We start from the raw sequence: 57,671 nt of genomic DNA, 5'->3' as shown, positions 1-57,671 counted from the left end.
CTTGATTCTTCTGTACTGATTACTTGTACCAGTGGTATATTACGCGCTGCAGCTACTACATGGGAATCAACCGTTCCACCAATTCCTTGTATTTTATTAGCGGCCAACGCACTCAGACGATCGGATGAACTTTCAATTCTCATCAGCTTCACATTCACACCGTTTTTTTCAAAAAACCCTTTTTCTTCTGCAATATAGAAAGGAGCATATCCAACCCACGTTGAGAAAGCGATATTAAGCTCTTCTATGTTATTTTCCGAATTATCAGTTTTATTAACCGATGAAGAACTACTAGATTGACAAGCGGTACTAATCATTAGTAATACAATCATTGTTATGAATAGAAAATATTTTCTCATTCTTTTATTCCCCCTAATTATCTAATTCTCAAAAACACCTCTACTAACCACGGATCCACTATTTACTATGGTTGATGAACAGAGACTGACCGAAAATCATTAGATTTAGTGGAATTCTTCACAAATTACAGTATTAATTTAAGTACCCCTTTAATTAATTATGTAATGTTTTATGACACAAGATGCAAAGCAGTGAAATAACATCCCTCCTCTACAAACAGGTTACTAACACTTGATATCACTAGATCCCAAGAGTTTATAACCCAAAATTGGAACATAAAAGGAAATATTCTTAAATTAGTTATACTTCTTGAAAACAACTTTGTCAATTACAATTGTTAGATTTTCTAACATATAAAATTACAAAACTTNNTATTTTAGGAACAATTAGAGAATTTTTCCTAAAGTGAATATAAATAGAAAGCGTGGTGAAAAACGTATATGGTTGATAACCGAATACAAAACCAAGTTACTTCTGAAAATTTTAGATCCATAATAAGTAACTTTGCTAGCGGTGTCTCTATTATTACTGTGCGACATAATAAAAAGGACTACGGCTTAACAGCCAGCGCTGTTTGCTCCGTATCATTAGATCCTCCGCTGCTTCTTGTTTGTGTCAATCAAAATACAGGAACGCAAAAAGCCATTATGGAGGCTGAATCGTTTAACGTTCATATTTTAGGAAAACAACAAGGAAATCTAGCATTACAATTCTCAAAAGCTCATACTGATAAATTTAAAGACCTCGTATACTCATATGGCAATTTAGGAAATCCTCTTCTTCCTAATGTAGTAGCTCAAATCGAATGTCAATTATATAAAGAAATGACTGGGGGCACACATTCTGTCTTTTTAGGAAAAGTCCATTCAGCTAAGGTAATAACAGAAAATCCATTGCTCTACCTTAAAGGTCAGTTTGGTGAATTCACACTTTTAAAACAAGAAACTTTTAAAACTAAGGAGGAAACGGTATGACTTTAATGACAGGAAAAGAATACAAGGAATCCTTACAGGACGGCCGTGAAGTCTACATAGACGGCGAAAAGGTTACAAATGTAACTGAACATCCAGCATTTAAACCCATTATTAATGTAAAAGCCAGAATGTACGACATGGCACATGAGCCAAATCATAAAAACATCTTAACTACTACATTAGAAGACGGTGAAATCGTTTCACGCGCGTACAAAGCCCCAAAGACAAAAGAGGATTTATCGGCCATCCGTACACATGTAGAAACAATTCTTGATGATCTTGGAGGTGTGGTTTACCGAGTCGGGGATGAAACAATTGGTGAGATGTGGTCATTATACGATGCAAAAGATAAATTAAATGAAATCGATCCAACTTATGCTAAAAATATCGAATATCATATTGATCGAGTAGCAAGAAAAGATTTATTCCATGTATCAGCCAATACAGATCCAAAAGGAGATCGAAGTAAATTATTTGCCGGAAAAGATGGCGGCACACTCCTTCATGTCGTGGAAGAAAACGACAAAGGAATTGTCGTTAAGGGGGCTAAATTCGAGACTGCTGCAGCCTATGCCCATCAAGCATTCGTTAAGCCTACTATATTAGACTGGACGGCCGGTGAAGATACAATGGCACCTTTTGCATGTGGCTTCATTTGCGATATGGGATCTCCTGGATTAAAACATATTTGCCGTACCTCTCTTGGTCAAGACAAAAACCCTACAGACTATCCAATCTCTACAAGATTCGAAGAAATCGATACCTTACTCATTTTTGACCACGTCCTAATTCCTTGGGAAAATGTCCTATTTCATCGCTCATTAGCCTCTGCTGCCTATATCCGCTCTACGCTACATCGTTACTCAGCTTTTAACTACGTACTTAGAATGTTACGAAGAGCCGATTATTTAATTGGAGTAGCAGCATTAAATGTAGAACAAACGGGACTCACCCAATTGCAGGCAGTAAAAGAAAAACTCTCTCAACTAATCGGATATAGAGAAGGTATTAATGCTTTTCTAACAGCAGCTGTCGCAAATGCCGAACAAAGCTCCAGCGGATTAATGATGCCGAATCAATCACTTCTATATAATGGCAGAGTATACGCTTTATCACAGTTCCCTGCCATGGCACACTTAACAAGAGAACTGGTTGGAGGTCAACTAGCTGTCACCCCTGATTACACTACCATGTCAGACCCTGCCATTAAAGATTATATCGACCAATATTATGCTGTAGGAGACTGGGGTGCAGAAGAAAGAGGGAAATTACTATATTTTGCTAGAGACTTATTAAACTCCTCTTATGCAGGACACCGAACAACCTTTGAACTATTTGCTCAAAGCCCCCCATTTGCACAACAACTAGCAGCTTTCAACAATTTTGACATGGAAAAACAACGCGAATTAGTTCGTAAAGCAGCAGACTTAAAACCCTCTATCCCTGTGACTAATGCCTAGTAGTCGAATACGATTCGAAAGGAGACGGTATCGTTGAAAATTCATAATTCAGGCAATATAAAGCTTCCCGAATCTGTTCTCACTATTGGCGCACTAGATGGTATCCATAAAGGACATCAATTACTTTTAAACAAAACAAAAGAACGCGCAAAAAAGTTGGGAGTTCCCTTTGTTGTATATACCTTTGATCCACCTCCAAAAGTCTATTTTACAGATTGTCCACTTTTAACTACGTTAGAAGAAAAACTTCAGCTCCTTCAACATTTAGGAGCTGATCATGTCATAATCGGCAAATTTAACGAAGCTTTTACTAAACAGGAAGTTCCTGTATTTATTGAAGAATTAAAAAAACTTCATCCAATTGAAATATGGGAAGGACCTAACTTTATGTTTGGTAAAGACCGAAAAGGCAACATTGATATTTTGCGACGCTATTTTAAAGTAGAAGTTCTCCCCCCTCTTACCTGTATAGATAATAAAATGATCTCTTCATCGCGTATCCGCCGACTATTACAAGAAGGTCAATATTCCGAAGCTCAACATTTACTTGGGTGGGATACTTTTACACCTTATTCTATAAAAAATAATAGCCTCTAAAGTTGAAAGGAGAATAAATAAATGAAAATTAAACGATATCGTAAATTTGAAACGAACAAATTTTATCCTTCCTATATGGGTGAAGAATCTCATCATGTAACAAATGAATTTAGCATGGTCGTACGTGCTGGAAATCATATTTATATGAGAGGTCAAACTGCCTTTGATTTAGAAGGTAATTTCCACGGAGAAAATGATGTTGTAGAACAAACAGAAAACGCCTGTCGGTGTATAAAGCAGCTCCTTGAAGAAGCCGGCGGAACAATGGAAGATGTTTGTAAACTTACTACCTATGTAACGGATCGTTCTTATCGTAAAGAAGTATACAGTGTAATCGCTAAGCATTTTAAAGGTGTGTATCCAGTTAGTACCGGCCTTGTCGTTCAAGGTCTAGCACTCCCAGAAATGCTAGTAGAAATCGATGTTGAAGCTGTAATTAGTGATAAGGAATAATGAAATACGGTTTAGTTATAAGATAACCAGCAACAATTATTAGAAGGAGGATTTTCCATGAAAGTAACAAGTACATTTTCGGTTGCAGGACGTTGCGATTCCACTAACACTTTGGGAGCTATTGTTACTTCAAGTAGCCCAGCCGTTGGAGCCAGATGTCCTTGGATTAAATCGAATGTAGGGATAGTATTGACTCAAAATGTAACAGATCCTCGTCTAGCAGACATTGGACTCTCTACATTACAGCAAGGCTACAGTGCCCAGGCTGCCATTCGAACGATGAAAGCCGCCTCGGACTTTCCAGAGTTTAGACAACTAGCTGTCTTAAACGCTAATGGTGAAGCTAGTGTGTTTACAGGTAAAAAAGCACTCGGTGTTCATGGAGAATTTTATACAAACAATGTTGCGTGTATTGGAAATCTCTTAAGTGATGCGACAATCCCCAAAGCTATGGGAAGCTACTTTATAAACCACACAAATCTCCCTCTAGCCGATCGCTTAATCGCATCAATCGAAGTAGGTTTTAACATGGGTGGAGAGCTAGATCAAGAACGTTCCATTGCCCTTCTTGTTTATCTACCTTATATCCCTTTTGCCTACATAGATTTACGTGTCGATGATAGTGACTCTCCTCTTAGAGATTTAAAAAAACTATGGGAGGTTTACAAACATCAAGCTGAAGATTATAAAACAAGAGCACTCCAACCGGAACACGCCCCTTCCTACGGTGTAATAGGCGATAAATAGAATAAGAGAATTGCAGGTGAAACACTTGAGGAAATCAACAAACAAAGTAGATGTTCAAATAAATATTAACAGATTATTATCCGACATTCATAAATATGCACAATACGGAAAAAACCCTCAAGGTGGTGTGACAAGACCCAGTTTCTCTAAAGCTGACCACGATGTACGAACTTTATTTATCCAAGAACTAGAGAATATTGGATTAGAAGTAAACATAGACGGTGCGGCCAATATATGGGGAATAAAAAGGGGAAATCAAAAGAAGAAAGGCAGTATTGTAATAGGTTCCCATTTGGATTCTGTTCCAAACGGAGGTAAATACGATGGCCCCTTAGGTGTTCTCATGGCAAAAGAAATCATACAAACCCTGATTGGCAACAATATTACACTGAATCATGATCTTGAAATTGTCTCCTTTACTGCAGAAGAAACAAATGATTTTAATCTCTCTACTTTTGGCAGTCGTTCGTTTGTGGGGAGATTAACAGCTGACAAATTAAAAAATGTCCCTAACAGAAGAGGGCAATTCCTCCATTCCGAACTTCAAAAAGTTGGAGGAAACCTTAATCAATTTCCCCAAATGATAGAAATGCAAAAAAATAAAAAGGTTTTTATCGAACTTCACATCGAACAAGGAAAACGATTAGAAAAAAACAACACGGCTGTAGCAGTAATAGATAGAATCGTTGGAACATATCGAAGTAAAGTAAAAGTAATTGGAGAACCAAATCACTCTGGGACAACACTGATGGAAGATCGCAAAGACGCACTGACAGCTGCAGCAGAAATGATTCTTGCAATTGAGCACTATTGCAATCACATGGACAATGGTGTAGTCGGGACGGTCGGTACATTGAATGTATCTCCCAATGCAGCGAACATCATCCCAGGAATAGTTGATTTTGTCTTTGAAATAAGAGGAAATTCAGAAGAACAAATGCAAAAAGCGATACACACAATTCAAGAAGTTTGGCAATCAATCGCTAAAAAAAGAAAGATAGACGTTCATCAAGAAGTTTTTTTAAATCAAAAACCCGTTGTTTTGGATTCTGAACTTGTTCATATTCTTCAACAAACCGCTCAGGAATTAGCAGAACCCTATATGACTTTTTCGAGTATGGCCGTACATGATGCTGCACATATGTCAACCATTTCAAAAGCAGCTATGATTTTCGTAAAAAGTATCGATGGAAAAAGTCATTGTCCAGAAGAGTATAGTCATGCGGATGATATTAAAAAAGCTGGAAACCTAATGTTACACAGCATCCTTAATATTGATCAGGAACTAGTCTAACAATCAATTATTTTTCAAATGAATAGGAGGATTCTCATGACTCAATTAAATTTAGAATTAGCAAAGCATTTAATTGCGGCGGCGGAACAAAAAGCAAATACCCTTAGTCTATCTATGGTAATCTCTATTGTTGATAAAGGTGGAAATTTAATTGCTGTTCATCGTATGGATGACGCTTGGTTAGCAAGTATAGATATCGCTCAAAACAAAGCATGGACTTCTGTAGCATTAAAGATGCCAACATCCACATTAGCTAGTACTACTACTCCTAATGCTGAACTATTTGGCTTAAATACAACCAATAATCGAAGAATAGTCGTTTTCGGTGGAGGAATCCCACTCGTTAAAGATGGAAAAGTTATCGGTGCTGTCGGCGTAAGCGGCAGTAGCGTACCAAACGATATTCAAGTTGCTGAAGCAGCTATTAAAGCTTTTGAAGAACTGGAATTAGTGAGCAATTAAAAAGCATCATAAAAGAGTATCCTCCGAGATGCTCTTTTATGATGACTAAATGGTTTATGACATAACGATTTAATCAAATTTAATTGAATTTCTTCTATATCATCACGAAAAAATTATCAAGTATATACAGACATTTAGTGAAAGCTGAATCATCGTCTTCTGAGCTTTTTCATTTTTAAAAAAGGCTATGTTATCCCTATTGTTTGTTGATTAAACGATTTATTTTTAGCTCATTTTAGCTCGGGCTCCACAAAATGACCCAAAAATCAATAGTATCATAATAAACACAGCCAATAAGGAAAAAAGCCGTTAATAAATAACAGCTTTTTTTCCTTATATTACTTTTATTGCTTCTCTATTAGCAATTTCCAATGTTAGTTCATGAAGAGTCATTTCAGGTCGGCTTCCTACACGGATATTAACACCTGTTTGACCAAGTCCTTCACTGATATAGAATGGCTTTCCATCCTGCATATGAAATCCTTTAATAATATTCATTCGTGCCAACTTCCCCATTTTTACAAGGTGATACGCTTTTGGATAGCAAATTTGTCCACCATGAAAATGGCCGGCAAGCAAATAATCAAAATGATATTTCTTCATATTCAAAACAATATTTGGATCATGAGTTAATACTAAGTTTGTTCCAAATGTAATTCCTTCATAAGCAGCTTCAATGTTGCTTCGTTTTGTACTAAAATCATCAATACCAATGATATTGACTCGTGTACCTTGAACCGAAATGATGTCCGTTTCGTTTTGTAAAACCTTACAGTTATATTTTTCAAGTGTTTCAATTAATACCTTTAAATTTTTGGGGCGTAGTACATAATCATGGTTGCCTAAGACAGCGTAGATGCCATACTTTGGTTGTAATTGGTTTAGTGTTTTTAAATACGGAATAAGCTTGGGGATTGTACGTTTACGATCGAGAAAATCTCCAGTGAGTGCAATTAAATCAATGGGTTCATCTTTTAACTTCTCATACAGTTCATTAGGGGAAATTGATATATTTTCAAGATGCAAATCAGAAAGCTGCAGAATATTTAATTTTGGATGGTGTTGATTCGATAATTGTGCATTGATTTTCAATTTATTTATCACGATATCTTTCGTGTTTTTATATGCTTTTTTAATGAAACAATAAAGAATAATCATTAAAACAAAAATCAATAATATTTTCAATAATCACGCCTCCTTCCTAACAGATTATACAGGAAAAAGGCTGTTATTTTTACAAGAAATAGATGGGATAAATGTTATCTCCATATGTCTTTCTTTTATTTTGGACAGAAACTATATAAATCCAAATTGATTTCTGGCATTATCCCATCTAGTCGGCAGAACGATTCCTGGCTCCTGCTTGCTCTAGCTCCCTGAACTGATGAGGTAGTAAACCTTTCACTTTACCTCTTCTTCCCAAAATAAATCATTTAACGTACGAGATAATGCTTTGCAAATATTAACGCACAAACTTAATGAGGGATTGTACTTTCCAGATTCAATCAATCCAATTGTTTGTCTAGAAACACCGACAATCTTGGCTAACTCTTCTTGCGACAAGTCCTTCTCTACTCTTGCAAGCTTCAATTTCATATTTTTCAAAAGACTTCACCTACAACTTCTTATCATCATCTTGATATTTCATACTAACTTTCTTTGCTAGCAAGTATATACCACCAAACAAGAACAGTAAAATAGGCAAATAGATTATAACTGAAACAAATGATACTAATATAAAATACCATAAACCTTGAGAGCTACTATCTGCATAGGATACAGCACTATTTATGCCCATCACTACAGCTATAATAAAAGCTAAACCAACACTACTAAAAATAGTCTTCATACTCATAGATGTTTTGCTGGTATGATCATGCATTTCGACTTCATCCCAGAATACCCCTAAGAAAATAGAACGAGCTAAAAAGTATACTCCTCCTCCAATCAAAATCACTAATTCTAGAACTACCTCTTCAATGCCTGCACCATACTTATACATTTTCACGACAAAACTAACTAAGCAAATCGCCATAATAACATGATACATTTCTTTATAAATTTTATTTCTAACATTTTCAATTCGTTCATCCGTCGTTTTTTTCGTTCGTTTAAATAGATTCATTTTAATCAACCTCCCGTTTTATTCCAGCCCTCACCACTATTATATGCTTTATTTAACTTTCTGCAACATATATATTACACTATAAATTATATATATTGCAGAGTTCATAAATAAAATAATGATTAAACTTTATTTAAAAGCAACAAATTGAAAAAGTTTTATAAAAGTATTTGGAGAAGAGAAAGAAAAAGAAAAAGTCGAACACCTTAAAGTGGCAAACGAAGAAAATTTATGTTATATTTTGGTTTCCATATAGTATCTAAAAAAGAGGTGTATCAAAATGAATAAAACCGAATTAGTACAAGCTGTATCCGCGCAAGCTGAAATGACACAGAAGGATGCTGCAAAAGTAGTTGATGCGTTATTTGAAACGATTTCTAACACACTTGCTAAAGATGAAAAAATCCAATTAATTGGATTCGGTACATTTGAAGTACGTGAACGTTCAGCTCGAAAAGGTCGTAATCCACAAACAGGTGAAGAAATAGACATTGCTGCTTCTAAAGTTCCTGCTTTTAAACCAGGTAAGGAATTAAAAGAAGCCGTTAAATAAAATTACTATACATTTAATGTAAAAGACTCTGGAAATGGGACAACCTCCAGAGTCTTTTCTTCTTTAGTTAACTTCTTCGCCAAGCATTCTCCCTGATTAAAAGAAAGAACTTCCGGACTAATCAAATTCGTGCACAGTAGCGCTTACTTTGAAATCCTGCAAGTTTAAATAAAAAAACCCTTCTCGATTAAGACAGCTCATTTAATCCCTTTTGCAAGGTACAGACAGCTTCACCGCGACTGCCTTCTTTCAATACGACTTTCGCAAAACCATATGAATTGATTTTCAAGGAAGAAAACATAATCCTCATATAATCATTCGTTCATAAAAAAGAAAAGACACTATAAAAAAAGATGCTCAAATTTTGAACACCTTTTAGTACTATCGATATATTAACTTTATTTTTTTATTTACACTGCTTAAAAGCAATCTTTTTCTTCCACCTTATTAAAGGTATTAAATAATTCGACTCCGAATACTTGCACATAATTTGTCCATAATGACTACTGTAACTAGTATTAGGATAATGATTGTTGCCGTTTCTTCATATTTAAACAATCTCTGAGTAGATAATAAGTCAAAACCAATCCCTCCAGCGCCTACAAGTCCTAAAACGGTTGCTGCACGTACATTAATTTCCCAACGATATAAACTTACTCCAATAAACTCAGGTAAAATCTGCGGCCATACAGCAAATCGTAAAATTTGAATCTTATTCGCACCAGCTGCTTGTAATGCTTCAATTTCGCCCTTACTAATATTTTCAATAGCCTCTGCGTAAAATTTCCCGAGCATTCCTGCCGAGTGTATTGCCATTGCCATTACCCCTGCAAAAGGACCTAATCCAACGGCAGCCACAAATACAAGTGCCACAATTAATTCTGGTATGGATCGAATCACATTTAAAATAAATCTGCAAGCTCGATAAATGGATGAATGTGGACTCATATTTTGTGCCGCTCCTATTCCTAACGGTATCGAAAGAATAATCGCAATTAAAGTTCCTGTAATAGACATTTGAATCGTAATCAGCATTGAAGAAACATATTGCCCGAAATTGGCCAAACTTGGCGGAAACATGGAAGAAATTATGTTCCACATATTCGGAAGTCCTTCCATTAGTTCAACTACATTCAACTTTACACCTATTGCACTCCAATAAATAACGGCCATAAATAGCAAAGTATAAATCAGAACTTTAATATTGCTCTTGAGTATTTTTTGGATAGTCGTTCTTTTCTTATCAATAGCTTGCAATTAATTCACCTACTTTCATTTCTTGTTCGCTGTTATTTTCATGTTGCTCATATAATTTGTACAATTGCTCTACCGAGATCAGCTGAGATAAAGTGTCAATTTTGATTACACCATGATTTAAGCCAATGATTCGCTGGGCATATTCTTTTGCCAGTTCTACATGATGCAAGGTCATAATAAGAGTAAGATTTTCCTCCTCTTTTAAACGTTGCAGTAAATTCATAATCGAGTGAGCTGTTTTAGGGTCTAAACTTGCTACAGGTTCATCAGCGAGAAGAATAGTTGGTTGTTGAATAAGTGATCTCGCAATGGCTACCCTCTGTCTTTGTCCACCACTTAGTTGATCCACTCTTTTATGCCGATATTCATAAATGCCAACTTTATTTAGATAATATTCGGCTAATTCACGATCTTCTTTACTGAATATTTTGAAAAATGATTTTACTGTCGAGGTATACGCAAGTCTGCCACAAAGAGCATTATCAAGAACCGTCATTCGATTTACTAGATTAAAATTTTGAAAGATAAAACCAATATTTTTCCGGAAGGCTTGTAATGATTTTGGTTGTGTTGGAATAGGTTGCCCATTAATCGTCAATACGCCTGACGTTGGTCGCTCAAAACCATTTAAACATCTTAACAAAGTAGATTTCCCAGCTCCACTAGGACCTAATAAAGCTATTATTTCACCATTAGAAATAGTTAGATTGATATCTTTCAGTACAGTTTCATTGTTAAAATTCTTTTTTAAGGTTTGAATGTTAATCATTCATATATTCCTCCAAAATTGATCTGTTATTCCATCTTGCTTAAATCAAGGTTTAATAACTTAGCTAATTCACGTAACCCATCATACTCGTTATCTTCTACACTAGTAAATCCTTGAGCTTCCTTAAAGGAGTCTAGAATTTCTGGAGCATTTTTATCCATCTCAATAAATGCTGTTCTTATTTTCTCAATCGTTTCTGCATCTAAAGCGCTGCGTGCTACAATAGGCTGAGTTGGAATTTTTTCAGATTCACCTAAAGTGACTGTATTCTTGGTCATCTCTTTTTGTTTCATATCTTCATATATATTAACGGCCACAAAAGCTGCATCTACTTTGTTATTTTCTACAGCAAGCACAGAGGCATCGTGTCCTCCACTATAAATAACCTCTTTTAAATCCTTATCTGGATCAATTTCATTGTCCAATAACCATTTTCTTGGAACTAAATTTCCAGAAGAAGATGCTGGGTCGACAAAAGCTACTGTTTTACCCTTTAAATCTTTAACAGATTTAATGCTAGAATCATTTTGAGTAATAAGTAAGCTTGTATAAAACTTATCTCCCGTTTTTTTACTGATTTCAGCTACTAATGGTTCTACTTTCGTTTGGTCTGCTGCTAAAATATAAGAGAAAGCACCTAAGCGCGCAATATCAATTTTATCGTTTTTCATCGCTTCAATAACTGCTGTATAATCATTAGCTAAAAATAATTCAACGTTCATGCCTGTTTCTTTTTCTAAATACTCTGCTACAGGTTCATACATTGCAGAAACATCCGCGTTGTCGTCTGTTGGAATAACTCCCATTTTGATAGTTTCTTGCTTCTCTGTATTAGCTTCATTAGTTTGACTACAAGCAGCAACACTTAATAAACAGATTACGGCTAAGATTGCAGTTACTATTTTTTTCATCATTTTACCTTCTCTCCTTGATCATTAAATATCGACATAAGAACGCTTATAACATCTTCCTTTGTTAACGCGATAGGATTATTATCCATCCGCCCTTTAGTAAAGGCATTTTCAGCTATAGATTCAATAATTTTCGGATTAGCATTGTAATCTTTAAGATTACTTGAGAAACCAGCACATTCATAAATATGCTCAATAAACTGTTGAACTTCTTTACAATGATTTACACCGAATGCTTCAAATAATTGATCTTTCTCAATAATTTTCTTAAGATTTAATTCCATTATTTTAGCTAGGGTTAAGCTTGCTGCTACACCGTGATCTATTCTAAGATTCAAAGTAAGAGGATAAGAAATGGAATGACATGCCGTCGTCCTTGTATTGCTAAAAGCTAATCCAGCATATAAACTTCCTAAAGCAATTTCATTTCTTAATTGAATATCATTAGGTCGATTTAATACTTTTTCCAAGCTGCCTACAATACGTTTTATTGCTTCTAGCGAATATACTCTTGATATTTCATTAGAGTTCTTTGACCAGTAAGCCTCTGTAGCATGACATAAAGCGTCAAGTGCTGTTGAAGCCGTTAATTTTTTCGGTAATGTTGTTGTAAGCGCAGGATCGATAATAGCGGTATGTGCATACAACTTTTCACAATCTATTGATAATTTCACTCCTCTAGTTCGATCCCAAATAGTAGCCCAGCAAGTCACTTCTGAACCTGTGCCTGATGTAGTCGGTACTCCAATCCATGGAACGATGTTTTCATTTTCTACATAGCTTTTTTGCTCAATCACTGATCGAAGTGTATTAGTAGAACCAATTTCCATATGAGCTAATGCGGACAAAGATTTCGAAATATCTAAAATACTCCCTCCGCCAACACCGATGATGCATTGGAAATCAAAGTTTTTAGTTTCTAAATAATAATGAAATATATCTTCAATATCAGGATTAGAAATTTCTATTTCGATATGTTTAACGTTAAATTTTTCAAGACACTTAACTAAGGTATAAGCAGGTAGAGAATCTGAGAAATCTCCACCTCTAGTAAGAAGCACAATATTTCTTACTTGAGGGCCAAGATTTTTCAACATATTTTCAATTACATCGATACGATCTATTACTACCTTTACTGGATTATAGAAGTTTCCCATTGTTCCATTTCCCTTCTTTTTGTATATTCGTGAGGATAAACCCCTTGTTGCAATAAATCATTTATTCTTTCAATGGATTCAGGTAACTCCTTAATTGAATTAATGACGAAATGAGCACCAGCTTGATAGAATTTCGTTCTAGCTGCTTCCATACTCATGACAAGATCAGTTTGATTCATGTAATTTATTTCTCTCTCACTAAAACCATGGAGGCTGCTTCCTAAAATGACTCCAACACTCCACATCCCTGCATGTATGCCTTCTTGAATATCAGATACTGTGTCGCCTACTTTAATCATTTTTTGCATCCCATTAATGTCTAACTGAATCGCATTTTCATAACACATGTAAGGAAATGGACGCCCCTTGCCGACTGCCTCTGATGTAATCCTAATATCCGGTTTATAACCATATTGGGCTGCTTCTTCAGCTACAATATCCAACATTTCTTTCGTATAACCACTCGTTGAGCCTATTTTAATCCCTTGTTTACGTAGCTGATTTACTACATCAATTATTCCTTCGATTGGTTTTGCAAATGACCTAAGATTAGAAAATAAAATGGGTTCGAATCTCATATACAGCTCATCTATATCCTCTTTCCCCGGATATTTATCGTATTTTGCTCTCCATTGCGTTTTTATGCTACGTAATTGGCATAGTTCATAAATATGATCCCACTTATTCATTCCCATCGGTCCTCTAACCTCTTCGGAAGTGACGACAATTTCTCTTTCTTTAAAGATTTCTATAAATACATTCATTGGAGCTAAACAACCATAATCTACCGTCGTTCCTGCCCAATCAAAAACGACTGCTTCAACTTTTTCACTCAATAGCTTCACCTGCTTTGTTATTTTTTGCTTCACAATGCAAGATTAATCCGTTTTTTGCAGTTTTACAATGAGTTTTACGCTTTATTCATATAACATTAACGTTTTTTACATAGAAAACATGGACTTTTCACTTTACAAACTGCTTTTTTTTGCTTTATTTTGCTTTTTTATAATAAATGTTAATATTTAATTAAGGGACGATAACTATTTTTATCAAATGAATATAAATCGGAGGACAGAAATTTGTTACAAGAACACCGGCATCAAAAAATTGAATCTTTTTTAAAACAACACAAAGCTGTAAAAGCTGCTGAACTTGCATCATTATTAAACGTATCTATAGACACCGTTCGCAGGGATTTCGAAACGCTTGAGAAAAAAGGAACAATAAAGAGAGTTCATGGAGGTGCTATTTTAAAACAAAGTAATACTAATGTTTTAAATAAACTTTTTAATGAAAGAGAAGTCAAAAATTTAGAAAACAAACAAGAAGTTGCTGCATTAGCAGTTGAATTAATTGAAGAAGGACAAGCAATTGCTCTAAACGGCGGGACAACTACAATTGAGATAGCAAAAGTATTAGTGGAAAAATTTCAAAGGTTAACGATTATTACAAATGATATTCGTATTTTAAGTATTCTTGGAGCTAATAAACATTTCAACGTTATCCTTTCTGGTGGGTTTTTTAATCCAGAAGAGTACACCCTATACGGAAAACAGTGTGAAGAGATTCTTGCCAATTTTAATATTGATATCGCTTTTATTACTGTAAATGGATTATCACTTGAAAACGGTTTAACAGATTTTAGAATTCATGAAGTAGGAGTTATACAAACGATTCTCTCACGAACAAAATATAAAGTTGTAGCAGCAGATTCATCAAAATTTGAAACATCCTCTTATATTAATGTTTGTCCATTAAAGGAAATTGATCTTATCGTTACGGATCGTTCAATCCCTTCAAATATAGTAGAAGATTATAACAAGGCTAATATTCGAATCCTTTCCCCTCACTAAATTACGTAGCCATGAAAAAAGCAGCCAGATGTTTAATCTGACTGCTTTCTCATACTTATAATATTGGCGATAACAATCTCGATAACGATTCCTTCATACGGATTTTTTTAGAACGTTTTTCATACAATTCCATCGTTAACTCTGTGGACACTTCGAGATCTTTATAAAAAACGTCTGTCAGCGTCTGGGCAATACTTTCATCATAAATGAAGGCATTGACTTCAAAATTCAATTTAAAGCTTCTTACATCAATATTGGCTGTGCCAACTGATGAAACTTCTTCATCTACTACAATCATTTTGGCATGAATAAAACCGTTATCATAAATATATACTTGTGCTCCAGTCTTTAATAACTCCCCTGCATAATACGTCGTCGCCCAGTACACAAACACATGATCTGGCTTATTCGGAATCATAAGCTTCACGCTAATTCCCGAAAGACTCGCAATTCTTAGTGCATCTAACAAGCTGGAATCTGGAATAAAGTATGGCGTTTGAATCAAAATCGACTTTTTCGCCGATGTAATTAATTTAATATAACCGTTTTTAATTTGTTCCCATTCTGAGTCTGGGCCGCTTGTGACAATTTGTAAACCGATAGAGCCATTTGGTTCAAGCACAGGAAAATAATTTGGTTGATACACAATATCATGATGTTTAGACGCTTGATTCCAATCGAGAATAAACCGAGTTTGAATCGCATATACCGCTGAACCCTCCATCCGTAAATGGGTATCGCGCCAATAGCCGAATTTTTGAACTAATCCTAAATACTCATCCCCTACATTAAAGCCTCCCACATAGCCAATTTTCCCATCAATAATGACTAATTTCCGGTGATTACGAAAATTAAGACGCGGATTAAAAAACTTTACTTTAGACGGAAAGAACACTTCCACTCGTCCACCGGCTTCGCGAAACTCTTTAAAAAACTTCTTCTTCAACGTTCGTGATCCCAAATCATCATATAATACACGAACTTTAACCCCTTCTTTAACCTTAGCTGTTAACGCTTCAATAAACCGCTTCCCTAAGCAATCATTTTGAATAATATAATACTGAATATGTATATGATTTTTCGCTTGCGCAATATCTTTAAACAATTGCTCGAACTTTTGCTTACCATCCGTAAAAATTGAAACTTCATTATCTTCCGTTAACACGGCATCATTTGTCCATAAATGCATATAAATTAAATCGCGATAGTCTCTAGTTGAATCATTCCTAAATAAAAACTGGTTATTTGTCAAGCCCGTTAACTGTTGATCTAAAATCTTTTCAATTCCAATTTTCTTCTTATCCTCCCAATGAAATAAATGGGAACGGCGTAATGTGCGTCCAAATAAAAGGTAAAGAACAAAGCCAGCAACAGGTAAAAAATATAACACTAATAACCAAGCCCATGTTGTACTCGGCTCTCTTCTTTCAATAAAAATAACAATCGTCGCAAACAAAAGATTTAAAATGAGAATTAAAATAAGGAAAATCGATGTAATTGACATAGTAAAATCCTCACAAACAAGTTTTATCTTCTCTGTTAAGGATAACATTCATTCTTTATTAAAAAAAGGAATAAACGTCGTTTCATAAGGACCATTTCACTAAAAGAAAATAAGAGGCCCTCCAAAAACATGAAAAGCCTCTTTTTATAACAGCAAAAAATCAGGTAACTCCATTATTGCTCACACAATATCGAGCCATATTTTTATTGTTGTCACGGAAATTAAGAGCGCAAGGAGCACTTGCAAAACCTTTGTATTCATTTTTTTACCTGCTTTTGCACCAAGCGGAGAGGCAAGTAAGCTTGCAATAATCATAATAACAGCTGGATATAAATCGACTTGTCCAGTAGATACTTTACCAACTGTTGAGCCAATAGATGAAATAAACGTAATCGCTAAGGAAGAAGCAATCGTCATCCTTGTCGGAATTTTTAACACGGTCAACATAATCGGCACAAGTAAGAAAGAGCCTGCGGCACCGACAATTCCTGAACCAATTCCAACAATAAACGCCAATCCTGTTGCTAGCCATTTATTAAATGTAACTTGATCAAATGATTGGTCGTCTATATTCTTCTTCGGTATAAACATCATGACAGCAGCAATCAAGGCAAGAATACCATAAATGACATTAATCCCCGATTCGGACATCCAGCGTGATCCATAGCTTCCAATGAAGCTTCCTAATAAAATACTAATTCCCATATAGCCGATGAGTGTTTTATTTAAATAGCCGCCTTTTCGATAAACCCAAACACCGCCAATCGTGGCAAACAATACTTGTACGGCACTAATACCGGATACTTCATGGGAGCTAAATGCTGTAATGCCAAATAGAGGTGGAATATAGAGCAGCATCGGATACTTAATGATGGACCCGCCGATTCCAACCATCCCTGAAAGATAGGAGCCGATAAATCCAATTAGAAAAATAACAATCATAAATCCTATATCCATTTTAAACTCTCCCTTTAAGAAAAGGGACCAAATAAGGGTCCCTTTTCAAATTGATTCTGTATAAACCAACAATAAGCTTTACAGAGTAAAGGTTGTTTTTTATCCCACACTTAACGGGCAGTAGGACCCCCACCTCAAGCTTGTGAGGAACCAAAGAAGAGAGGTGGGGGACAACTGCCCGTAAAGGTCCGATTGGTGAGATAAAGTGAAACTTACCTTTGCGGTTTTCAAAGGTAAGCTTTCACCAATCAGGTTCATACGGTCACTTGGTTGAAGCGAAGCGGAGATCTTAGTGACCGTAGAACGTGACTAACCATCAGTGGGGGATGAAGTCCCCCCCCACTGATGGAAGTTTCACTTTATCTTACAGCACAGCGGTTAGGGCCAATCTCCATTTCTCTTTGCTCTTCTTTATCCGGTGTGATTTTTCCCATATTGACTTCACGAATTTGTTGATACGCATTTGGTTGTGGTGGAAGATTCTCCGATACAACGCTTCGGAATACCGCTTCATCTTCCATATTTAATCCATGATTTTCAGCAAATAGTTTACCTAATTTCTCAGAAACCGTACCATCTTCATTAAGCTCGCTCACAATCATGAAATGAGCTGGTAGAACAAGTAACTCATCCGATAGTGCACGGTAACGTTTATATAATGTTTCACGTAAATCCCCCACCCAATCGTCTGCTAAGCCTGCTAAATCAGGACGACCAATCGAATCAATGAAAAGGATATCTCCTGATAATAAATATGTGTTATCAACTACAAAGGAAGTAGAACCAATTGTATGCCCTGGAGAGTATAGTGCTTCAATTGAAATAGCTGTCCTTCCAATCATTACTTCATGGCCGCCTTCCAGCTTGTTATAGTCAAACGTTACCTCAGCCGCATCTTTTGTAGGTAACCAATAACTCGCACCTGTTTCTTTCGCAATGACTCGGCCGCCAGAAATATGGTCTGCATGTAAATGTGTGTCAAATACATGCTTAATAGTTGCTTGTTTTTCTTTAGCAAAATGAAGGAACACATCCGTCATTCTTGTCGCATCAATCACAGCAGCTTCACCATCTGAAATGACCATATAAGAAAGACAGCCTTTTCCAATACGAACGAATTGATAAATCTCGCCACCGTCTTTTAAATCCCCAACCCGCACTGGTTCTAAATGTTCACTCCAAGCTTTCATACCACCCTGTAAATAGCTAACATCTCGCCCAGCTTCAGAAAGCATGTCAGCTACCATGACCGAAGATCCTTCTTTGGCACAAACAACTAGAATGTCTTGATCAGTCGGAAGCTTCGGCAGTAATTCTTCTACTCCGTCTAATAAGTCAAAGTAAGGAATATTTAAATGTGCGAAATTAGCTCCTTCCACTTTCCAATCTTCAAAATCACTTGCATTTCGTACATCTAAAATAAAAAGTGGCTCTTTATTAAAAATCTTTTTCGTTACTTCCTTAGCTGTCATTGGTTGATAAGCCATCTAATATACCCCCAATAGTATTTAAACGTGTATTTTTTTACTACTCCCATTAACTAGGAGTAGTCATTTACTTCAGATTAACAGCAAGTCAATCTCCTCAATGAGTAAAGCTTTCCTTTATGCTTTATAACGATTCCGTTGCCCCAGTCCATTGACTCATTCCAGGCACGACATTTATAACATTGTGAAAGCCTTGTTTCGCTAATTGTTGAGCCGCCAAATCACTTCGGTTTCCGGTACGACATACCACATAAATTTCAGCCTCTTTATTTAACGAAGATGCTTCTTTTTCTAAATCTCCTAGCGGAATAGATACAGCACCAGGTATATGAGTAAATGCATACTCTGCTGCTTCACGAACATCTACAATAATGAAGGAGGAATCATCTAACTTCTCAGCCAACTCTTCATTTGAAATTACATAAGGATGTTTTTTCTCTGTTTCTTCTTCTCCGTTAGACTTACGTAAATAATGCTTTAAGACTGAACCTTCTTCAATAATTCCAATATATTGATGCCCACTGCTAGCAGCCCAAGCCTGTAAATCTGCTTTAGACCCTTTATCTGTCGCTAGCACTTCTAAAACTTGCCCTGGTTCCATCGCATTCATCGCTTTTTTTGTTTTCACGATGGGCATTGGACAAGCTAATCCTGTTGCATCAAGTGTTACATTTGTTTGAATAGCCATTTCAAGCCTCCCATTATACCTACACGGGTATATTTTAAATTAAAATTTTTTATTTCATACTTCATAAGCAATCACCCATGACTGATGGAAATTTCACTTTATTCTACATCGCCGTCCCAAGCAAGCATGCCGCCACCCATGTTTATCACCTTAAATCCTTGATGTTCTAGAAATAATGAAGCTTGAGCACTGCGTCCACCCGAACGACAAACGATAATATATTCTTTCGTTTTATCTAAATCTTGAAGACGAAATTCTAATAAACCAAGGGGAATATGAAGAGCGGTAGGAATTTTCCCCTCTGCCACTTCCGTTGCTTCACGTACATCAATTAAATGTAGTTGTTCCCCTTTTTCTAAAAGAGACTTCACTTCTTCCGCTGAAATAGTTTTCATTATACTCCTCCTCATTTAAATAAATAAATTGATATGTCCCTCTTCCGCATCGGCTAAATAGGCAGCTACTCCTGCATACTCAATACCTTCTAACAATTCTTCTTGCTGTAAGCCAAGCAAATCCATCGTCATCGTACAAGCTACTAACTTCACGTCTTGCTCCTGAGCCATTTCAATTAATTGTGGTAAAGTCATCGCGTTATGCTTTGCCATTACATGTTTAATCATTTTTGGACCGAATCCTGCAAAATTCATTTTAGAAATGCCCATTTTATCTGCTCCACGCGGCATCATTTTTGCAAACATCTTTTCAATAAATCCTTTATTTACTTTCACTTCTTCCTCTTTACGAAGCGCGTTCAATCCCCAAAATGTATGAAAAATTGTCACTTCATGATCATAGGCCGCTGCTCCATTCGCAATAATATAAGCTGCCATCGCTTTGTCGTAATCTCCACTAAACAAGACAATCGTTGTTCTTTTCTTTTCAGTCACTTGTTTACCCCCTCGTATACATATACCCCTATGGGTAATATAAAACATAAAAAAATTAATGCTTTTTAATTAAAAATTGAATTACATCATTTTCTTCTGTTACTTCTATTAATTCGTGACCCGTTGATTTAGTCCAAGCTGCAAAGTCATTTTTTGATCCTTTATCCGTTGTATGCACTTCAAGAATTTGTCCTTCTTCTAACTCTTGAATCGCTTTTTTCGCTCGAACAATTGGCATTGGACACGCTAAACTTTTTGCATCTAAAAATTTATCTACTTTCATATTTCATTCCTCCAAATGTTATTTTATACCCCATAGGGTATATTATATATAAAATAAAAAAGGTTGCAAGCCTTTTTTTATTTTATCTACTTTTCACAAGTAGATTTACTGCCTCTTTGACAAGCTCTTCAGGATTTTTATCACCTGTTTCATTTGCCATACGAACACATTCCACAAGATTAGAACTAACAATTACACCAATTGTACGATCGATCGCGGAACGTGTGGCTGAAAGCTGTGTTACAACATCTTTACAGTCTTTATCCTCTTCCATCATTTTCAGAATACCGCGAAGTTGACCTTCAATTCGCTTGACCCGATTTTTCACTTGAGCATCATATTCCATACGTAACGGCCTCCTTTACTGCTTGTATGTAGGTTACCCTATTATACAAGCTCATTATGAAAGAAAACTACTACACTCAATATATACCCTTATAGGTATATTGTCAATATTTAAAGTTTCAATATATGTTTTAGTTTTTACACAATAAAATATCTCCTAAATCAGCCTATTCGCTAATATTAGGAGATATCGTTAACCACTCACAAAGAGGTTGGACGTTTTATTTCAAACGTTTGACCTAATTTACTGTAATAGTTTCCAGCTAGCCGGGCTACAGGCTGTAATGCTTCAGCGTTTATTCGGCCCGCTTGATAGAGCGATGGTTCGATATGATAACAAACGATTTTGCCAATTAATAAATCGCAACCCACTTCCCCACTTTGGCCTCCAAGCGGAATCGCTTCTTCCAGCTTACATTCAAAGCGAATTTTTGCTTCTTTCACAGCAGGTACAGCAATTCGTTCGCTCTTCACTAACGTAAAATTAGTTCGTGATAACTCACTTTCGTCTGCTGGAAGTTCAGCCGCTGTTTCATTCACATCCACAACGATGTCTTCATCAACAATATGAACGACAAACTCTTTTAACTTTAATGCATTTCTTGCGGTGTCTTTCATCGCTCCATTTTTTCGTTGAACCGATACCGAAATAAGCGGGGGATTGGCACTAACAATATTAAAATAACTAAACGGCGCGGCATTCACCACTCCTTCGTCCGATTGTGTCGTGACAAACGCAATTGGACGGGGAATAATACTCCCCGTTAAAAATTTATAATTCTCTCTTTCACTCATACTTTCTGGAGTAATAGAAATCATCTGTAACCCCCTCTTTATTATGGCTTAACTAAAAATTTTTTTGAAACCAACTAGCGGCTGCCTCTACTTCAGAACGAGTCAGCTGATGACCATAGTTTTCCCAAAGTACATCTACATCCACACGGGCTGATTGAAGCAATTCTATTAATTCTTCTGTTTCACGAGCTGGACAAATTGGATCATTTTTACCTGCTGCAATAAAGACCTGTACTTGAGAAAGTGTTGGTAATTCCAGACCACGTCGAGGTACCATTGGGTGATGAAGAATCGCTCCTTTTAAAGCGTTCTTATAATGGAATAATAAGCTAGCTGCAATATTGGCACCATTTGAATAGCCGATTGCTACAACATTACTACGATCAAATTCATATTCTTTCGCTGCAGCATCTAGAAACTCTTGTAATTCTTTCGTACGGAAAACTAAATCTTCTTCATCAAAAACTCCTTCTGCTAAACGACGGAAAAAGCGCGGCATGCCGTTTTCTAACACATTTCCTCGTACACTTAAAACAGAAGAGTCGGGAGATACCATTTCCGCTAATGGTAATAAATCCGTTTCCGTACCACCTGTTCCATGTAAAAGCAGCAATACAGGTGCATTCGGATTGCTCCCTTGTTTATAAATATGTTTCATGGTCATATTATATCCTCCTCAAGAACTCGCGGAATAGCTGGTAAAAGCGTTTTCTCTAAAAATTCTCGTTTTTCCTCTAACCATGGCGGCAGCATTAATTTGCTTCCCAATGTTTCCTTCGACTCATCACGAGTAAATCCTGGCGGGTCTGTCGCAATTTCAAACAGAATACCGCCTGGTTCACGGAAGTATATTGCGTCAAAATATTGACGGTCCTTAAATGGTGTTACCCCAATACCAAAGCTGCTTACATGCTCCCGCCATTCCTTATGATCATCAAAATCATTGGCACGCCAAGCAATATGATGCACGGTTCCAACCCCCATTTGTCCCATTGGTAAAGTCGATTTCTTCACATCAATGATATTCCCGATATCTCCTGTTGCTTGAAAGCGAACAAACTCTCCTTCTTCCCCAACCTTTTGAAGACCCATCACATTTTCTAACACTTGCATTGTTTTTTCAGGATTTGCAGTTAATAAAACAGCTCCCCCAAATCCTTTAATCGCTTGCTCCGCCTGTACACCGCCAAATGTCCATTCACTGTTCTGTCCAGATTGACGAGCAACTAGCTCTAAATGTAAGCCATGTGCATCATTAAATTTAAGAAATTCTTCGCCGAAACGTGTCACTTTTTTAAAGGCAATCTTAAATTTCGCTAATCGATTTTCCCAAAAATCTAAAGCCCCTTCTGGAACGACATACGTAGTAGTTTCAACCTGCCCTGAGCCAATACGTCCCTTATAAGCCTCTGGCCAAGGGAAGAAGGTAATAATCGTTCCGGGCGAGCCTGCTTCATTTCCAAAATACAGGTGATACGTACCTGGGTCATCAAAGTTTACCGTTTTTTTCACAAGGCGCATCCCTAATACACCTGCATAAAAGTCTACATTTTCCTGCGGATTACCGACTATAGCGGTAATATGATGGATGCCTGTTGTTTGCTTATTCATGTACGTACTCCTCTCCATATTCTATCTTATTCTTCAACAGTTGTGTTTAATGGTTTTAAGTGCGCTTCAATTTCCGCTCGTTTCGATTCTAAAAACGGTGGTAAAGAAAGAGATTCACCTAAGTGCTCTAATTCTTCATCTGTTGCAAATCCAGGTCCATCCGTAGCTAGTTCAAATAAAATGCCATTTGGCTCTCTAAAATAAAGCGAACGGAAGAAGAAGCGATCAACAAATCCGGAATTTGCATATCTAGCATAATTCACTCGTTCAATCCATTGTTGCAATTCTTCTTCATTATCAACTCGGAATGCTACGTGATGCACGCCGCCTCGTCCTAAATATTCTGGCGGTAGATCATTTCTTTTCTCAATATGAATTTCAGCACCTGTTCCGCCTTCTCCTGTTGCATACACTTCAATACTCCCTTGTCCTGCTACAAGCGCTGGGTAGGAGCCAACTTTTCGAAAACCTAACACGTCTGTTAATACTTCTGCTGTCGGGTTAATAATCGGTACCGTTAATTTAATCGGCCCTAAACCAAGAATCGCAAACTCTTTTGGAATTGGACTTTTATCCCACGGTACACCACCGGCAACCCCTTTGTTCGTTTCATCTGATACTAAAAGCAATCTTTGACCTTCTGGATCTTTAAACGAAAGAACTTTCCGATTAAAGCGCTCACCAATCTCTTCATGCTCTACTCCATACTCTTCAAAACGTTTTTTCCAAAATTGCAGTGCCGCATCGTTTGCTACACGTAAAGACGTTTCAGAAATACTATTATTTCCTTCGTGCACGCGTGCTGCTTGTGGAATTTCAAAAAACGTTAATTCCGTTCCAGGTGAACCTACTTCATCTCCGTAAAATAAATGATAAACACGAATATCATCTTGATTGACAGTCTTTTTAATTAAGCGTAATCCTAATGTTTTTGTATAGAAATCATAGTTTGCAGCAGCATCTGCCGTAATCGCTGATAAATGATGAATTCCTTTGAGTTGCATGTATAATCCCTCCATATTCCATAACCACTTAAATAGTTCAAATTAAAATATCTTGATTTAAAGATAATTCTTTTTTATGAAAATGTCAACACTCTCTCTTTAATTAAGTAAAAGCTTCACTGTATAGTATATAATAAACAACAAACTAAAGGAGATTCATAATGACTGCACATCATTTTCATTTACAAGCACACTGGCCTGATGGCAGAAATGGTTCAGGGACTATTTCATCCGGCCAGTTACAAACAAAAGTAAGTATCCCGCCAGAAATGGATGGACCTGGAATTGGTACAAATCCAGATGAAATGCTGCTAGGAGCTGCGGCAACCTGCTATATCATTACACTGGCCGCAATGTTAGAGCGAAGTAACATTGAAAAAACAGATTTACATATGAATTCAGAGGGCATTGTTGATGTAACAAACGGAGTGTTTACTTATAAAAAAATTATCCATCGACCGACTCTCACTCTTTCCTCAATGGCAACCGAGCGGGATAGAGAAAGGGCAAAAAAGCTAGCCATAAAAGCAGAATCTTCTTGCATGATTTCAAAAGCACTAAAAGGAAATGTAGATATCGAATTAGAGCTCACACTATTGTAATGAAACAAGCCAGGTCATCATTTACAACCTGGCTTGTTTTTACACATCAATGTCTTAGTTTTTGCTCTACTTGCTGACAAACTTCATCCGCAGTCAGACCATTCGCTTCAATGACTGACCCTTTAATAGATGTCGTTTGTTCACCAAGCACATTGCTGTCTAACCCCGTAACAACACAACAATCTACATTTTGTGCATCTGATTCCTGTTTTAGTTCAACAATGTCGTAACCCTTTGCACGCAATGCGTCTTGCACATTCGTTAATGATTGCTCTACACCAATTTTTGACATAATAAGGTTACACCTCCTCTTTGTTAAATTGTCCATTTTTTCTTTTATCTATGTATCCAAATAAAAGGCCAACTCCAAGTGAATGAAGTTGGCCTAAACGATTAAAAATATTTCTTTTTCCAAAAAATAAAAGCGACCGTTCCCGCTAAACCTAAAGCAATCATCAAAGTAAACATGAAAGCATGCTGATTATGCGAGAATGGCAAATCAACATTCATACCGAAAAAGCTAGCGACCATCGTTGGCAACGTTAAAATAATTGTAACCGAGGTCAAAAACTTCATCGCATTGTTTACATTATTAGAGATAATAGAAGCAAAAGCTTCCATCATTCCATTCAAAATCGATGTATATACTTCGGTCATCTCAATTGCCTGGTTCGTTTCAATAATTACATCTTCTAATAATTCTTTATCTTCTTCATACATTTTTAAATAATTGAAGCGAAGAATTTTATCTAACACTACTTTATTAGATTTTAAGGAAGTCGTAAAATAGACTAAACTTTTTTCCAATGCTAAAAATGTGTATAACTCCTTATTTTTCATCGATTGATGAAGCTCTCGTTCTGATTCGGTTGTCATTTTATTAATTTGCTTTAAATAGCGTAAATAATATAATGAAATCTCAAATAATAATTGCAGTGCAAACCTTGTTTTTTTATTTGTATAAAATTGTTTAATTTTATTATTTTTAAAGTTTGCTAAAATAGGAGTATCTTTAAGGGAAATCGTAACAAAGCAATCGGGAGTAAAAATCATCCCAATTGGAATCGTTTCGTAAATGCGCGAACCCGCTTCATCATGTGTCATATAAGGATAGTCAACGATAAGCAGTAAATGATCGTCTTCCCTTTCAATCCGTGGACGTTCCTCATCATCAAGAGGATCCTTCATAAAATCCATCGGCAATTGTAGTTTCACACAAACTTCATTAATTTCAGCCTCTGTCGGTGCAATCATATTCACCCAAGAACCTTTAACAATTTCATCAACAGTTATTAATTCTCGGTTTTCCATTGTTTTGAAAATTTCTATCATCTGCTCGACCTCCTCTTCTTTAAAGAGAAAGCCTATTTATCTGTCTGTTCGAGAGGATACTCTGAGAAGAATATGCAAACTCGATTCTTTAGAATAAGATAAGCTTTCTCATACCTACTGGGTTCAGGATCGTAAGAACTTCCACCCATCGTATCACATCTCCTCCCTGTTGATTCTTCTATCTTAATGCTAATATTTTCAAAGTACAACCGTGAATTCATACATATACTCAAAAATAATCAACCCACCGATCAATTATTTTCCATTATTCATGTTCTGTCATACGACTTTGAGCTAATTTCCGTCGAAATGCTGCTGTTTTTTGTAGTAATCGATTTTTCAAGAAAAATCCAATAAAAAAGGTTATCATAAAAAACAAAAACAAAATCAACACATCTATGTTCACAACGCTCCAAATCATTCCTCCAACAGTTTCTCGTAATAAACTAATTGCATACGTAAAAGGCAAGTACGGATTGATAAATTGAAAAAATGGCGGAGTCACTTTTCTAAACGAGAAAGCCCATTACGGTGCGATAGCACCCCACTTTAGGGATGAGATGATAGTGAGGTCAAATACGGAGTACCACTGTAAACTGTAAGGTTTCGCGGTACTTCAAGTAGTTGAAAATTCCACTATCTTTATTTTTATATACCTGTTGCAGTTAAGATAATAAACTGATAAAATATAGATATGGAAAAATATAGAAAAACAAAAACAACTGTATCATTGATTACCTATCATTTTGTATTCTGTCCTCGATATAGGAGGAAGATATTTCTTGATGCCAAAGTTGAACAGAGATTTAAGGAAATGACACATGAAATATGTGAATCATTGAAAATAAAAATGATTGCTTTAGAATGTGACAAAGATTATGCACACATATTTTTAAATCCACTACCAACATTAAGTCCATCAGACATTATGGCAAAGATTAAAGGGGTGACATCTAAACAGTTGCGTGAAGAATTTCCGCACCTACGACATTTGCCAAGTTTGTGGACACGTTCTTATTTTGTTTCAACTGCTGAAAATGTATCAAGGCAAACAATTAAACGCTATGTTGAACAGCAAAAAACGAGGGGGTGAAATCATGTCGCAAATGATCACAGTAAAAATCAAATTGCTACCTACAAAAGAACAAGCGTCTATCTTGACTGAAATGAGTAAAACGTATATTTCAACAATTAATGACCTTCTATCTGAAATGGTGAAAGAAAAGGCAATCACCAAGAAATCCAGTAAGAATGTTGATGTGCTTCTACCAAGTGCTGTGAAAAATCAAGCAATCAAAGATGCTAAAAGTGTTTTTAAGAAGGCAAAGAAATCTAAATCCGAAACTGTTCCAGTATTAAAGAAACCTATGTGTATTTGGAACAATCAAAACTATTCTTTTGACTTCACTCATATTTCAATGCCCATTATGGTTGATGGAAAGGCCAAGAAAACACCTATTCGTGCCTTATTAGTTGACAAAGATAACCGTAACTTTGACTTGCTTAAACATAAATTAGGTACACTTCGTATCACGAAAAAATCAGACAAGTGGATGGCACAAATATCCGTCACTATTCCTACTGTTCAAAACACAGGATGGAAAGTGATGGGTGTCGATTTAGGGTTGAAAGTACCTGCTGTCGCTGTAACAGATGATGAAAAAGTACGCTTCTTTGGGAATGGCAGACAAAACAAATATAAAAAACGCAAATTTCGTTCTGAACGTAAAGCATTAGGTAAAAATAAAAAATTAAAGGCTATTCGTACTTCAAAAAACAAAGAACAACGTTGGATGGAAGATCAAGATCACAAAGTTAGCCGTGCCATTGTTAATTTTGCTAAAGAAAATAAGATTTCTGTCATTCGCTTAGAACAATTAGCGAATATTAGACAGACGACAAGAACCAGTCGTAAAAACGAAATGAATTTGCACACATGGTCATTTTATCGCCTATCTCAGTTCATTGAATATAAAGCAAATTTAGAAGGTATCCAAGTTGAGTATGTGAATCCTGCCTATACAAGTCAATCATGCCCTAAATGTTCTGAAAAGAATAAGGCACAAGACAGAAAGTATAAGTGTAAATGTGGATTCGAGAAACATAGAGACATAATTGGTGCTATGAATATTCGATATGCACCTGTGGTTGATGGTAATAGTCAATCAGCCTAAGATGCTATATGCACTGTCTTAGGAGGGGCAATGAGATGCCCTCGCCTTGCAGGCTGTTCAAAGCAGAAATGAATTGCGAACGCTTAGTCATGCAAGAATCCCACCCTTTAAACCGTAAGGTTTAGGGCTTGCGACTTTAGTCGTGGGAGTCTCAACAACGGAAATAATGATTGACTGTAAAATACCTATACAAAAGAAATTTAGATAACGCCCAACATAAATTTGGTAAGATTTATACGTTCCCTCTAGATCCTGAATATCTACTCCAAAAATAGAAACGATTACAAGACCTGCAAACCAAAGAGCTAACGTTGTAAAAAATGGTGACATCGCTGAACCATAGTTAGGGATTGGAAATAGTTTATGTTCAGTTAACAACACAGGTTCCGCAAAAAAAAATCATTAGGCCAAGTATACCTAATGATTTTTATATTTAGCTGCTAGATTGTTTAATAAGGCTTTTTTTGATAAAAGAAATTAGGCTTTACCTTTTGATTGCGATATGGCCTATGAAAGATATGAGTGGTTGCAGGTGAAACAGGTGGAATTAGCCATGTCCAATCTCCTGTTGTATTCCGTCCACATGCTGTTTCTTTTTCTTCAAAATGTTTAAATTGCTTGGCTGCATTATGATGATCCACTATACTTACGCCCGCTTCTTTAAAGGAATGCAGCACAGCCACATTTAATTCAACTAGCGCGCGATCTTTCCAAAGTGTTGCATCACGTTTAATATCGAGCCCCATCCTTTTTCCAATTTGCGATAACATATTATAGCGACCCTCATCCGCAAAATTTCGCGCTCCAATTTCCGTTCCCATATACCAACCGTTAAATGGTGCAGCTGAATACTTAATTCCTCCAATTTCTAAACACATATCCGATATAATAGGAACGGCATACCACTTTAGATTTAGTTCACTAAACCATTCAAAATCGGGGTGATGAATTGGTACTTCCTTTACAATGGAAGCAGGTGTTTCAAACCATGTTGGCTGTTGCCTATTCACTTGAATAACCTGTGGTAATATATCAAAAGACCCCAAGTTCCCTTTCCAACCGAGCTCCTGACAGATCTTCGTAAATTCAACAGAAGCCGGGTCACCAACAATCCCGTGTTCTGTCTCATAGCCTGCATAGCGAAGCAATTGATGGTTCCATAAGCGAATCGAGAATTGTTCATCTGCCGGCTTAAAAATTGTAATCGTCGGAATAATGGCACCATCATTTGTAGCAAATTCGATATGATGACGCAACGCCTCATTAATTTGCTCTTCATCTCGAAGATGACGCTGATCAATCACACGAAGCGAATCCCAAAATAATCGGCCAATGCAGCGATTACTATTCCGCCATGCTTGTTTCGCTCCTATTTCAAGCTCCTCTAATGAATGCTGATACGTATGTGTTTCTTCTATTTCTTTTTGGATATCCATGATTCGGCTATTGATTTCATCCTCCGTCTTCCCCATTTCTAAATAACTGCTACGGATGAACGCTTCTGCCTCTTGAAATATAAGGTTCATTTATTCAATTCCTTCCAAAAATTATATGCTCTTTCTATAAGGTATCATATTTTGTACTATCTTTTCCCTCGATTCTCTTCGCTACTTTATACATTTTGTGAAATTTGACACAAAACTTACTTAATATAAGTAATAAACCTTTTGTTAACACCCTATATGAAGTAACTTTATTTTAATATGTAAAGTTGTTACATAAACCGTAAATGATTTATAATAGTATGGAGGGGGTGATTTTATGAATAATACAACGATTTGTCCTCGATTTGAAAAAGGGATGCAAATTTTAAGCAAACGATGGACAGGATTAATCGTCCACCAATTACTGAATGGCCCTCAACGGTTTTGCAGAATTGAAGCCGCCTTCCCAATTAGTGGTCGAATTCTTTCGGAGCGTTTAAAAGACTTAGAACAAGAAGGCATTGTAAAAAGAGACGTCTATCCTGAAACACCAGTTCGAATTGAATATTCATTAACAGAAAAAGGGCTTGCATTAGCACCTGTCATTAATGAAATTCAACAATGGTCATCAGACTGGATTAAATCAGTAGAAGAAGAATCGTAAGAGCTGATACGGATTAGCTCCAAATTATAAGATGAAACGTAGGGCCCTTTTATAACAGAAGGGCCCTATCTATCTTCTTCTAAAATGATTTTAAGCTATGTAAATCAGTATTGTTGATTTAACAGAGCCTTATTTTAAAAACCACCTTCACTTCCCCTCTGCTATATATGGATAGCATCTCCTGATTAGAAAAAAAACTGCTCTGCATGAAGTATAACTTTGTATAAACAAACCAGTTATACAAATAATAAACATGCGTATCGTAATCCATTTATAAAAAAGGAGACAGCCACCATGAAAAAACTACTTATACTAGGGTTAACCTGCATACTACTCTCTCTATCTCCTATGGCCCAGGCATATTCACAAGAGAAACAAATCGAGAATAAAACACCAGAAATCACCTTTACCGAAGAGCAAAAATCAGAACTAAGCAAACTGCATCAAAAGATTTTGACAGACAAAAAAGAACTGTTGAATAAATACGTAGAATATGGCGCTCTCAAGCAAGAACAAGCTGATAAAATAATTGAACATTTAGAGAAACGATATGAAATGATTGAAGAACGAGGCTTTCAATATCCACCTCACCATATGCACCATAAACCTCATCATCAATAAAAAAATCCGACCAGACAACGGTCGGATTTTTTTATCCTTCACTTAACAAGCCATATAATACGTTTCACTTTATTCCAACAAGGAATTCGACAGTACATAACGAATAGTATATTCTAGTTCAATGGAAAGGATGATAAAAATGAACACACACGGTATGACTGCTGAAGACTTATTTCACTTACAATCCGTAACAGACCCTCAACTTTCTCCTGATGGACATCTAGTCATGTATGTTCAAACGAGCATTGATCGAGAAACCGAGAAATACATATCTAATCTCTATTTATATAATGTCCTTACAAAAGAAACGAAACAATGGACAACTGGACAAAACAGACATTCTATCCCTCGTTGGTCTCCAGACGGTAAATATATAAGCTTCATCTCTAACCAATCAGGAAGTAACCAATTGTATGTAATGAGTTCCACGGGAGGAGAAGCAAAGCAAATAACCAACTTAAAATCTGAAGTATCTCAGCCCATCTGGTCTCCCTGCTCAACGAAGCTTTTATTTTCAACTAGTCGTCCAGCTAGCGACCAAGAGGAGTACAAAAATGAAGAAAAGAAAACGGCACTTCGATTTGAACGCATTCAATATAAATCAGAAGGGCAAGGATATTTTAACGGGCTGTATAAACATCTAGCTGTTGTTGATGTGCTGACGGAAGAAATCGAATTTTTGACAAAAGGACGACAACATTATTCTCCAAGTGCATGGTCTCCAGATGGAAAGTATATTACATACGTTAGTAAAACGATAGAACAAGGCGAATACGATTTTATTTCTGATATTTTCACTATGGATATTTCAACAAAGAAATCGGTCAACATTACAAATGGAGCTGGATTTTTTTATGACCCCAAATGGTCTCCTAACGGTGAATATCTCTCTTTTCTTGGTCATAAGCGAGAATTTCTCAATGCGACATTAGCTAAAATCTGGCTATATGACATAAACAAGCAAACTACTTCTTGCTTAACGGAAGGCTGGGATGTAGAATTAGGAAATTCTTGTATTACCGATTTTCAAATGGGCGCTGTCGACCCGGGTATTCTTTGGACGAATGACAGCGCAGGGTTTTATTTTTTAATGAGTGATCATGGAAACACAGGAGTATATTATGGCTCCATTGAAGGCGCTATGTATCCATCTATCTTAGAAAATCAACATATTTACGGGCTTTCTATTGATCCAAATCACCATCAAGCCGTTGTAGCAATCAGTACCCCAACAAATCCTGGAGAACTGTATTATTTTAATTTAATGACCGGGCAACAAGAGCAAATCTCCTTTGTAAATACAAGTTTTGTAGAGAACAAATCATTAGCTGAAGCCGAAGCAATTAGCTGGAAAGCGAAAGATGGCTTGGATCTTCACGGTTGGCTTATAAAGCCTCTATGTTACGAAGAAGGAAAAACCTATCCCCTTATTTTAGAGATTCATGGTGGACCTCATTTAATGTACGGAAATAGCTACATGCATGAATTTCAAGCATTAGCAAACGAAGGATATGCAGTTCTATATACAAATCCACGTGGCAGCGTCGGTTATGGTCAACAATTTGTAAACGCTTGTCGTGGTGATTATGGCGGTATGGATTACGAAGATTTAATGTCTGCTGTTGATTATGTGACTAACACATACGACTTTATAGACCGCCATAGACTAGGAGTTAGTGGCGGCAGCTACGGTGGTTTCATGACAAACTGGATTGTTGGTCATACGAATCGTTTTAAAGCAGCTGTCAGCCAACGTTCCATTTCCAACTGGTTTAGCTTTTATGGGGTAAGTGATATTGGCTATTATTTTACGGAATGGCAACTCGAAGGCGATATTTTTCAAACACCAGAGAAGCTATGGAATCATTCACCATTAAAGTATGCCGCTAATATAAACACACCGTTGCTTTTATTACATGGTGAAAAGGATTTACGTTGCCCACTGGAACAAAGCGAGCAGCTATTTATTTCCTTAAAACGACAAAAGAAAGAAACTACTCTCGTTATTTTTCCAGATGAAACACATGAAATTACACGTAGCGGCTCACCAAATATGCGCTTGCAGCACCTTCAAGAAATTAAAAATTGGTTTAATAAATATATTTAAGAAAGCACCGCCACTTTTTGGCGGTGCTTTTTCTAACTACCTTTGTTCTTTTAAGATTCTATACTTCCGACGGCACTTCATCCTCAAATTCCATATATAGATTTTCGTACTGCTTCACAATTTCCTTTTTATTAAATTTACCCACACTCGTTTTAGGAATCTCTTCCACAAAAAGAATCTGATCTGGAAGTTGCCATTTAGTAAAGCGTTCATATAAGAGATGATCAAACTCTTCTCTCGAAACCGTTTTGCTGTCTTTTGTTACGACTAGCGCAAGAGGACGTTCCTGCCATTTTACATGGGGAATTCCAACGACTACTGCCTCAAGAACCTCAGGGTGTCCCATTAAAATATTCTCCATATCAATGGAAGAAATCCATTCTCCCCCGCTCTTGATGACATCCTTGATTCTATCTACAACTTTTACATATCCATTTTCGTCAATGGTGCCTGCATCACCGCTTCGCCAGTAACCATCCCGGAAACCGCTTTCAGTTTCTGGTGCATTGTGATAAGCCCCTGTGATCCATGGACCTCTTAAGCAAATTTCACCGACTGTCTTTCCATCACGAGGGACTTCTTCCCCGGTATTTGGATCACATAATTTGAAATCGATTCCTGTTACCTGCATTCCTTGTTTCCGTCTTAAATCCCATTTTTCTTCTTCTGTTAATTTATTTTTTAAAGAAGGGTTCAGATGATAGTTAATTGCAACAAATGGAGTCGTTTCTGTTGCGCCATATGCATGAATAATTTCTGCCCCTGTTAGTTCTTTAAAACCTCTCATCATAGAGATTGGTGGCTCTGTTGCACCTGATAAAAATCTTGCTCTGCTAAGATCCGGCTTTTTCTCAAGCGTTCGAATATAATGAAGCATAGGAAGGAAAATGGCAGGTGAACCACCTGTAATCGTGACGTTTTCTTCTATCATTAGGTCGACAAGAGGTGAGGTATCTTCTGCCATATAACGTCCTGGAAAGACCATTTTTGCGCCCATCATCACAGCGACCTGAACGAGACCCCATGACTGACCGTGGAACATTGGGACAATCACTAATAAACAATCTTGGCTGCTCACTCCAAGATTAGCCGCTGATGCCATCGTGTGAAGGTAGATGTTACGATGTGAATAATACACACCTTTAGGCCTTCCAGTCGTTCCAGTTGTATAGCAAGCACTGTAGGCAGTCGTCTCTTCTATCATTGGCCAATCATATTCTGCACTTTCTTCCTTTATTTCTTCCTCATAATGATAGATTGGCGATAAAGTCGTTTTTATTTCAGACATTGGCTTATCTGACATAACAATAAATGCCTCGACTGTGTTCAATTTTGGAGCAATCGCTTCAGCTACTGATAATAATGATTCATCGACAAAAACGTATTTAGCTTCACTATGGTTCGTAACGTAGGCTAAATCATCTGGTGAAATACGTAAATTCATTTGAAGAAGTGTTGCGCCAGTCCCAGGAATCGCAAAATATAATTCAAAATGTCTCTGAGAATTCCAATCTAATACTCCGATTTTATCTCCCGGATTTATGCCCAACTTTTTTTCCAGAAAATTCGCAACTTTCATCATGCGTGTATACGCATCCTTGTACGTATAGCGGTGAATCTCGTTGTTACTGCGATACAGAATCTCTTGATCTGGAAAACTCCTTACAGCATGACGAATTAACGTAGTTGTATTCAACTGATAATCATTCATTGACGTCGATGGGCATCCCTTTACCATTCTCATTTAATAATTCCTCCTCTTATATCATTAACTTCATGAATTGGACCTAATGTTCACACTGGAAAATTCATTATTTTATGAATAGTACGCCTATTTATTTTGTACGAAGGTTGGTATCTAGAATAAATAAAATGATCTGAGCATCGGGATTTATACTAACCTCACTTTTAAATAGATTGATTACCACTGAAGCACCTTTTCAAAAATCTGAAATCAGTCATTTTCATAACAGAAGGTATTATATATTCATTTAATCTTTTTGATATAAAGTAACGACGCAAGCGCCACCAAGACCTAAATTATGCTGCAGAGCTGTCTTAGCATTCGCTACTTGTCGATCACCTGCTTCCCCTCGCAAATGCCAAACAAGCTCTGTACATTGAGCCAAACCTGTCGCACCAAGAGGATGCCCCTTTGACATGAGTCCACCAGATGGATTGACGACATACTTGCCACCATACGTATTATCTCTATCATTAATAAGTTTTTCGGCTTCGCCTTCACCGCAAAGTCTTAATCCTTCGTAAGTGATGACCTCATTCGGTGTAAAGCAATCGTGCAGCTCCACTACATCCACATCTTCTGGGCCTATCCCTGCTTTTTCATAAACCTGCTTAGCTGCACGGGCCGTCATATCACAGCCGACTAAATGCAGATTATCCTCATGACTATTAGGTGTATCTGTCGTCATCGATTGGGCAATAATTTTTACCGCTTTATTGATATTATGTTTTTTTGCAAAGCGTTCGCTACAAACGATTACCGCTGCTGCCCCACATGTCGGCGGACACGCCATGAATCGCGTCAAACCTGGGTATACGACAGGAGCATTCATGACCTCATCTAATGAGAGCTCTTTTGTAAACAAAGAGTACGGATTGTTGACGGCATGCTGCCTCGATTTAACAGCTACTTTCCCGTAAATATCAGGATTCGCACCGTATTTTTCAAGATATTCTAAACCAGCAGCTCCAAATACTTTTAATGCGACAGGACCATTCGGTAGTTCACGGTTTAATTGATCAAACCGATTATGAATCCATTGGAAGGGTGACGTCCGATCGCTCCAATGTTCCCCTAAGGCTCCAGGCTGCATTTCTTCAAATCCAAACGCAAGGACACAGTCACTAGAGCCAGATTCCACCGCTTGACGTGCCATGTAAAGGGCAGTTGACCCTGATGAACAATTATTATTTACATTAATAATTGGAATGCCTGTCATCCCTACTTGATATAAAGCGGTTTGCCCACACGTACTATCTCCATAAACGTAGCTGCCATATGCTTGCTCGACGTCTGATAAATCAATTCCAGCATCAGCCAGTGCTCCTGTGATTGCCTTTGATGCCATAATTTCATAAGGCTCATTTCTTCCTGGTTTCTCAAATTTCACCATGCTTACACCAATAATATTTGCTTGACTTGTCATATAGATGACCTCCTAATTTTAAAGTTTTTGAGTTTGCTAGATTTTATCGTGGTGACATCCGAATTCCACCATCTAAACGAACGACTTCTCCATTTACATATTCATGCTCCATCATAAAAGTTGCCAACTCCGCATATTCAGACGGTTTCCCTAATCGTTTTGGAAACTCAACGCTTTCTGATAGTTTTTTAATAACCTTTTCGGATAAAGTATCTGCCATCGGCGTCATAAATAAGCCCGGTGCAATTGTGTTCACACGGATACCGAACTCCGATAAGTCACGTGCTACCGGTAACGTCATTCCTGCTACTCCTGCTTTACTTGCCCCATATGCCGCTTGTCCCATTTGCCCATCAAAGGCAGCCACAGAAGCCGTGTTAATGATGACTCCTCTCTCCCCAGAGCTAGTGACAGGTTCATTTTCTTTCATAGCATTGGCGGCTAATCGCAACACATTAAATGTCCCAATTAAGTTAATGCTAACCACTTTATTAAAATCCTCTAAAGGTAATACGCCTTTTTTGCCAATTGTTTTCCCAGGTGTACCAACACCCGCACAGTTCACACAAATATGAATGGCACCAAAGGCTTCAATCGCTTGGTTGATTCCCTGCTGTACCGATTCATCATCTGCTACATTTACAACAGCGTATTGGACGTTTTCGCCTAATTGAGCAACAGCTTCCTTTGCTTTTGCTTCATTTAAATCAAAAATAACCACTTTAGCTCCCTTTTCTACTAATCTAGTTACTGTCGCTAACCCTAATCCTGAAGCTCCTCCTGTTACAACCGCTACTTTATCTTTTAAGTTCATCGTTTATTTCCTCCAATTGTTTTTGTACGTTTTCCGAAAATCCCCTTTTGAGAAAACGTTTTAATCGTTTCTTGATCAAACCCAATTTCTTGCATAATATCCTGTGAGTATTCTCCTGTTTGTACACCTGCAAAGCGGTACTCGGCTGGCTGAGTAGAAAACTTAATTGGAAACGCAATTTGATTTTGGGTACCGCCTTGTTGCTTTGGTACAGAAACAACCATATCCCTAGCTTTGATTTGTGGATGGTTTACCGCTTCTGAGAAATTCAAAACAGGCTCGACACAACCATCAAAGTCATCGCCAAGAATTATTAGCCATTCTTCAAATGATTTTTCTTTAAAGGCTTCACGCAGCTTCTCTTTAAAGATGCGCTGATCCTCCATTCGTTGACTGCTACTGAGTTTTACTAGCTCTTCATCACCAATTAATTTACAAAGTCTTGCCTGAAATTGCGGCTCTAAACTGCCGACGGAAAGATAGCGATAATCCTTCGTCTCATAATAATCATAGAAGGTACCGCCATTTAACAACATCGATTCAGCCTCTGGTTCTACCCCTCCTACTAAAAAGCCCGAACCATACATGGCATTTAAAGAAAAAGCAACATCCGTGATACTTAAATCAATACGCTGACCTTCACCTGTTTTCTCACGATGATAGACTGCAGCCAATATCCCAATTACAGCCGGCATTGAGCCCCCTGCAAGATCAGCGACTTGTACTCCAGCCGGCACAGGGACTTGATTTTTTCTAAAGGAATAGCTTGAAACACCCGCTATTGCTAAATAGTTAATATCATGCCCTGCTCGATTTCTCAGAGGACCCGTTTGCCCGTACCCCGTAACCGAACAAAAAATAATTTTTGGATTAATCTCCTTCAATTTGTCATACCCAATGCCTAATTTGTCCATCACACCTGGGCGGAACTGTTCAATCACGATATCGTATTCTTGAATTAATTTATAAACGATTTCTTTAGCATCCTCTTGTTTAAGGTCCAAGGCTATGGAGCGTTTTGATCGATTCAAGTGTCCGAATGCAGCGGACACTTCTCCATCCATTGGCCCTAAATATTTGACTAAGTCCTCTCGATTAGGAGATTCTACTTTAACAACATCAGCTCCCATATCCGCCAACATCATCGTGGCAAAAGGACCTGGCAACAAGGCCGAAAAATCCAATATTTTCAATCCCTCTAAAATACTCATGGCCATCCTCCATTATTTACTTGCTTAAAATATCCTTACTGATAATTTCTTTCATAATTTCTGATGTTCCCCCGTAAATCCGTTGAACCCTTGCGTCTGTATAAGCTCTTGAAATTGAATATTCCTCCATATAACCGTATCCGCCAAATAGCTGTAAGCAGCCATCGACAATTCTTCCCTGCGCTTCTGTACTAGACAACTTGGCCATACTCGCTTCAGCAGCGGACAGCTGATTTTGCTCCAATAACGCTAAACATTCATTTACAAATGCTCGATTTACTCTTGCCTCGGTGGTCATTTCGGCAATTTTGTGTCGAATCACTTGCAGCTCACTAAGTGGTTTTCCGAATGCATCTCTCTCATTGATATATTTCACCGTTAACGCTAAAGCCCCTTCTATTGCGCCGATAGCCCCGACAGCTAGGGTTGCCCTTTCCCGAGGCAATTCTTCCATCAAAGTGATAAATCCATGATCAAGCTCACCTAGTAATTGTGTAGACGACACTTTAACATCCTCTAAAAATAATTCCGATGTATCAGCAGATTGAAGGCCAATTTTCTTTAACTTTTTACCTTTTATTACGCCTTCACAATCAGCATCAACGATATAAAGTGAAATACCTTTTGAAGCTGGTACTGTTTGATTTGTTTTGGCTACAACAATCACAAAGTCAAAGGATTGGCCATTTGAAATAAAGGTTTTAGAGCCATTAATAATATATTGGTTCGTTAATTCATCTTTAATTGCCGTTGTTTTAATACCTTGTAAATCACTTCCAGCACCAGGCTCTGTCATGGCAATCGCGCCTACTAACTCACCTGAAGCCATTCTCGGTAAATAATACGCTTTTTGTTCTTCTGTTCCAGCATTTAAAATGTAATGCGCTACGATGTTAGAGTGAACCGATAAATTTACAGCAATTGAGCTATATCCGAGCCTGCTAAACTCTTCGACTATACTTGCCGCAAAACTTAAAGGTGCGCCTAAACCGCCATATTGCTCCGGAATATCAACGCATAGAAAACCATATTCCCCTAATTTATTCCAAAGTTCTCTAGGGAGCGATCCATCTTCTTCCCATTGCATATAATTATTTTCAATTTCCTTTTTTGCAAATGCCTCAATTGACTTTTTAAATAAGATGATTTCTTCTTCAATAGCTACTAAACGATTCATAATACTCCTCCATTTTTAACTTTTCTATGAAACTCTTACTTAATATACAAGCAAAATCCGTGCCAATTTTTTTCGTAATATATAAAGCTTTTTCTTTTGTTAAGTGTTAACTGTTATTAACAATTTTGTGTAAACTGTAAATAAATTTAACAATAAAGTGTTAACGCTTACAAAATTATTTTGTTATAACAACCCTAATAAGGATAAAATTCGTAGGAGGGAGGGATTTATTTGTTAGTAAAAGATAGCATGATAACAGATTTTGTGAACTGTTCTAAAACTCATACAATTGATTGACTTTCTTATTCAATTCATCATACATATACTATTTATCCTGATAAATAATTGCTTCTTTCCAAGGATGTCTTTGTGTATTCACTTCTAACATTTGTGCAATATTCATAGGTCCCTCCCCAGCTCCTTTTAATTAATATCCTTTAAAATTCGGTGTTCGTTTTTCTGAAAATGCTGATAAACCTTCATGGAAATCATGTGAGCGTGTATGATTCTTTAACGCCAATAATTCTTGTCTTAATGCGATATCTAACGGTTGCTCCAACCCATCCGTTACAAGTTTTTTCATCTCTTTTAAAACGAGAGGACTTTTTGCTGAAATTTTATCTGCCACCTCCTGCACGAATCCCTCAAGCTCATCAACAGGAACAACCTCATTCACGAATCCATAATCTTTCATCTCTTGTGCTGAAATAAAATCTCCTGTAAATAACAAATACTTCGCTCGGTTAATCCCTATTTTTCTAGGCAGCCTTACTGCGCCGCCACCACCTGGAATCACGCCAAAATTCGAATGAGCATCCCCAATCTTTGCTTTTTCAGAAGCAATAACAATGTCTGCCGTCATTGCAATTTCTAATCCCCCAGCTACTGTAATTCCATTTAATGCGGCTATTAAAGGCTTAGATAAATGATTTAATCTTCCAAAAAGCTCCCCTGCGTAATCTAAGAACTCTTTTTGTCCATCAGGCTTCTTTTCTATATCTGCTAACAGTTCCTTTAAATCAGCTCCTGCACAAAACGCTTTTCCTTTTCCAGATAATACAATGACTTGGGTCGATTCATCTTTCTCAACCTCTTGAAGAACTTCCAATAGCTCAATCACTAGAGTTTTTGATAAAGAATTCATATCTTCTGGTCGATTCAAATAAATCCAAGCTGTTCGATTCTTTTTTTCATATACAATTGTTTGATAATTCATACAGCCAAGCCTCCCCATTTTACTTTTTTAAATTAAAAAGTTTTCTATAAAAATACTATTGCAAGTTCCGTGCCATATTATTTCTTAATAAAGCAAAGGGTTTTCTCTACCAATGTGTAAATAATTTTTAACAAAAATCGAGAAGTGTAAAAATACATTTACAAAATAAGTGTTAACGCTTACACTTTTTATTAATAAAATGGAAATTATCAGGGGGGATTTATTTGTTAGTTTCAGATAGCATGACAACAAATTTTACGCACTGCTCTAAAGATGCTACACTACATGATGTGCTACTCATGTTTAACCAAACTCACTCCAATATGCTTCCAGTTGTTGATGAATCCAATAAATTAATTGGAATCATTACAAAAAATAAAATTTTTCAAATGCTCACAACAAAGCCATCCTTTGATACTACTATTGACCACTACTATAATCCAAATCCAGTCTTTCTACGTCCAACCGATCTAATTGAACATACAAGAAGAGTATTTTTGAAGCATAATATTGGACATGCACCGGTTGTTGACGAAGAGATGATGCCCATTGGAGTTATATCAACTCAACAAATACTGAGTTCATACAATATTGTCTTAGATCAAGCCGAATCTCAATTAGCGTTATTGTTTAATAACCTAAACTTTGGCTTATTGTCCATTAATACAAACTTCCAAATAACCACCGCAAATTCACTAGCACATAAATTATTGAATATAAATGAAAAGCAACTCGATGCTTTTATAGAAAAAATGGCATTAAAGAAAATTAAAGAATTAATTGGGGATATTTTAATTAACGGTTCCATTGTAGCCAAAGGACAGTTAAATTTGAACGGCTACAGCTTATACGTACATTGTTATCCACTAAGCAGTCATGATTCGTTGGTAGGTGCAATGGTCGTTATCGAAGATGTTACGCAAATCGAAGAAACAATTAATGAATTGCAACTTACTAAAGAGTGGGAACAAAAACTCAGGTCTGTCATAGAATTCGCCTATGACGCTATTATTCTCGTTAATAAAAAAGCAGAGATTACGATGGTGAATAAAGGATTCAACGATTTATTTGGATTGGATAGTAAAGATGTATTAAATCAGTCTACAACTAAGCTGTTCCCTGAACTAGAAATTGAAAATGTAATCCAAAGCGGGATTACTATTCACAATACACCGCAAATTATTAACGGACAACAAACTCTCATTTCTATTCTGCCTATAAAAGAAAATGGTGAATCGATCAGTGCCATTTGTAAAGTGACTTACCGTGGCCTAACTCATTTGCATAAAGCTTTAACAACAGTGAAAAAGTTAGAAAAACAAGTATCCGCCTATCAACATGAAATCAATGAAATAAAAGGAACCAAGTATACGTTATTTGACATTGCTGGGGAGTCTGACGCCATACGAAAAGTCAAACATGAAGCGACTCTAGCTTCTAAAAGCATGTCTACCGTTTTGATTATTGGAGAAAGCGGGACAGGAAAAGAATTATTTGCCCAAGGTATCCATGCGGCTTCTGGACAAACGGGCCCCTTTATCCAAGTGAATTGTGCAGCCATTCCGCCCGAATTGCTTGAATCTGAATTTTTCGGTTATGCCGACGGAGCCTTCACGGGTGCAAAAAAAGGCGGGATGAAAGGAAAATTTGAACTAGCACAAAACGGTACAATCTTTTTGGATGAAATCGGGGATATGTCCATGCCCCTTCAAACAAAAATATTACGCGTTCTACAAGAAAAAGAATTTCAGCCAATTGGCAGTGCTAAGACGATTCATTTAAATACGAAAGTCATTGCGGCTACGAATCAAAATATTGAAAAATTGGTTGCTGAGGGGAAATTTAGAGAAGATTTATACTATCGATTAAATATTATGCGATTAAACATTCCACCTTTAAGAGAAAGAATAGAAGATTTACCCGATATTATTCAAGCGATTATACAACGATTAAATCAAAGTGGCTTTGATATTAACGGAGTCACCCATGTTGCTTTAACGAAACTAATGAAGCATACATGGCCGGGAAATGTGAGAGAATTGCAAAATATTCTAGAAAGGGCAGCGAACTTAAAAACTGGTGATTACATTGAGGCCGATAATATCCCTACTTTCAACGATGATACTGAACATATTGAAAAAAAAATCATCCCTCAACAGACCATCTCAACATATAAAGATAAGATTCATACAAATGAAAAGGAAATCATTATAACAGCCTTAAAAGAAGCAAAAGGAAATAAAACAAAAGCAAGTCAACTACTCGGTATCAGTAGACCTTGGCTCTATGCAAAAATTAAGAAATATAATTTGGAGTGAACAATAAAGATGTGCGGCTAACCTGAATTTAGGCTACCCGCACATTTTATTTAGATATTCACTTTTTCTCTAAACTGATATTATGACAGCTAAATCCGATAATATTTCACTAGGATTATAATCTCAATAAATAACCGACAAACCATCAATATACGATTCAGCACAATGGAATAAAGGCGCAAAGTTCATCACTATTTTGATATAAGTGCGGATATTTCTGCTGCTAACACCTGTTCACCATCATTTTTATAAGTTGAAAGTAATAAAGTAATTTCTCCCACTCCTTTTTTCTCTCTCTTATTAATTACTTTAGCGGTAACATGCAAGAGATCATCAGGATATACTGGCTTGGTAAATTTAAGATTATTGATCCCTGTACCAGCAATCACATCGTCACCTAAAATACCCAAGTCCACCCACAGCTTAAAAGAAATACCCAGCGTATGCAATCCCGAAGCGATGATTCCTTTAAATCTGCTTTGTTTAGCCTTTTCTTCATCGATGTGCATATACTGTGGGTCGTATTCTGATGCAAATGTAATAATCTCCTCCTTATTAATTTTATAGGACGGTGTTTCAAAAACCTGTCCAATATTCAGTTCATGAAATTTCATGTAAAATCACCTCTTCCCAATTTAAATGCAATTTTCGTACCACCTTTTATACCGCCTCATACGATTCCCTTTCCATGGAACAAGCAAAAAATGTTAAGTATTATAAACAAATGATTGTTAATAACACTTAACAGGTTGTAAACAAAAAGGGCATAGTATTTTTAAATTTTCGTAATCCCGCTAGTTTCCTGTAGCAAATATGTATACTAGGCAAATTTCGACATCAAAAAGTGACGTTTCTTGTAATCTAAAATTATTATGAGTATAAATACACTTAATTCATCAATATATATATGTTAAAGAATAATCCATATTTATTATTTTTTTATAGGCTATGTTATAGAACGCTGTTGTTTAACATAGCCTTTTTTATAAAACAAAAGAAACCTCTGTTAGCACTCGCTAACAAAGGTTTCTTTTGTTAATGCTGAACTTGATTATGCTGTTCCGAAATGGAACTTAAGGCTATGCCCGCTCTTTGATCCGATTCTTTACGAACAGCTAAATCCCCAAGTGCAACAATACCAACCAGTCGATTATTCTCAATAATTGGAATACGACGAATTTGTTCGGTTGCCATTAACTCTTCGATATCATCAATGGACATATCTGGTGTGCCTGTTACTAGACGTGTGGAAATCACATCAGTAATTTTTGTTGAATTTGGTTTCTTTTCAGCAACACAGCGAATAACAATATCACGGTCAGTAATAACACCGACTAACGTATCATTATCCAAAACAGGAATCATCCCCACATTATCCTGTTTCATTTTTAGCGCTGCTTCATAAATATTATCTTGCGTCGTACAACAATCCACATTCGTTGTCATAATATCTCTTACTGTTTGCATGAGAATTCCTCCACTTCTGTAGTTGGTACAAATTTATTATTATCCATGCTACAGTCTCATACACGTGGAAAATGAAAGCAACCTCTATAAAGACTAACATTGTCTAATATACATCTTTTCGAATAAATACGATAAATGAAACGATTAACGCTGCCAGCCACCATATAAAGAGAATAAGCACAGACGATAGAAGCGTCATTCCTTCAATCGGTGGAGCGACTCCACTTAAATAATTAGTAAGCTGTAAATTGACCATAAAAAAATATTTAGCAGACTCCCAAGACGATACCATATTGTTCAAAATAGCCCCCGAAATAAGAGCTGCCAGCATAATTCCCATCCCTGCAGGAGTACTGCGTATCAATACAGATAACATAAACGCAAGCGTACCAACGACAACAGCGATATACCAAACTAATCCAAAATCCATCAATAATAGCTGCCATTGGCTAATTAAACGAACACCGCTTGTATCTACATTTCCAGCTTCCACTGTAAATCCGGTAATAATCGGGGCATTCCAACCATGATAGCCGAAAACGACACCCGATAACGCATATGCTAAAACTCCTGTCATCGCCACAATTATGGAAATCGATAGCAGTAACGTAATATATTTACTCATTAATATTTTCCAACGCGGCACAGGCCTTGTTAACAATAGCTTAATCGTTCCTTGACTACTTTCAGATGAGACTAAATCACTCGCTACAATCATTACTAACAAAGGAATGAATAAAGAACTCGCATTTTCGATAAACATTCTCGTAAATGTAGCCGCTCCAGGTTCAGATGGATTAATATTATGATCAAGATAATATTGCTGCTGTTTAACCGTTACCTGCAGCTGTTCTCTCCACTCATCTAACATCCGACTAGAACTTAAACGATTTTGAATATCGATAATTTGCTGCTGTACAGCTGTACGCCAATCATCTGTCCCAAGCTTCTCTCTTTGTTCTTCGGCTTGTTTATATTGGGCATATGTAAACAGAACGACTAATACAGCGACAATTACACCAATAATAAGCAGCCTTTTCTTTGCCAACAGCTTCATCATTTCGTTTTGAATTAAGTTAATCAATACCTGCACCTCCTCCGTCTGTAAGCTCTAAAAATAAATCCTCCAACGTCGGAAGTCTTCTGTTCATTTCAAGTATTTTCACACCATGCTTTACGAGCGCTTTATTCCATTTCGGTGTTTCCTCTTCATCAAAACTTGTCAGTACATAACCATCTTCTGTTTCCATTACCTCTGTTAATGAACGTAATACTTCTTTTCCAAGTTCTATCGGCTCAATACGCCAGCTCATCCGCTCTTGTACACTTAATAAATCACTAACTGTACCTACCTTCACAATTTCGCCTTTCGTAATAATCGCTACGCGGTCACAGAGCAATTGAATTTCACTTAATAAATGAGAAGAAACGAGCACACTCATTCCTTCCTCTTCTGCCAGCATACGAATAAACTGTCTCATTTCACGAATTCCTGCTGGGTCAAGACCATTTGTTGGCTCATCTAAAATTAATAACTTTGGACGATTTAACATCGCTTGGGCAATTCCAAGTCGTTGGCGCATACCAAGAGAATACGTTTTCACCGTATCATGAATTCTTTGCTCTAGCCCAACTAACTTGACCACTTCCATCATTCGCTCTTCCCCTACATTCGGCAGCATTCTCGCAAAATGAAGTAAGTTATTCCAGCCACTCAGAAAAGGATATAGTTCAGGATTTTCAACAATACAGCCTAAATGCTGCATGGCTTTCTTATAATCTTTTTTCACATCATAGCCACAAATGCGAATGGAACCCGCTGTTGGTTTAATTAATCCAACGAGCATTCGAATGGTCGTTGTTTTACCTGCACCATTTGGCCCTAAAAATCCAAAAACTTCTCCTTTTCTAACAGTGAAGCTAATATCTTTAATAATTTCTCGTTTTCTAATTGTCTTTTTTACAGAGTTTACTTCTAATGTCACATTACTCATCGTCCTTTGCCTCCCATTCAATTAATGGGGCAATTCGTTCAGCCATTAAGCGGTATCCAGCACTATTTGGGTGAAACTTGTCCGAATATAAATACTCATTAACCGATAATTGGAACAAGTCAAAGGTTGGCACAAACACCATGTCTTCATATTTCGCTAACACCTCAGCTGTCTCATTATTCCATTGCCGTACAATGGCATTCATCTCCCCATTTTCATCCAATTCAATAAACGGATTATATAAACCAAGCATAAACAGTTGAGCCGAACTGTTATTCTGACGAATTGTCGATAAAATCTCATCTAAATGTACTAAATAATTTTTCTGTAATTTAGAAATCGTTGTTGAATCTAGATTTAGCAACGTCTCTCCTTTTTGAAATAAATCATTGCCCCCTATGGTTACTAAAATCGCATCTGCTCGTTGAAGCTGCCGTTCCACTTCTCGTTCTTGTACTTGTTCTGCTAATTGAGCAGATACTAATCCTTTAATCCCAAGATTTTGCACCGTAATAGGATGATCGAATTTCTTTTCAAGCTCTTCAGTCACAGTGCCTACATATCCTTTTCCTGTTTCATCACCTGTTCCTCGTGTTAATGAATCTCCTAAAGCAACAACAGTAAACTCATCTGGACGCTTTTCAACCGGTTGTGCGGATAGATCTTCAACACCAGAAGCTTCTCCATGATAATAATCAACGATTGCCCAGCTAAGACAGCCCATCCACAACAGACCGAGCAGCGCCGAGAAAACCGTGACGATTCTTACCCTCCATCTGCTCACCTTCATCCCTCCAAAACATTCTAATGTTTCCATTAAAACACATCTCTATAAAAAGACAAAAAAAAAGACAGGAAGAAAATTTCTTCTGTCTTTATCTCTCTTGATTTCTTTTTTCCATCAATTTTTGAACGACTTCTGTCGGAGACCAACAATTAAATTGATATTTTGGATGCGTTTCATAACGCAGTCTTGAACAATAATAACGCATCTTATCATCAACTCTCTCGCTGCGAAAGTGTTCACATGTTGCGCAACAATGAAATGTATTCATCTATCATCCCTACTCACACATCATAATTTGACCAAATCCCTATGCCGTTTCTAACGGTAATAAAATATTAAAAGCGGTTCCTTTATTCACTTCACTTTCAACGACTATACGCCCTTGATGGCTTTCAATGATTTTAAAGCTCACCATTAATCCTAAGCCATTTCCGGTTTCCTTGGTCGTATAAAATGGTTCGCCCAGCTTTTTCAAACGATCGGGCGGAATGCCGACACCAGTATCTTCAAAAGAAATTTGTACTTCGCCTTCTTTAAGCTCTGTTGTCACTTTAATATGACCGCCATTAGGCATGGCCTCAATTCCATTTTTCACAAAGTTTAAAAACACTTGCTTTAAACGATTTTCATCACAACGAACGAAAATGCAATCATACATGTTTTCAAAATAAAAATTGACCTTTTTCTTTCTCGCATCAAATTCCATTAAGGATAAAACATTTTGAATGATTGGAACAATATTTTTTGTTTCTAACTTAACAGACTGCGGCTTCGCAAGCACAAGAAACTCCTCAACAATTTGGTTTACACGGTCAATTTCATCTAAGATAATATCCAAAGATTCGAGCCTTGTTGGGTCTTTTTCATCCAATTGTAAAAACTCTGTATATCCCTTCATCGATGTAAGCGGATTACGAATCTCATGAGCCACGCCTGCCGCTAATTGGCCGACGGCGGCTAATTTATCTTGTTGATGTAATAGCTCTTCTGATTTCTTCCGTTCGGTAATATCATGAAGAATGGATAAGAAGTACGTCGGTTTTCCTGCTTCAGAACGATACGGAACAATGGTCGCATCTACCCAATACTCCCCGCCATCTTTCGCCAGATTGCGCAATTCTCCTTTCCACACTTTGCCTGCCCAAACCGTTTCCCCAATTTCTTTTAGTAATGCTTCTGTATAATAATCCGATTGCAAAATTGAATGTGAACAGCCAATTAATTCCTCTGCAGTATATCCAGAAATAGCGATAAATTGGTCATTCACTTGAACGATTTTCCCTGCTTTATCCGTAATCATGACAATAGACGAATGATTAAGTGCATTATAAATATCTTGTAATTCGCGAATCGATGTTTTCAAATCCTGTTCCGCTTGTTTACGACGCGTAATATCTGAACGAATCGAAATAAATTGATATGGCTTCCCATGCTCCATAAAAGGCACAATCGTCGTATGGACCCAATAGAAGTTACCATATTTGTCTTTATTGCATATTTCCCCGCTCCATGTGCGTCCTTGCTTAATCGTGCTCCATAAATTCCCGAAAAACTCTTTCGGATGGTATCCCGAGTTAATAATGGAATGACTCTGTCCAAGCAGCTCTTCTTCACTGTACTTTGAAATCTCAACAAACTTATCATTTACATACGTAATAATACCTTGTGGGTCGGTAATCGCGACAATAGAAGATTGATCGAGCGCAAAACGAATATCCTTTACATAATTATCACTTTTTGCTAAACGACGATTAATAATCGTACTAGACGTAATCAAGCCGGATAATACAAGAAGCGAAACAAAAAAGAGTAAATACATAATAAAAGGCATCTCATTCAAGAGTTCATTAATACTGCGGATTGCGTGATTAGCAGGGAACGCGCTTAACAGAAGAAAATGCCCTTGGGTAATCGCCCCCGTCATGACCAACGTACTAACCAACTTCAAAAAGTACGTATTCCCTCGATTAAATCTGCTTGGATAAAATAAAATAAGAAGAGCCACAACAAATAAACAAAAAAGAATAGCAAATGGTATACCGAGTAAGACTACATTATACGCAAATGAATGTTGCAGAGCATACATTCCAATAATATAACTAGACAATACAGCCATGGAGAGCAAAAAGCTGGCTATTAGCAACTGGGAAAGAAGCAGCTTTTTTTTAGATAAACTGAAGAAACCCATTGCTGCTAAAGCCGTTCCAAGTACAAAAGCTAAAACACTAATAGCTACGTTCATTGAAACGATACGATTGTCACCGCCAATTAAACTATTAAAGAAATTAAGTGTCCAAATCGCAATTCCTAACGCAAAGCTGCTGCCTATATATAGGAAACGCTTCATATGCCCTTTCGTTGTCCGCATCATCAGTAATAGCTCAATCGCTGTATATGTCGAAATAAAAGTCAACATTACCGCGGTAATAAAAATAACTGAATTGGGTGATACAATAAGTCCGTCCATTATTTCATATTACCTTTCTACATCTATTTTCTTATATTGTAATGGAAAAAGTGACGATATTAAAAACTTTTTTTGTTTTTATTTCATTTTATGCTATTCCTTTTCTCCCATCTTCGACCCAAAATAAGGAATATCAACAAAAAACTTCACATTTATGATGTAAAGTCCTTTATTTACAAATCTCTCTACGTTTATAATTAACAATAAGTATATTTATAGAAAAAGGAGTGGGACAGGTATATGTCAGACACAATGAGCTATCACTCAGCGGAAGCTGTCCAAAAAAAAACGCAGCATAAACGCTTAACAATGCGCCAAATTATCCAACGTGCTTTTCTTATTACAATAGGCGCCATCTTAATGAGTATCGGCCTTGAAATCTTTTTAGTACCGAATAATGTAATCGATGGAGGCATTACTGGAATTTCGATTATGTTATCTTACACGACAGGTTGGAAATTAGGTATATTTATCTTTCTTTTAAACCTTCCTTTCTTTTTCATCGGCTATAAACAAATTGGTAAAACCTTCGCTGTTTCCACCCTTTATGGAATTATCATTCTTTCTATCTCAACAAGCTTATTGCATCCTGTTTCTGCCTTTACGCAAGACATTCTGCTCGCTTCAATTTTCGGAGGTATGATTCTTGGTGTCGGAATCGGGATTGTGATTCGATATGGCGGCTCTCTCGACGGTACAGAAATTATGGCGATTTTAGCCAGTAAGAAACTGCCCTTTTCTGTTGGGGAAATCGTCATGTTTTTCAACATTTTCATTTTAGGCAGTGCTGGTTTTGTCTTTTCCTGGGATCGTGCTATGTACTCTATCCTTGCTTACTTCGTCGCTTATAAAACAATGGATGTCGTGATTGCAGGACTTGATGAATCGAAATTCGTTTGGATTATTAGTGACAACTTTCATGACATTGGCGATGCAATTCTCCATCGACTCGGCCGCGGAGTTACATATTTAACTGGTGAAGGGGCTTACTCTGGGGATGATAAGAAAGTCATCTTCTGTGTCATTAACCGTCTTGAAGAAGCTAAGTTAAAAGATATCGTAAAAGAATACGATTCCTCTGCCTTTCTAGCCGTTGGGGATATTGCTGAAGTACGCGGCGGCCGCTTTAAGAAAAAAAATATTCATTAAAAAAGAGCAAATGCTGTTTTAAGCATTTGCTCTTTTTTTCCACTTAATAGTTTCTTGGATTATTAATCGCTTGCAGCATGCGTGTTCCGGCCTTCATTTCACTACCACATAACGGACACTTTTGATCATCGCCGCTTGTAAAGTTATCACGAATCCACCCTTTACAATCATCAGCTACACATTCCCATACTTTCGTTTCTTCGGGGACAACTTCTTCTGCATTATTTCGTCTATACAATATATCTCACTCCTTAGATTCTTTGAAAAACTATTTTTCATTCAAGTGGAACGAGATACGAGAACCCGTTAGTATGAACAAGAAATCTAATTCTATTATATCATATTACAGCTCAACTATTTGGATAAAAGCCCCAATCGGTATATAAACAAAGCATTTCCTATTAAGCTACTTTATACACGAGCGTAATTTTTGCCCAAACCTGAAACAATGAAAGCCCTGCCTCTCTCTCATCCATACGGCTCCAAAACCGCGCCTGTGAGAATCAAGTTCTAGGACACAAAGCACATCTTTATTCACAAAATCTCTCATAATAATGGAAAATGAAATTTACACATAAAAAGGTTGTAGAAAATCTTGAAGGCTAAATAAATGTGGAGAAATCAATTGATTAATCTTTCATGCTTATACTCAACTTACGAGCATAATTTAATAAAAATGCTGCTTTATAAAAGGCTATGTTATATGAGGCGATTGATTGTTAGTTTCTTTCATGCAGCTATGCGTGAAACGGTAATTGTGTACACACTAAGCTAAAAGTTACGTCAATCAATACATTAACAGTGCCTTATAAAAAATTACTCTCTAGCGATTTATCATTTAAATCACTGAATTTTAATAATAACACATTTTTTTCTATATGTAAAGAATTACAAAAAATAAAGAGGTGAGCTAATCACCCCTTACTTAAATGAAGTAAAGTCTGTCTGGATTTTCGGCAGTTCTCGTACTTCTTCAATTAACTGACTGCCACACATTGGGCATACATAATTTTCAGAAGCAAAGTCCTTCCTCATCCACCCATTACAACTAGTTGATTCACATGCGTATACAACGGTGTTTTCAATAACTATTTCGGGCTCCTCTGAATTTCTTTTAGCAAAATACATGGGCAACCTCCTCTTTTCCATAGTATACGCATTACGTTTATAACTTATTTATGAACTGAAAAAAATTTAATTACTCTTCTGTCCTCGCTTTTACAAGGGCTGCTTTAATCATAAAATAGGATGTTTCCTCAGGTAACGCTTCTTTTAACGGCTTAAGCTTGTCTGTACCAAGCCGATTAGCTGTTTCAATAATTTGTTGATATGCCGCTTCTGAAAAAATTTGATTCCAGTCTATTTCCAAACCTTCTTCAGCACACTTGATAATATGACTTTCAATCGTCACAATTGATAAACTGCGAGCTGTCGCAATGTCCTTTATCGCTTTTCCTTCACGATACAATTGATAACTTTCAAGATGCGTTGGTATTCCTCCATTTTTTCGTGATTTCTCCTTCGGTTGAGGTATATGCGCTGCCTCGGGGTGCTCAGCGACATATGCTTGAATACTCTCCATAAAAGCTTGACCATATCGTTCAAGCTTTTGTTGCCCGACTCCTTTCACATCAAGGAGTTGCTCCTTCGTTTGCGGTAATTTAGCCGCCATATCCTTTAACGTTACATCTGAAAAAATGATAAATGGTGCAACATTTTCCGCACTCGCCAATTCTTTACGCACATGACGTAATTGTTCAAACAAGACATTATCCATTGTAAGGGCAGCAACTTGCTTTCTTTCCTTACGATACACTTGCTTCTGACCCATTAAAACTTCTTTCCCACTATGCGTTACTTTTAATACCGGATACTGCCCACCTGTCATTTCGATATATTGCTTAGCGGTAAGAAAATCAATAAAGTCCGCTACTTCCTTCGCTGTTTGATGCTTCATAATACCATAGGTTGATAAACGCCCAAAACCAAACTCTTCAATTTTCTTATTACGAGAGCCTGTTAACACTTGACTAATTAATGTTTTTCCAAAACGTTCCCCCATACGAATCATACAAGATAGTACCATTTGAGCTTCCATTGTTACATCCATTGAATGACGTTGATCTGTACAATTCTCACAATGACCGCAATCTTCAGGATTTACATCGCCAAAATAGCGTAAAATAAAAGCTTGTAAACAGCCTTCGGTAAAACTATAATCTTTCATTTTATTTAATTTCTTTAACTCTTCTTCTTTTCGTTCGGGATCTGGGTGAGATTGTTCAATTAAAAAACGCTGCACTTGCATATCTTGCGGAGAATATAAGAGAATACACTCACTATCTAATCCATCTCGTCCAGCACGTCCCGCTTCTTGATAATAACTTTCCATGTTTTTAGGAGTTTGATAATGAATCACATATCGGACATTCGATTTATCAATCCCCATTCCGAATGCAGACGTTGCGACCATCACCGATAGGTCATCCTGAATAAATTGATCCTGCATGAAAGAGCGTTCTCCTTCATTCATTCCCGCATGATAACGTCCAACTTGGATGCCTGCTTTTTGTAACCGCTGATAAAGCAAATCAACATCTTTTCTTGTTGCCGCATAGATGATACCCGATTCTTGCTTATTTTTTTCTATATAACGCATGAGAAATTGATCACGATTCTCCTCTTTCACAACCGAAAAAAACAAATTATCCCGAGCAAACCCTGTAGAAATCGTCGTTTCATTATCAATTCCAAGCGACTGACAAATGTCTGCTGTTACTTCCGGTGTAGCTGTCGCTGTTAAAGCAAGCACAATTGGTTTCGATGGCAGTTCTTTTAAAAGGGTTTTAATTTTTAAATAGCTTGGCCGAAAATCATGTCCCCACTGCGAAATACAATGAGCCTCATCAATAGCTACTAAGGATAGATTCATATGCTGCCATTCTTGTTGAAAAGCGGAATGATCTAGACGCTCAGGAGCAATATAAACCAGCTTATATTTTCCTTGCTTAATATCGTTCATTCGCGTATATGCTTCACTAGCAGAAATCGAGCTGTTTAAATACGTCGCTTCAATTCCATTATGTACAAGCGCATCCACCTGATCTTTCATTAAAGAAATGAGAGGCGAAATAACAAGTGTTATGCCTGGAAACAAAAGAGCTGGAATTTGATAACAAATCGACTTTCCTCCACCAGTCGGCATAATTCCTGCTGTATTTTTTCCTGCAAGCACCCGTTCAATAATCGCTTCCTGCCCACTTCGAAACGACTCATATCCAAAATAATGTTGTAAATACTCACGTGCTTTCGTAATCAATAAAAAGCCCTCCTCATTGCTGATTCATAGCTATATTGTACATGTCTTCTTTCATAACGTGAACTATTAACTGTTTTACCGATTTAAGCATAAACAGATCGAATGTGCATACTTTTGTATAGGCAGAATCTTTCTGTGAAGGAGGGACTTTATATGAGTCAACAGCATGAACAACCGTTTACACAGGTCAAAGCGTGGCAACCTTTCCATAGTCCTTTTGACCCATGTCCGCCTATCGGCAATAAATTTTATCGAACTCCTATTAACATATATATGACCTTTCAACCACCAAACCTTGAACAATTTTCCCCACAAGAAGCATTAAGGCGCGGCACACTTTGGAAAGTTTTTTATGATTATTATGAAAACCCATATCGAGAGAGGGATTCTTAAATGAATAAAAAACTAGATGCAGAATACTATCAACTGCTGGAGCAAATCCAAGCTGCCGACTTTGTTCTCGTTGAATTAACCCTGTACTTGGATACACACCCAGATGATCAAAATGCATTAACGCAATTCAATCAATACTCGGAGTATTCTAGACAATTAAAAGCCATCTTTGAGCCAAGATATGGTCCGTTATTACAATATGGAAATAGCCCGGTTGGTCAACAATGGGACTGGGGATTCGGCCCATGGCCATGGCAGGTGTAAGGAGGGAAAAGTATGTGGATTTACGAAAAAAAATTACAATATCCTGTGAAAGTCAGCACTTGTAACCCAAAGCTCGCGAAATATCTCATTGAACAATATGGAGGTGCAGACGGTGAACTCGCTGCTGCTCTCCGTTATTTAAATCAACGATACACGATTCCAGATAAAGTAATTGGATTACTTACAGACATTGGAACAGAGGAATTTGCGCATCTCGAAATGATTGCAACGATGGTGTATAAATTAACAAAAGACGCCACACCGCAGCAAATGCGGGCAGCTGGCCTTGCAGAGCGGTATGTGAATCATGATGGTGCTCTTTTTTATGAAAATGCTGCCGGAAATCCGTGGACGGCGACATACATTCAAGCAAAAGGAGATCCAATTGCCGATTTATATGAAGACATCGCGGCTGAAGAAAAGGCAAGGGCTACCTATCAATGGCTAATTGACATTTCCGATGACCCTGATGTTAACGATTCATTACGTTTTTTACGCGAACGCGAAATTGTACACTCTATGCGTTTCCGAGAAGCTGTCGAAATTTTAAAAGAAGAACAAAACAGGAAAAAGATTTTTTAATAAGGTATACAGAATATGCATTTATATTTACTCGAAATGTATCGTGACGAAGTTTATAGGTTGGGGCGATTCGCCTCCTCCTATTTACTTTTTTGACTGTGTTAATGAATAGTGTTGATTAATAAATGCTGCATCAGTTTACATAATAATATTAAGATAAACTAAAAAATAGACAAACGGCAAAGAAAAATGTAAATGACTTACCAAATATAATGAAAAAAACATGGCTTTTCACGATTAACAGTGCGCGATGGTATTCTGAAGATACCAATCGGAGCAAGTATCCCATTTTAAATGTACCTTTACACACTTTCAAATAATGGATTAGAAAACGAGAAAGGCCATGAATCCTTCAAAAAGTTCCATGGCCTACTCTCATTTATTTTCGATCAGACGAATAAGTCCAACCGTCCTCTTGATAAACTTTTCCTTCTTTCATCAACTTTCCTAATGCGCGTTTAAACGCTCCTTTGCTCAACCCAAAATGAAATTGAACGTCTTCTGGCTGCGTTTTATCCCCATATGGCATCGCGCCGCCACGATTCATTAAGTAACGGAAAATGACCTCGGCATCATCCACCATTTTATCTTGTTTAAATGGCATTAACGACACATTTAATGTGCCATCTTCTTTGCTATCAATGACGCGTCCTTCTACAAATTCTCCTAATCGAGGCTCTTGCTTCCGCTCACTTTCATGCACAAAGCAACGATAGCCTTCTTGTGAAACGAAGAACGAACCGACCATTAATAAGCGATATACATTTCCTTTAACCGTCGTATTACGTACACCTTTTAACGGCGCTTTTACCGCCATTTCTTGAATGACATCTTCCGTTGCTAACTTAGCAAATAAGCGCTCTTGACGATCTGTTTTTAAAGAAACATATAAACGGTCACCCACCGCTGGCCATAAATGCTGTAAATTCGGTAAATCATCTAATGATACTAAAATGTCCTTAGATAGACCGATATTGACAAATACGCCTAACTCTCTTCTAACATTCACTACTTCCGCCCAGCCATATGTACCAACTTGAATACTTGGAATCTTCATTGTTGACGTTAAACGACCTTGTTTATCTAAGTAAATAAAAACGGTTACTTCCTGCCCAATTTCTAGTTCTGTTCCTTCTGTTATTTCACTATTATGAAGCAATACATCATCTGTACCATCTGTTAAAAAATAGCCAAATTCCGTTTCGCGATCAACTTCTAATTCAACGGCCTTGCCGACCTCTATCATTTGCATGTATGATTTCCTCCTGTACGTTCCTTTACTTATCATTGTACCCTGATATGTATTTTTCAACATAGTTGAATCTATCACTTTTTACACTCGATGTACAGGACTAGTATACAGAGCCTGTTTTACTCATCTCATTTAGTTTTATCGATTTGCAGGTGATCAACTCCATGCTTCTCTAAATGAAGGTGATAGTCTTCTTCTAGTTCAACAATGCGCTCAAACGCTCGTTCCTCATCGTATACATGCTCTGTCATTTCCCGAGCCAAGTCCCGGCGTGCAAGATAATACGCTAATTTATCTTTAAACACCATCTCTTCATACTGATCAATTATCTGTTGTATGCCATTTTTACATGTTGCTGTCACATCATATAAGTTATACTCTTCATCCCATTCAACACCGTCAAAACCAAAGTCTTTTGCCAGTGACAATATATACTGTTCCATTTCACCAAACGCTTGAGCCTCATTTGTCTCCTGGTCAGAAGAAGCTACCCAATATCCATATTGGACAAGCTTAAGTAATGTTTCATATTGTTCTCTTTTCAAGTGAATATTCATAAAAAACTCCCCTATATTTTTACTTTATAATCTTAAACAGTATACTAGTGTACCACTTATGTACAGTTTAAAAA

The 57,671-nt window shown here is 37.0% G+C and carries 62 protein-coding genes (1 of these 62 running past the window's edge); 20 read left to right on the top strand and 42 right to left on the bottom strand.

Going from position 1 to position 57,671, the window contains the following annotated elements; genetic code table 11:
* Positions 1-359: the 5' end (the start) of an ABC transporter substrate-binding protein gene (locus V7068_RS10240; RefSeq protein WP_499712627.1), read on the bottom strand. It extends 649 nt beyond the left edge of the window; 359 of the gene's 1,008 nt are visible here — the first part of the coding sequence; the start codon lies at positions 357-359; the stop codon falls past the left edge of the window.
* 441 nt (positions 360-800) lie between these two features.
* On the opposite strand from V7068_RS10240, the gene V7068_RS10235 reads away from it, so the two are divergent.
* Genes V7068_RS10235 through V7068_RS10205 form a run of 7 tightly spaced genes read left to right on the top strand, consistent with a single transcriptional unit; the run spans position 801 to position 6,347 of the window.
* Positions 801-1,334 carry a flavin reductase family protein gene (locus V7068_RS10235; protein WP_499712626.1) on the top strand — a complete coding sequence of 178 codons (534 nt, stop codon included), beginning with the start codon at positions 801-803 and terminating at the stop codon, positions 1,332-1,334.
* The gene (locus V7068_RS10230; RefSeq protein WP_499712624.1) at positions 1,331-2,794 is read left to right on the top strand and encodes a 4-hydroxyphenylacetate 3-hydroxylase family protein; all 1,464 of its coding nucleotides are present in this window, start codon (positions 1,331-1,333) and stop codon (positions 2,792-2,794) included. The genes V7068_RS10235 and V7068_RS10230 overlap by 4 nt, the downstream gene beginning before the upstream one ends.
* A 33-nt stretch (positions 2,795-2,827) precedes the next feature.
* Positions 2,828-3,391: an FAD synthetase gene (locus tag V7068_RS10225; protein WP_499712623.1), complete on the top strand. Its 564-nt coding sequence runs from the start codon at positions 2,828-2,830 to the stop codon at positions 3,389-3,391.
* Between the two features lie 21 nt (positions 3,392-3,412).
* Complete coding sequence (locus V7068_RS10220; RefSeq protein WP_499712622.1) at positions 3,413-3,844, top strand: RidA family protein; 432 nt, start codon at positions 3,413-3,415, stop codon at positions 3,842-3,844.
* 57 nt (positions 3,845-3,901) lie between these two features.
* A complete protein-coding gene (locus V7068_RS10215) occupies positions 3,902-4,591 on the top strand; it encodes a DUF1028 domain-containing protein (RefSeq protein WP_499712620.1) in 690 nt (229 codons plus the stop codon).
* A 25-nt stretch (positions 4,592-4,616) separates the two neighbouring features.
* The gene (locus V7068_RS10210) at positions 4,617-5,885 is read left to right on the top strand and encodes a Zn-dependent hydrolase (protein WP_499712619.1); all 1,269 of its coding nucleotides are present in this window, start codon (positions 4,617-4,619) and stop codon (positions 5,883-5,885) included.
* Positions 5,886-5,921: 36 nt separating this feature from the next.
* Positions 5,922-6,347 (top strand): GlcG/HbpS family heme-binding protein, encoded by a 426-nt coding sequence (locus V7068_RS10205; protein WP_499712618.1) that lies wholly within the window; start codon positions 5,922-5,924, stop codon positions 6,345-6,347.
* A gap of 333 nt (positions 6,348-6,680) precedes the next feature.
* Here V7068_RS10205 and V7068_RS10200 read toward each other — a convergent pair whose 3' ends face one another.
* The 3 genes from V7068_RS10200 to V7068_RS10190 all read right to left on the bottom strand — a co-directional run bounded on the left by V7068_RS10200 (position 6,681) and on the right by V7068_RS10190 (position 8,472).
* Positions 6,681-7,532 (bottom strand): metallophosphoesterase, encoded by an 852-nt coding sequence (locus V7068_RS10200; protein ID WP_499712616.1) that lies wholly within the window; start codon positions 7,530-7,532, stop codon positions 6,681-6,683.
* Between the two features lie 216 nt (positions 7,533-7,748).
* On the bottom strand, positions 7,749-7,952 hold the full coding sequence (locus tag V7068_RS10195; protein WP_127760669.1) for a helix-turn-helix transcriptional regulator: 204 nt from the start codon (positions 7,950-7,952) through the stop codon (positions 7,749-7,751).
* Positions 7,953-7,962: 10 nt separating this feature from the next.
* Positions 7,963-8,472 carry a DUF6773 family protein gene (locus tag V7068_RS10190; protein WP_499712615.1) on the bottom strand — a complete coding sequence of 170 codons (510 nt, stop codon included), beginning with the start codon at positions 8,470-8,472 and terminating at the stop codon, positions 7,963-7,965.
* Positions 8,473-8,752: 280 nt separating this feature from the next.
* Between V7068_RS10190 and hbs the strand changes: the two genes are divergently transcribed.
* Positions 8,753-9,025, top strand: a complete 273-nt coding sequence (gene hbs, locus V7068_RS10185; protein WP_127760671.1) for a non-specific DNA-binding protein Hbs — start codon at positions 8,753-8,755, stop codon at positions 9,023-9,025.
* Positions 9,026-9,481: 456 nt separating this feature from the next.
* Here hbs and phnE read toward each other — a convergent pair whose 3' ends face one another.
* Genes phnE through phnX form a run of 5 tightly spaced genes read right to left on the bottom strand, consistent with a single transcriptional unit; the run spans position 9,482 to position 13,955 of the window.
* Complete coding sequence (gene phnE / locus V7068_RS10180) at positions 9,482-10,282, bottom strand: phosphonate ABC transporter, permease protein PhnE (RefSeq protein WP_499712614.1); 801 nt, start codon at positions 10,280-10,282, stop codon at positions 9,482-9,484.
* The gene (gene phnC, locus V7068_RS10175) at positions 10,269-11,051 is read right to left on the bottom strand and encodes a phosphonate ABC transporter ATP-binding protein (protein ID WP_499712613.1); all 783 of its coding nucleotides are present in this window, start codon (positions 11,049-11,051) and stop codon (positions 10,269-10,271) included. The genes phnE and phnC overlap by 14 nt, the downstream gene beginning before the upstream one ends.
* Positions 11,052-11,077: 26 nt before the next feature.
* Complete coding sequence (gene phnD / locus V7068_RS10170) at positions 11,078-11,965, bottom strand: phosphonate ABC transporter substrate-binding protein (RefSeq protein WP_499712612.1); 888 nt, start codon at positions 11,963-11,965, stop codon at positions 11,078-11,080.
* Positions 11,962-13,119, bottom strand: a complete 1,158-nt coding sequence (locus V7068_RS10165; RefSeq protein ID WP_499712611.1) for a phosphonoacetaldehyde reductase — start codon at positions 13,117-13,119, stop codon at positions 11,962-11,964. Before V7068_RS10165 ends, phnD begins: the two co-directional genes overlap by 4 nt.
* A complete protein-coding gene (gene phnX, locus V7068_RS10160) occupies positions 13,095-13,955 on the bottom strand; it encodes a phosphonoacetaldehyde hydrolase (RefSeq protein WP_499712610.1) in 861 nt (286 codons plus the stop codon). The genes V7068_RS10165 and phnX overlap by 25 nt, the downstream gene beginning before the upstream one ends.
* 243 nt (positions 13,956-14,198) lie before the next feature.
* On the opposite strand from phnX, the gene V7068_RS10155 reads away from it, so the two are divergent.
* Positions 14,199-14,972, top strand: a complete 774-nt coding sequence (locus V7068_RS10155; protein ID WP_499712609.1) for a DeoR/GlpR family DNA-binding transcription regulator — start codon at positions 14,199-14,201, stop codon at positions 14,970-14,972.
* 55 nt (positions 14,973-15,027) lie between these two features.
* On the opposite strand, the gene cls is transcribed toward V7068_RS10155, so the two are convergent.
* The 12 genes from cls to V7068_RS10095 form a co-directional block, all read right to left on the bottom strand.
* On the bottom strand, positions 15,028-16,476 hold the full coding sequence (gene cls, locus V7068_RS10150) for a cardiolipin synthase (RefSeq protein ID WP_499712608.1): 1,449 nt from the start codon (positions 16,474-16,476) through the stop codon (positions 15,028-15,030).
* 180 nt (positions 16,477-16,656) lie between these two features.
* Positions 16,657-17,433: a sulfite exporter TauE/SafE family protein gene (locus V7068_RS10145; protein WP_499712607.1), complete on the bottom strand. Its 777-nt coding sequence runs from the start codon at positions 17,431-17,433 to the stop codon at positions 16,657-16,659.
* A gap of 359 nt (positions 17,434-17,792) precedes the next feature.
* Positions 17,793-18,920 (bottom strand): MBL fold metallo-hydrolase, encoded by a 1,128-nt coding sequence (locus V7068_RS10140; protein ID WP_499712606.1) that lies wholly within the window; start codon positions 18,918-18,920, stop codon positions 17,793-17,795.
* A gap of 124 nt (positions 18,921-19,044) precedes the next feature.
* Entirely contained in the window at positions 19,045-19,608 is a 564-nt protein-coding gene (locus tag V7068_RS10135) for a sulfurtransferase TusA family protein (protein ID WP_499712605.1), read from the bottom strand.
* 98 nt (positions 19,609-19,706) lie between these two features.
* Positions 19,707-20,003 (bottom strand): rhodanese-like domain-containing protein, encoded by a 297-nt coding sequence (locus V7068_RS10130; RefSeq protein WP_499712604.1) that lies wholly within the window; start codon positions 20,001-20,003, stop codon positions 19,707-19,709.
* A gap of 15 nt (positions 20,004-20,018) precedes the next feature.
* Positions 20,019-20,498 carry a DsrE/DsrF/DrsH-like family protein gene (locus tag V7068_RS10125; RefSeq protein ID WP_499712603.1) on the bottom strand — a complete coding sequence of 160 codons (480 nt, stop codon included), beginning with the start codon at positions 20,496-20,498 and terminating at the stop codon, positions 20,019-20,021.
* A gap of 55 nt (positions 20,499-20,553) precedes the next feature.
* Positions 20,554-20,781, bottom strand: coding sequence for a sulfurtransferase TusA family protein (locus V7068_RS10120; RefSeq protein WP_119118670.1), 228 nt, complete (start codon positions 20,779-20,781; stop codon positions 20,554-20,556).
* A gap of 82 nt (positions 20,782-20,863) precedes the next feature.
* Entirely contained in the window at positions 20,864-21,127 is a 264-nt protein-coding gene (locus tag V7068_RS10115) for a metal-sensitive transcriptional regulator (protein WP_375349748.1), read from the bottom strand.
* Positions 21,128-21,327: 200 nt separating this feature from the next.
* A complete protein-coding gene (locus tag V7068_RS10110) occupies positions 21,328-21,945 on the bottom strand; it encodes a flavin reductase family protein (RefSeq protein WP_499712601.1) in 618 nt (205 codons plus the stop codon).
* 28 nt (positions 21,946-21,973) lie between these two features.
* On the bottom strand, positions 21,974-22,585 hold the full coding sequence (locus V7068_RS10105; protein ID WP_499712600.1) for an alpha/beta hydrolase: 612 nt from the start codon (positions 22,583-22,585) through the stop codon (positions 21,974-21,976).
* Positions 22,582-23,532: a ring-cleaving dioxygenase gene (locus V7068_RS10100; RefSeq protein ID WP_499712599.1), complete on the bottom strand. Its 951-nt coding sequence runs from the start codon at positions 23,530-23,532 to the stop codon at positions 22,582-22,584. The genes V7068_RS10105 and V7068_RS10100 overlap by 4 nt, the downstream gene beginning before the upstream one ends.
* Positions 23,533-23,558: 26 nt before the next feature.
* Positions 23,559-24,536 (bottom strand): ring-cleaving dioxygenase, encoded by a 978-nt coding sequence (locus tag V7068_RS10095; RefSeq protein ID WP_252289878.1) that lies wholly within the window; start codon positions 24,534-24,536, stop codon positions 23,559-23,561.
* A 161-nt stretch (positions 24,537-24,697) separates the two neighbouring features.
* On the opposite strand from V7068_RS10095, the gene V7068_RS10090 reads away from it, so the two are divergent.
* A complete protein-coding gene (locus V7068_RS10090; protein ID WP_499712598.1) occupies positions 24,698-25,138 on the top strand; it encodes an OsmC family protein in 441 nt (146 codons plus the stop codon).
* Positions 25,139-25,184: 46 nt separating this feature from the next.
* On the opposite strand, the gene V7068_RS10085 is transcribed toward V7068_RS10090, so the two are convergent.
* Together V7068_RS10085 and V7068_RS10080 are read right to left on the bottom strand one after the other, a co-directional pair.
* Positions 25,185-25,430, bottom strand: coding sequence for a YkuS family protein (locus tag V7068_RS10085; protein ID WP_119118661.1), 246 nt, complete (start codon positions 25,428-25,430; stop codon positions 25,185-25,187).
* Between the two features lie 101 nt (positions 25,431-25,531).
* A complete protein-coding gene (locus V7068_RS10080; protein WP_127760689.1) occupies positions 25,532-26,470 on the bottom strand; it encodes a magnesium transporter CorA family protein in 939 nt (312 codons plus the stop codon).
* A 694-nt stretch (positions 26,471-27,164) separates the two neighbouring features.
* Between V7068_RS10080 and tnpA the strand changes: the two genes are divergently transcribed.
* Positions 27,165-27,563, top strand: coding sequence for an IS200/IS605 family transposase (tnpA, locus tag V7068_RS10075; protein ID WP_499712596.1), 399 nt, complete (start codon positions 27,165-27,167; stop codon positions 27,561-27,563).
* A 4-nt stretch (positions 27,564-27,567) separates the two neighbouring features.
* On the top strand, positions 27,568-28,644 hold the full coding sequence (locus tag V7068_RS10070) for an RNA-guided endonuclease InsQ/TnpB family protein (RefSeq protein ID WP_499712595.1): 1,077 nt from the start codon (positions 27,568-27,570) through the stop codon (positions 28,642-28,644).
* An 87-nt stretch (positions 28,645-28,731) separates the two neighbouring features.
* On the opposite strand, the gene V7068_RS10065 is transcribed toward V7068_RS10070, so the two are convergent.
* Positions 28,732-29,022 carry an ABC-2 transporter permease gene (locus V7068_RS10065; protein ID WP_499712594.1) on the bottom strand — a complete coding sequence of 97 codons (291 nt, stop codon included), beginning with the start codon at positions 29,020-29,022 and terminating at the stop codon, positions 28,732-28,734.
* A gap of 71 nt (positions 29,023-29,093) precedes the next feature.
* On the bottom strand, positions 29,094-30,170 hold the full coding sequence (locus tag V7068_RS10060; protein ID WP_499712592.1) for a nitric oxide synthase oxygenase: 1,077 nt from the start codon (positions 30,168-30,170) through the stop codon (positions 29,094-29,096).
* Positions 30,171-30,405: 235 nt separating this feature from the next.
* Here V7068_RS10060 and V7068_RS10055 point away from each other — a divergent pair, with 235 nt between their 5' ends.
* From V7068_RS10055 to V7068_RS10045, 3 genes are all read left to right on the top strand, one after another.
* Positions 30,406-30,732, top strand: a complete 327-nt coding sequence (locus tag V7068_RS10055) for a winged helix-turn-helix transcriptional regulator (RefSeq protein ID WP_119118657.1) — start codon at positions 30,406-30,408, stop codon at positions 30,730-30,732.
* A gap of 294 nt (positions 30,733-31,026) precedes the next feature.
* Positions 31,027-31,353, top strand: coding sequence for a DUF2680 domain-containing protein (locus tag V7068_RS10050; protein WP_499712590.1), 327 nt, complete (start codon positions 31,027-31,029; stop codon positions 31,351-31,353).
* A gap of 139 nt (positions 31,354-31,492) precedes the next feature.
* Entirely contained in the window at positions 31,493-33,460 is a 1,968-nt protein-coding gene (locus V7068_RS10045; RefSeq protein WP_499712589.1) for a S9 family peptidase, read from the top strand.
* Between the two features lie 58 nt (positions 33,461-33,518).
* On the opposite strand, the gene V7068_RS10040 is transcribed toward V7068_RS10045, so the two are convergent.
* The 6 genes from V7068_RS10040 to V7068_RS10015 form a co-directional block, all read right to left on the bottom strand.
* Complete coding sequence (locus tag V7068_RS10040; protein ID WP_499712588.1) at positions 33,519-35,204, bottom strand: long-chain-fatty-acid--CoA ligase; 1,686 nt, start codon at positions 35,202-35,204, stop codon at positions 33,519-33,521.
* 247 nt (positions 35,205-35,451) lie between these two features.
* Complete coding sequence (locus V7068_RS10035) at positions 35,452-36,630, bottom strand: lipid-transfer protein (RefSeq protein WP_499712587.1); 1,179 nt, start codon at positions 36,628-36,630, stop codon at positions 35,452-35,454.
* Positions 36,631-36,673: 43 nt separating this feature from the next.
* On the bottom strand, positions 36,674-37,444 hold the full coding sequence (locus tag V7068_RS10030; protein ID WP_499712586.1) for a 3-hydroxyacyl-CoA dehydrogenase: 771 nt from the start codon (positions 37,442-37,444) through the stop codon (positions 36,674-36,676).
* Positions 37,441-38,655, bottom strand: coding sequence for a CaiB/BaiF CoA transferase family protein (locus V7068_RS10025; protein WP_499712585.1), 1,215 nt, complete (start codon positions 38,653-38,655; stop codon positions 37,441-37,443). Before V7068_RS10025 ends, V7068_RS10030 begins: the two co-directional genes overlap by 4 nt.
* Positions 38,656-38,671: 16 nt before the next feature.
* The gene (locus tag V7068_RS10020; RefSeq protein ID WP_499712584.1) at positions 38,672-39,832 is read right to left on the bottom strand and encodes an acyl-CoA dehydrogenase family protein; all 1,161 of its coding nucleotides are present in this window, start codon (positions 39,830-39,832) and stop codon (positions 38,672-38,674) included.
* Between the two features lie 427 nt (positions 39,833-40,259).
* Positions 40,260-41,048, bottom strand: coding sequence for an enoyl-CoA hydratase/isomerase family protein (locus V7068_RS10015; protein WP_499712583.1), 789 nt, complete (start codon positions 41,046-41,048; stop codon positions 40,260-40,262).
* A gap of 224 nt (positions 41,049-41,272) precedes the next feature.
* Here V7068_RS10015 and V7068_RS10010 point away from each other — a divergent pair, with 224 nt between their 5' ends.
* Positions 41,273-43,366: a sigma 54-interacting transcriptional regulator gene (locus tag V7068_RS10010; protein WP_499712582.1), complete on the top strand. Its 2,094-nt coding sequence runs from the start codon at positions 41,273-41,275 to the stop codon at positions 43,364-43,366.
* A 191-nt stretch (positions 43,367-43,557) separates the two neighbouring features.
* Here V7068_RS10010 and V7068_RS10005 read toward each other — a convergent pair whose 3' ends face one another.
* From V7068_RS10005 to V7068_RS09980, 6 genes are all read right to left on the bottom strand, one after another.
* Entirely contained in the window at positions 43,558-43,980 is a 423-nt protein-coding gene (locus V7068_RS10005) for a MaoC family dehydratase (protein ID WP_499712581.1), read from the bottom strand.
* Between the two features lie 421 nt (positions 43,981-44,401).
* The gene (locus V7068_RS10000) at positions 44,402-44,833 is read right to left on the bottom strand and encodes a CBS domain-containing protein (protein WP_499712580.1); all 432 of its coding nucleotides are present in this window, start codon (positions 44,831-44,833) and stop codon (positions 44,402-44,404) included.
* A gap of 103 nt (positions 44,834-44,936) precedes the next feature.
* Positions 44,937-45,917, bottom strand: a complete 981-nt coding sequence (locus tag V7068_RS09995) for an ABC transporter permease (RefSeq protein WP_499712579.1) — start codon at positions 45,915-45,917, stop codon at positions 44,937-44,939.
* The gene (locus V7068_RS09990) at positions 45,910-46,827 is read right to left on the bottom strand and encodes an ABC transporter ATP-binding protein (protein ID WP_499712578.1); all 918 of its coding nucleotides are present in this window, start codon (positions 46,825-46,827) and stop codon (positions 45,910-45,912) included. The genes V7068_RS09995 and V7068_RS09990 overlap by 8 nt, the downstream gene beginning before the upstream one ends.
* Entirely contained in the window at positions 46,820-47,611 is a 792-nt protein-coding gene (locus V7068_RS09985; protein WP_375349735.1) for an SGNH/GDSL hydrolase family protein, read from the bottom strand. Before V7068_RS09985 ends, V7068_RS09990 begins: the two co-directional genes overlap by 8 nt.
* Positions 47,612-47,921: 310 nt before the next feature.
* The gene (locus V7068_RS09980; RefSeq protein WP_499712577.1) at positions 47,922-50,081 is read right to left on the bottom strand and encodes a PAS domain S-box protein; all 2,160 of its coding nucleotides are present in this window, start codon (positions 50,079-50,081) and stop codon (positions 47,922-47,924) included.
* 309 nt (positions 50,082-50,390) lie between these two features.
* Here V7068_RS09980 and V7068_RS09975 point away from each other — a divergent pair, with 309 nt between their 5' ends.
* Positions 50,391-51,230, top strand: coding sequence for a YitT family protein (locus tag V7068_RS09975; RefSeq protein ID WP_499712628.1), 840 nt, complete (start codon positions 50,391-50,393; stop codon positions 51,228-51,230).
* 43 nt (positions 51,231-51,273) lie between these two features.
* Here V7068_RS09975 and V7068_RS09970 read toward each other — a convergent pair whose 3' ends face one another.
* The 3 genes from V7068_RS09970 to recQ all read right to left on the bottom strand — a co-directional run bounded on the left by V7068_RS09970 (position 51,274) and on the right by recQ (position 54,549).
* The gene (locus V7068_RS09970; protein ID WP_499712576.1) at positions 51,274-51,468 is read right to left on the bottom strand and encodes a cold-shock protein; all 195 of its coding nucleotides are present in this window, start codon (positions 51,466-51,468) and stop codon (positions 51,274-51,276) included.
* Between the two features lie 683 nt (positions 51,469-52,151).
* Positions 52,152-52,358 (bottom strand): cold-inducible protein YdjO-related protein, encoded by a 207-nt coding sequence (locus V7068_RS09965; protein WP_252289911.1) that lies wholly within the window; start codon positions 52,356-52,358, stop codon positions 52,152-52,154.
* 70 nt (positions 52,359-52,428) lie between these two features.
* The gene (gene recQ / locus V7068_RS09960) at positions 52,429-54,549 is read right to left on the bottom strand and encodes a DNA helicase RecQ (RefSeq protein WP_499712575.1); all 2,121 of its coding nucleotides are present in this window, start codon (positions 54,547-54,549) and stop codon (positions 52,429-52,431) included.
* Between the two features lie 153 nt (positions 54,550-54,702).
* Here recQ and V7068_RS09955 point away from each other — a divergent pair, with 153 nt between their 5' ends.
* The 3 genes from V7068_RS09955 to cotJC are packed head-to-tail and all read left to right on the top strand — an operon-like array spanning position 54,703 to position 55,788.
* Complete coding sequence (locus V7068_RS09955) at positions 54,703-54,942, top strand: spore coat associated protein CotJA (RefSeq protein ID WP_499712574.1); 240 nt, start codon at positions 54,703-54,705, stop codon at positions 54,940-54,942.
* Positions 54,943-55,206, top strand: coding sequence for a spore coat protein CotJB (gene cotJB, locus V7068_RS09950; RefSeq protein WP_375349729.1), 264 nt, complete (start codon positions 54,943-54,945; stop codon positions 55,204-55,206).
* A gap of 12 nt (positions 55,207-55,218) precedes the next feature.
* Positions 55,219-55,788, top strand: a complete 570-nt coding sequence (cotJC, locus tag V7068_RS09945) for a spore coat protein CotJC (RefSeq protein ID WP_127760877.1) — start codon at positions 55,219-55,221, stop codon at positions 55,786-55,788.
* A gap of 379 nt (positions 55,789-56,167) precedes the next feature.
* On the opposite strand, the gene V7068_RS09940 is transcribed toward cotJC, so the two are convergent.
* Together V7068_RS09940 and V7068_RS09935 are read right to left on the bottom strand one after the other, a co-directional pair.
* Positions 56,168-57,040, bottom strand: coding sequence for a CvfB family protein (locus tag V7068_RS09940; protein ID WP_499712573.1), 873 nt, complete (start codon positions 57,038-57,040; stop codon positions 56,168-56,170).
* Between the two features lie 128 nt (positions 57,041-57,168).
* Positions 57,169-57,597 carry a hypothetical protein gene (locus tag V7068_RS09935; protein ID WP_252289923.1) on the bottom strand — a complete coding sequence of 143 codons (429 nt, stop codon included), beginning with the start codon at positions 57,595-57,597 and terminating at the stop codon, positions 57,169-57,171.
* Positions 57,598-57,671 lie beyond the last annotated feature (74 nt).

It is taken from the genome of Bacillus sp. JJ634, assembly GCF_036962285.1.
In the GTDB taxonomy this organism is placed as follows: domain Bacteria; phylum Bacillota; class Bacilli; order Bacillales; family DSM-1321; genus Peribacillus; species Peribacillus asahii_A.
Note: the sequence above shows the minus strand (reverse complement) of the source record. Positions and strands in the feature narration are given on the sequence as shown.

Excerpts from the sequence above, each read along its gene's own strand:
- V7068_RS10030 (WP_499712586.1), bottom strand. The coding sequence starts at position 37,444 with ATGAACTTAAAAGATAAAGTAGCGGTTGTAACAGGAGGAGCTTCAGGA.
- V7068_RS10015 (WP_499712583.1), bottom strand. The coding sequence starts at position 41,048 with ATGAATTATCAAACAATTGTATATGAAAAAAAGAATCGAACAGCTTGG.
- cotJB (WP_375349729.1), top strand. The coding sequence starts at position 54,943 with ATGAATAAAAAACTAGATGCAGAATACTATCAACTGCTGGAGCAAATC.
- V7068_RS09975 (WP_499712628.1), top strand. The coding sequence starts at position 50,391 with ATGCGCCAAATTATCCAACGTGCTTTTCTTATTACAATAGGCGCCATC.
- V7068_RS10000 (WP_499712580.1), bottom strand. The coding sequence starts at position 44,833 with ATGCAAACAGTAAGAGATATTATGACAACGAATGTGGATTGTTGTACG.
- V7068_RS10095 (WP_252289878.1), bottom strand. The coding sequence starts at position 24,536 with ATGCAACTCAAAGGAATTCATCATTTATCAGCGATTACGGCAGATGCT.
- V7068_RS10045 (WP_499712589.1), top strand. The coding sequence starts at position 31,493 with ATGAACACACACGGTATGACTGCTGAAGACTTATTTCACTTACAATCC.
- V7068_RS10165 (WP_499712611.1), bottom strand. The coding sequence starts at position 13,119 with ATGGGAAACTTCTATAATCCAGTAAAGGTAGTAATAGATCGTATCGAT.
- V7068_RS10130 (WP_499712604.1), bottom strand. The coding sequence starts at position 20,003 with ATGAAAACTATTTCAGCGGAAGAAGTGAAGTCTCTTTTAGAAAAAGGG.
- V7068_RS10080 (WP_127760689.1), bottom strand. The coding sequence starts at position 26,470 with ATGATAGAAATTTTCAAAACAATGGAAAACCGAGAATTAATAACTGTT.
- phnC (WP_499712613.1), bottom strand. The coding sequence starts at position 11,051 with ATGATTAACATTCAAACCTTAAAAAAGAATTTTAACAATGAAACTGTA.
- cls (WP_499712608.1), bottom strand. The coding sequence starts at position 16,476 with ATGTCAATTACATCGATTTTCCTTATTTTAATTCTCATTTTAAATCTT.
- V7068_RS10025 (WP_499712585.1), bottom strand. The coding sequence starts at position 38,655 with ATGAGTATTTTAGAGGGATTGAAAATATTGGATTTTTCGGCCTTGTTG.
- V7068_RS10050 (WP_499712590.1), top strand. The coding sequence starts at position 31,027 with ATGAAAAAACTACTTATACTAGGGTTAACCTGCATACTACTCTCTCTA.
- cotJC (WP_127760877.1), top strand. The coding sequence starts at position 55,219 with ATGTGGATTTACGAAAAAAAATTACAATATCCTGTGAAAGTCAGCACT.
- V7068_RS10020 (WP_499712584.1), bottom strand. The coding sequence starts at position 39,832 with ATGAATCGTTTAGTAGCTATTGAAGAAGAAATCATCTTATTTAAAAAG.
- V7068_RS10220 (WP_499712622.1), top strand. The coding sequence starts at position 3,413 with ATGAAAATTAAACGATATCGTAAATTTGAAACGAACAAATTTTATCCT.
- V7068_RS10190 (WP_499712615.1), bottom strand. The coding sequence starts at position 8,472 with ATGAATCTATTTAAACGAACGAAAAAAACGACGGATGAACGAATTGAA.
- V7068_RS09980 (WP_499712577.1), bottom strand. The coding sequence starts at position 50,081 with ATGGACGGACTTATTGTATCACCCAATTCAGTTATTTTTATTACCGCG.
- V7068_RS10055 (WP_119118657.1), top strand. The coding sequence starts at position 30,406 with ATGAATAATACAACGATTTGTCCTCGATTTGAAAAAGGGATGCAAATT.
- V7068_RS10115 (WP_375349748.1), bottom strand. The coding sequence starts at position 21,127 with ATGGAATATGATGCTCAAGTGAAAAATCGGGTCAAGCGAATTGAAGGT.
- V7068_RS10215 (WP_499712620.1), top strand. The coding sequence starts at position 3,902 with ATGAAAGTAACAAGTACATTTTCGGTTGCAGGACGTTGCGATTCCACT.
- V7068_RS10100 (WP_499712599.1), bottom strand. The coding sequence starts at position 23,532 with ATGAATAAGCAAACAACAGGCATCCATCATATTACCGCTATAGTCGGT.
- V7068_RS10060 (WP_499712592.1), bottom strand. The coding sequence starts at position 30,170 with ATGAACCTTATATTTCAAGAGGCAGAAGCGTTCATCCGTAGCAGTTAT.
- V7068_RS10120 (WP_119118670.1), bottom strand. The coding sequence starts at position 20,781 with ATGAAAGTAGATAAATTTTTAGATGCAAAAAGTTTAGCGTGTCCAATG.
- V7068_RS10090 (WP_499712598.1), top strand. The coding sequence starts at position 24,698 with ATGACTGCACATCATTTTCATTTACAAGCACACTGGCCTGATGGCAGA.
- hbs (WP_127760671.1), top strand. The coding sequence starts at position 8,753 with ATGAATAAAACCGAATTAGTACAAGCTGTATCCGCGCAAGCTGAAATG.
- V7068_RS10135 (WP_499712605.1), bottom strand. The coding sequence starts at position 19,608 with ATGGCTATTCAAACAAATGTAACACTTGATGCAACAGGATTAGCTTGT.
- V7068_RS10105 (WP_499712600.1), bottom strand. The coding sequence starts at position 22,585 with ATGACCATGAAACATATTTATAAACAAGGGAGCAATCCGAATGCACCT.
- V7068_RS09955 (WP_499712574.1), top strand. The coding sequence starts at position 54,703 with ATGAGTCAACAGCATGAACAACCGTTTACACAGGTCAAAGCGTGGCAA.
- V7068_RS10040 (WP_499712588.1), bottom strand. The coding sequence starts at position 35,204 with ATGAGAATGGTAAAGGGATGCCCATCGACGTCAATGAATGATTATCAG.
- V7068_RS10235 (WP_499712626.1), top strand. The coding sequence starts at position 801 with ATGGTTGATAACCGAATACAAAACCAAGTTACTTCTGAAAATTTTAGA.
- V7068_RS10145 (WP_499712607.1), bottom strand. The coding sequence starts at position 17,433 with ATGGATATAGGATTTATGATTGTTATTTTTCTAATTGGATTTATCGGC.
- V7068_RS10035 (WP_499712587.1), bottom strand. The coding sequence starts at position 36,630 with ATGACAAGTCAAGCAAATATTATTGGTGTAAGCATGGTGAAATTTGAG.
- V7068_RS10085 (WP_119118661.1), bottom strand. The coding sequence starts at position 25,430 with ATGTCAAAAATTGGTGTAGAGCAATCATTAACGAATGTGCAAGACGCA.
- tnpA (WP_499712596.1), top strand. The coding sequence starts at position 27,165 with ATGGAAAAATATAGAAAAACAAAAACAACTGTATCATTGATTACCTAT.
- V7068_RS10110 (WP_499712601.1), bottom strand. The coding sequence starts at position 21,945 with ATGATTTCTATTACTCCAGAAAGTATGAGTGAAAGAGAGAATTATAAA.
- phnD (WP_499712612.1), bottom strand. The coding sequence starts at position 11,965 with ATGATGAAAAAAATAGTAACTGCAATCTTAGCCGTAATCTGTTTATTA.
- V7068_RS10140 (WP_499712606.1), bottom strand. The coding sequence starts at position 18,920 with ATGGCTTATCAACCAATGACAGCTAAGGAAGTAACGAAAAAGATTTTT.
- V7068_RS09965 (WP_252289911.1), bottom strand. The coding sequence starts at position 52,358 with ATGTATTTTGCTAAAAGAAATTCAGAGGAGCCCGAAATAGTTATTGAA.
- V7068_RS09940 (WP_499712573.1), bottom strand. The coding sequence starts at position 57,040 with ATGCAAATGATAGAGGTCGGCAAGGCCGTTGAATTAGAAGTTGATCGC.
- V7068_RS09935 (WP_252289923.1), bottom strand. The coding sequence starts at position 57,597 with ATGAATATTCACTTGAAAAGAGAACAATATGAAACATTACTTAAGCTT.
- V7068_RS10230 (WP_499712624.1), top strand. The coding sequence starts at position 1,331 with ATGACTTTAATGACAGGAAAAGAATACAAGGAATCCTTACAGGACGGC.
- V7068_RS10005 (WP_499712581.1), bottom strand. The coding sequence starts at position 43,980 with ATGAAATTTCATGAACTGAATATTGGACAGGTTTTTGAAACACCGTCC.
- V7068_RS09990 (WP_499712578.1), bottom strand. The coding sequence starts at position 46,827 with ATGAGTAATGTGACATTAGAAGTAAACTCTGTAAAAAAGACAATTAGA.
- V7068_RS10205 (WP_499712618.1), top strand. The coding sequence starts at position 5,922 with ATGACTCAATTAAATTTAGAATTAGCAAAGCATTTAATTGCGGCGGCG.
- V7068_RS10070 (WP_499712595.1), top strand. The coding sequence starts at position 27,568 with ATGTCGCAAATGATCACAGTAAAAATCAAATTGCTACCTACAAAAGAA.